The organism is Rhodovulum sp. DZ06, assembly GCF_050586345.1.
Taxonomy (GTDB): Bacteria; Pseudomonadota; Alphaproteobacteria; order Rhodobacterales; family Rhodobacteraceae; genus JBOCEF01.
Genome location: NZ_JBOCEF010000018.1, coordinates 1 through 56,773 on the forward strand (window position 1 = coordinate 1; position 56,773 = coordinate 56,773).

46 protein-coding genes (1 of these 46 cut by a window edge) are annotated in these 56,773 nt (G+C 71.1%); 14 read left to right on the forward strand and 32 right to left on the reverse strand.

The window, feature by feature from the left end; all coding sequences use genetic code 11:
• The first annotated feature begins 341 nt into the window (after positions 1-341).
• The 5 genes from ACQ5SO_RS09955 to ACQ5SO_RS09975 are packed head-to-tail and all read left to right on the forward strand — an operon-like array spanning position 342 to position 8,321.
• Complete coding sequence (locus ACQ5SO_RS09955) at positions 342-2,633, forward strand: hypothetical protein (protein ID WP_430941445.1); 2,292 nt, start codon at positions 342-344, stop codon at positions 2,631-2,633.
• Positions 2,634-2,647: 14 nt separating this feature from the next.
• Complete coding sequence (locus tag ACQ5SO_RS09960) at positions 2,648-3,535, forward strand: hypothetical protein (protein ID WP_430941446.1); 888 nt, start codon at positions 2,648-2,650, stop codon at positions 3,533-3,535.
• Between the two features lie 13 nt (positions 3,536-3,548).
• Positions 3,549-4,835: a BREX system ATP-binding domain-containing protein gene (locus ACQ5SO_RS09965; protein WP_430941447.1), complete on the forward strand. Its 1,287-nt coding sequence runs from the start codon at positions 3,549-3,551 to the stop codon at positions 4,833-4,835.
• Positions 4,832-6,295 carry a BREX system ATP-binding domain-containing protein gene (locus ACQ5SO_RS09970; RefSeq protein ID WP_430941448.1) on the forward strand — a complete coding sequence of 488 codons (1,464 nt, stop codon included), beginning with the start codon at positions 4,832-4,834 and terminating at the stop codon, positions 6,293-6,295. Before ACQ5SO_RS09965 ends, ACQ5SO_RS09970 begins: the two co-directional genes overlap by 4 nt.
• Positions 6,288-8,321, forward strand: a complete 2,034-nt coding sequence (locus ACQ5SO_RS09975) for a DEAD/DEAH box helicase (RefSeq protein ID WP_430941449.1) — start codon at positions 6,288-6,290, stop codon at positions 8,319-8,321. The genes ACQ5SO_RS09970 and ACQ5SO_RS09975 overlap by 8 nt, the downstream gene beginning before the upstream one ends.
• Before the next feature lie 140 nt (positions 8,322-8,461).
• Here ACQ5SO_RS09975 and ACQ5SO_RS09980 read toward each other — a convergent pair whose 3' ends face one another.
• Entirely contained in the window at positions 8,462-11,857 is a 3,396-nt protein-coding gene (locus tag ACQ5SO_RS09980; RefSeq protein ID WP_430941450.1) for an indolepyruvate ferredoxin oxidoreductase family protein, read from the reverse strand.
• Positions 11,858-11,966: 109 nt separating this feature from the next.
• Here ACQ5SO_RS09980 and ACQ5SO_RS09985 point away from each other — a divergent pair, with 109 nt between their 5' ends.
• The gene (locus tag ACQ5SO_RS09985; RefSeq protein ID WP_430941451.1) at positions 11,967-12,455 is read left to right on the forward strand and encodes an Lrp/AsnC family transcriptional regulator; all 489 of its coding nucleotides are present in this window, start codon (positions 11,967-11,969) and stop codon (positions 12,453-12,455) included.
• Between the two features lie 21 nt (positions 12,456-12,476).
• Here the strand turns inward: ACQ5SO_RS09985 and ACQ5SO_RS09990 are convergent, their stop codons facing one another.
• From ACQ5SO_RS09990 to ACQ5SO_RS10015, 6 genes are all read right to left on the reverse strand, one after another.
• A complete protein-coding gene (locus ACQ5SO_RS09990; RefSeq protein ID WP_430941452.1) occupies positions 12,477-12,962 on the reverse strand; it encodes a flavodoxin family protein in 486 nt (161 codons plus the stop codon).
• Between the two features lie 56 nt (positions 12,963-13,018).
• A complete protein-coding gene (locus tag ACQ5SO_RS09995; protein WP_430941453.1) occupies positions 13,019-14,203 on the reverse strand; it encodes an ABC transporter ATP-binding protein in 1,185 nt (394 codons plus the stop codon).
• The gene (locus tag ACQ5SO_RS10000; protein ID WP_430941454.1) at positions 14,200-15,192 is read right to left on the reverse strand and encodes a hypothetical protein; all 993 of its coding nucleotides are present in this window, start codon (positions 15,190-15,192) and stop codon (positions 14,200-14,202) included. Before ACQ5SO_RS10000 ends, ACQ5SO_RS09995 begins: the two co-directional genes overlap by 4 nt.
• A 59-nt stretch (positions 15,193-15,251) precedes the next feature.
• Entirely contained in the window at positions 15,252-15,656 is a 405-nt protein-coding gene (locus ACQ5SO_RS10005) for a hypothetical protein (protein ID WP_430941455.1), read from the reverse strand.
• Positions 15,657-15,718: 62 nt separating this feature from the next.
• Positions 15,719-16,942, reverse strand: a complete 1,224-nt coding sequence (locus ACQ5SO_RS10010; RefSeq protein WP_430941456.1) for a dynamin family protein — start codon at positions 16,940-16,942, stop codon at positions 15,719-15,721.
• 15 nt (positions 16,943-16,957) lie between these two features.
• Complete coding sequence (locus tag ACQ5SO_RS10015) at positions 16,958-19,108, reverse strand: dynamin family protein (protein ID WP_430941457.1); 2,151 nt, start codon at positions 19,106-19,108, stop codon at positions 16,958-16,960.
• A 221-nt stretch (positions 19,109-19,329) separates the two neighbouring features.
• Between ACQ5SO_RS10015 and ACQ5SO_RS10020 the strand changes: the two genes are divergently transcribed.
• Positions 19,330-20,877 carry an FAD-binding oxidoreductase gene (locus tag ACQ5SO_RS10020; RefSeq protein ID WP_430941458.1) on the forward strand — a complete coding sequence of 516 codons (1,548 nt, stop codon included), beginning with the start codon at positions 19,330-19,332 and terminating at the stop codon, positions 20,875-20,877.
• Positions 20,853-21,431: a protein-tyrosine phosphatase family protein gene (locus tag ACQ5SO_RS10025; RefSeq protein ID WP_430941459.1), complete on the forward strand. Its 579-nt coding sequence runs from the start codon at positions 20,853-20,855 to the stop codon at positions 21,429-21,431. Before ACQ5SO_RS10020 ends, ACQ5SO_RS10025 begins: the two co-directional genes overlap by 25 nt.
• On the opposite strand, the gene ACQ5SO_RS10030 is transcribed toward ACQ5SO_RS10025, so the two are convergent.
• Positions 21,428-24,700, reverse strand: a complete 3,273-nt coding sequence (locus tag ACQ5SO_RS10030) for an efflux RND transporter permease subunit (protein ID WP_430941460.1) — start codon at positions 24,698-24,700, stop codon at positions 21,428-21,430. The genes ACQ5SO_RS10025 and ACQ5SO_RS10030 overlap by 4 nt on opposite strands.
• A gap of 4 nt (positions 24,701-24,704) precedes the next feature.
• Entirely contained in the window at positions 24,705-25,694 is a 990-nt protein-coding gene (locus ACQ5SO_RS10035; protein WP_430941461.1) for an efflux RND transporter periplasmic adaptor subunit, read from the reverse strand.
• Positions 25,695-25,778: 84 nt separating this feature from the next.
• On the opposite strand from ACQ5SO_RS10035, the gene ACQ5SO_RS10040 reads away from it, so the two are divergent.
• Together ACQ5SO_RS10040 and ACQ5SO_RS10045 are read left to right on the forward strand one after the other, a co-directional pair.
• On the forward strand, positions 25,779-25,982 hold the full coding sequence (locus ACQ5SO_RS10040; RefSeq protein WP_430941462.1) for a YgaP family membrane protein: 204 nt from the start codon (positions 25,779-25,781) through the stop codon (positions 25,980-25,982).
• Positions 25,975-26,409 carry an ArsR/SmtB family transcription factor gene (locus ACQ5SO_RS10045; protein WP_430941463.1) on the forward strand — a complete coding sequence of 145 codons (435 nt, stop codon included), beginning with the start codon at positions 25,975-25,977 and terminating at the stop codon, positions 26,407-26,409. The genes ACQ5SO_RS10040 and ACQ5SO_RS10045 overlap by 8 nt, the downstream gene beginning before the upstream one ends.
• Before the next feature lie 34 nt (positions 26,410-26,443).
• On the opposite strand, the gene ACQ5SO_RS10050 is transcribed toward ACQ5SO_RS10045, so the two are convergent.
• Positions 26,444-27,049, reverse strand: a complete 606-nt coding sequence (locus ACQ5SO_RS10050; RefSeq protein WP_430941464.1) for a TetR/AcrR family transcriptional regulator — start codon at positions 27,047-27,049, stop codon at positions 26,444-26,446.
• Between the two features lie 157 nt (positions 27,050-27,206).
• Here ACQ5SO_RS10050 and ACQ5SO_RS10055 point away from each other — a divergent pair, with 157 nt between their 5' ends.
• The 3 genes from ACQ5SO_RS10055 to arsB all read left to right on the forward strand — a co-directional run bounded on the left by ACQ5SO_RS10055 (position 27,207) and on the right by arsB (position 29,885).
• Positions 27,207-27,773: a carboxymuconolactone decarboxylase family protein gene (locus ACQ5SO_RS10055; protein WP_430941465.1), complete on the forward strand. Its 567-nt coding sequence runs from the start codon at positions 27,207-27,209 to the stop codon at positions 27,771-27,773.
• Positions 27,774-27,926: 153 nt separating this feature from the next.
• Positions 27,927-28,829 (forward strand): helix-turn-helix domain-containing protein, encoded by a 903-nt coding sequence (locus ACQ5SO_RS10060; RefSeq protein ID WP_430941466.1) that lies wholly within the window; start codon positions 27,927-27,929, stop codon positions 28,827-28,829.
• 48 nt (positions 28,830-28,877) lie between these two features.
• Positions 28,878-29,885, forward strand: a complete 1,008-nt coding sequence (gene arsB / locus ACQ5SO_RS10065) for an ACR3 family arsenite efflux transporter (RefSeq protein WP_430941467.1) — start codon at positions 28,878-28,880, stop codon at positions 29,883-29,885.
• A 48-nt stretch (positions 29,886-29,933) separates the two neighbouring features.
• On the opposite strand, the gene ACQ5SO_RS10070 is transcribed toward arsB, so the two are convergent.
• The 9 genes from ACQ5SO_RS10070 to ACQ5SO_RS10110 form a co-directional block, all read right to left on the reverse strand.
• Positions 29,934-31,094 (reverse strand): acyl-CoA dehydrogenase family protein, encoded by a 1,161-nt coding sequence (locus ACQ5SO_RS10070; protein ID WP_430941468.1) that lies wholly within the window; start codon positions 31,092-31,094, stop codon positions 29,934-29,936.
• A complete protein-coding gene (locus ACQ5SO_RS10075; RefSeq protein ID WP_430941469.1) occupies positions 31,094-32,647 on the reverse strand; it encodes an AMP-binding protein in 1,554 nt (517 codons plus the stop codon). The genes ACQ5SO_RS10070 and ACQ5SO_RS10075 overlap by 1 nt, the downstream gene beginning before the upstream one ends.
• Positions 32,647-33,804 carry an acyl-CoA dehydrogenase family protein gene (locus tag ACQ5SO_RS10080; RefSeq protein WP_430941470.1) on the reverse strand — a complete coding sequence of 386 codons (1,158 nt, stop codon included), beginning with the start codon at positions 33,802-33,804 and terminating at the stop codon, positions 32,647-32,649. The genes ACQ5SO_RS10075 and ACQ5SO_RS10080 overlap by 1 nt, the downstream gene beginning before the upstream one ends.
• 172 nt (positions 33,805-33,976) lie before the next feature.
• The gene (locus ACQ5SO_RS10085; protein ID WP_430941471.1) at positions 33,977-35,152 is read right to left on the reverse strand and encodes an ABC transporter substrate-binding protein; all 1,176 of its coding nucleotides are present in this window, start codon (positions 35,150-35,152) and stop codon (positions 33,977-33,979) included.
• Positions 35,153-35,202: 50 nt separating this feature from the next.
• Positions 35,203-37,053, reverse strand: a complete 1,851-nt coding sequence (locus tag ACQ5SO_RS10090; RefSeq protein WP_430941472.1) for an AMP-dependent synthetase/ligase — start codon at positions 37,051-37,053, stop codon at positions 35,203-35,205.
• The gene (locus ACQ5SO_RS10095) at positions 37,044-37,805 is read right to left on the reverse strand and encodes an ABC transporter ATP-binding protein (protein WP_430941473.1); all 762 of its coding nucleotides are present in this window, start codon (positions 37,803-37,805) and stop codon (positions 37,044-37,046) included. Before ACQ5SO_RS10095 ends, ACQ5SO_RS10090 begins: the two co-directional genes overlap by 10 nt.
• The gene (locus tag ACQ5SO_RS10100) at positions 37,805-38,578 is read right to left on the reverse strand and encodes an ABC transporter ATP-binding protein (RefSeq protein WP_430941474.1); all 774 of its coding nucleotides are present in this window, start codon (positions 38,576-38,578) and stop codon (positions 37,805-37,807) included. The genes ACQ5SO_RS10095 and ACQ5SO_RS10100 overlap by 1 nt, the downstream gene beginning before the upstream one ends.
• Positions 38,575-39,672 carry a branched-chain amino acid ABC transporter permease gene (locus ACQ5SO_RS10105; RefSeq protein ID WP_430941475.1) on the reverse strand — a complete coding sequence of 366 codons (1,098 nt, stop codon included), beginning with the start codon at positions 39,670-39,672 and terminating at the stop codon, positions 38,575-38,577. The genes ACQ5SO_RS10100 and ACQ5SO_RS10105 overlap by 4 nt, the downstream gene beginning before the upstream one ends.
• 4 nt (positions 39,673-39,676) lie before the next feature.
• Complete coding sequence (locus ACQ5SO_RS10110; RefSeq protein ID WP_430941476.1) at positions 39,677-40,555, reverse strand: branched-chain amino acid ABC transporter permease; 879 nt, start codon at positions 40,553-40,555, stop codon at positions 39,677-39,679.
• 166 nt (positions 40,556-40,721) lie between these two features.
• Between ACQ5SO_RS10110 and ACQ5SO_RS10115 the strand changes: the two genes are divergently transcribed.
• The gene (locus tag ACQ5SO_RS10115; RefSeq protein WP_430941477.1) at positions 40,722-41,342 is read left to right on the forward strand and encodes a TetR/AcrR family transcriptional regulator; all 621 of its coding nucleotides are present in this window, start codon (positions 40,722-40,724) and stop codon (positions 41,340-41,342) included.
• 20 nt (positions 41,343-41,362) lie between these two features.
• Here the strand turns inward: ACQ5SO_RS10115 and ACQ5SO_RS10120 are convergent, their stop codons facing one another.
• The 13 genes from ACQ5SO_RS10120 to ACQ5SO_RS10180 all read right to left on the reverse strand — a co-directional run.
• Positions 41,363-42,310, reverse strand: coding sequence for an aminotransferase class IV (locus ACQ5SO_RS10120; protein ID WP_430941478.1), 948 nt, complete (start codon positions 42,308-42,310; stop codon positions 41,363-41,365).
• A complete protein-coding gene (locus ACQ5SO_RS10125; RefSeq protein WP_430941479.1) occupies positions 42,307-43,035 on the reverse strand; it encodes an HAD family hydrolase in 729 nt (242 codons plus the stop codon). Before ACQ5SO_RS10125 ends, ACQ5SO_RS10120 begins: the two co-directional genes overlap by 4 nt.
• Positions 43,036-43,220: 185 nt before the next feature.
• Positions 43,221-43,724, reverse strand: a complete 504-nt coding sequence (locus tag ACQ5SO_RS10130) for a hypothetical protein (RefSeq protein ID WP_430941480.1) — start codon at positions 43,722-43,724, stop codon at positions 43,221-43,223.
• A 38-nt stretch (positions 43,725-43,762) separates the two neighbouring features.
• A complete protein-coding gene (locus ACQ5SO_RS10135) occupies positions 43,763-46,123 on the reverse strand; it encodes a DUF6519 domain-containing protein (protein ID WP_430941481.1) in 2,361 nt (786 codons plus the stop codon).
• Positions 46,120-48,573 (reverse strand): hypothetical protein, encoded by a 2,454-nt coding sequence (locus ACQ5SO_RS10140; RefSeq protein ID WP_430941482.1) that lies wholly within the window; start codon positions 48,571-48,573, stop codon positions 46,120-46,122. The genes ACQ5SO_RS10135 and ACQ5SO_RS10140 overlap by 4 nt, the downstream gene beginning before the upstream one ends.
• Positions 48,570-51,188: a baseplate J/gp47 family protein gene (locus ACQ5SO_RS10145; protein WP_430941483.1), complete on the reverse strand. Its 2,619-nt coding sequence runs from the start codon at positions 51,186-51,188 to the stop codon at positions 48,570-48,572. Before ACQ5SO_RS10145 ends, ACQ5SO_RS10140 begins: the two co-directional genes overlap by 4 nt.
• Positions 51,185-53,695, reverse strand: coding sequence for a putative baseplate assembly protein (locus tag ACQ5SO_RS10150; RefSeq protein WP_430941484.1), 2,511 nt, complete (start codon positions 53,693-53,695; stop codon positions 51,185-51,187). Before ACQ5SO_RS10150 ends, ACQ5SO_RS10145 begins: the two co-directional genes overlap by 4 nt.
• On the reverse strand, positions 53,692-54,063 hold the full coding sequence (locus tag ACQ5SO_RS10155; protein ID WP_430941485.1) for a GPW/gp25 family protein: 372 nt from the start codon (positions 54,061-54,063) through the stop codon (positions 53,692-53,694). The genes ACQ5SO_RS10150 and ACQ5SO_RS10155 overlap by 4 nt, the downstream gene beginning before the upstream one ends.
• Positions 54,060-54,395, reverse strand: a complete 336-nt coding sequence (locus ACQ5SO_RS10160; protein WP_430941486.1) for a hypothetical protein — start codon at positions 54,393-54,395, stop codon at positions 54,060-54,062. Before ACQ5SO_RS10160 ends, ACQ5SO_RS10155 begins: the two co-directional genes overlap by 4 nt.
• Before the next feature lie 16 nt (positions 54,396-54,411).
• Positions 54,412-54,927: a phage baseplate assembly protein V gene (locus tag ACQ5SO_RS10165; RefSeq protein ID WP_430941487.1), complete on the reverse strand. Its 516-nt coding sequence runs from the start codon at positions 54,925-54,927 to the stop codon at positions 54,412-54,414.
• On the reverse strand, positions 54,924-56,066 hold the full coding sequence (locus ACQ5SO_RS10170; RefSeq protein ID WP_430941488.1) for a hypothetical protein: 1,143 nt from the start codon (positions 56,064-56,066) through the stop codon (positions 54,924-54,926). Before ACQ5SO_RS10170 ends, ACQ5SO_RS10165 begins: the two co-directional genes overlap by 4 nt.
• Positions 56,053-56,358, reverse strand: a complete 306-nt coding sequence (locus ACQ5SO_RS10175; RefSeq protein WP_430941489.1) for a hypothetical protein — start codon at positions 56,356-56,358, stop codon at positions 56,053-56,055. Before ACQ5SO_RS10175 ends, ACQ5SO_RS10170 begins: the two co-directional genes overlap by 14 nt.
• A 16-nt stretch (positions 56,359-56,374) precedes the next feature.
• Positions 56,375-56,773: the 3' portion of a hypothetical protein gene (locus tag ACQ5SO_RS10180; RefSeq protein ID WP_430941490.1), read on the reverse strand. Its footprint extends 258 nt past the window's final position; 399 of the gene's 657 nt are visible here — the last part of the coding sequence; its start codon lies off the right edge, out of view — the gene reads right to left on this strand; its stop codon occupies positions 56,375-56,377.

The window sequence follows — 56,773 nt, forward strand, 5'->3', positions numbered from 1 at the left end:
CCGGACAACTATCTCGCAGCCCTGAAGCTCGCATCCATCCGCATTTGGATTGCCGGGATATGAGTCCGCGTCCTAGGGGCGTGTCCGCCGGTCGTCGAGTACAGCGGCGAGCTCCAGGCGCGCGCGGCAGAGGAGCTGGCCCTGCTGCCCGAGGGTTCGGTCATCGCTGAGATGCTGAGCGACTACGCGGTGATGCGGGAGCAGGCTCGTGTCTGCATTGGCGGCTTCAGGTGAACATCGGCCTCGCGCGCGCGCGCTAGAAGGTGGAAGAACCATCATCAGGCTTGCTTGTCAAGAGATATGCAAAACGCATACTCTGATCGGGATTGATGAGGGTGGCCATGAACGCACCGATTGAGCACGATGACTTGAACAAGCGAATTTCGCGCGACCAGGCGAACGCGCTAGCGGCAGTTCGATGCGCGCAGCATGAGTTCGCCCGGTTTCGAGCGCCCGTGCTCTCTGGAAGTGGTCTGCATGGCCCCACCGAACATGATCTGGGCCGTAGGGACTATGCAGATAAGCGTCTCGCTGCCCTCGAAGCGATCATGTCGGACCCATTCCAAGCCATGGTTGAAGTCTACACCGAGGTTGTGGGCGAGCGTGGAGAGATCATCGAAAAAGAGCAACTCTGGTATGCGAACGTTGAGTCTTCAGTGAATGAAGTATTTCGGGATGGGGCTTCCAACATTGCCGTTCTGTCCTGGACGCATCCAGGCATCCAGTTGGCCCTATCCACGGACATCGGCGACTTCCGAGACGTGAAGGCAAGTGGCTTCAAGCTTCTTAGCGTTGAACCTCTAGCAAAAGCGCGCTTCGACGCTGCGCTGCCACAGATATCGGCAGTCTACCAGCCTGGTGGTGCAGTGCGTCCTAAGCGCGCTGTGCAGCCCACGACCGGGTTGAAGGCCGTCAAGCTGGAGATGACGAAGGATCAGGTGCAGGCCTTTGTATCGCGGATGAGCGGCCTCATGATCGTGACTGGCGCACCGGGATCAGGAAAGACGACCGTCGCGTTTCAGCGCATCCGCTTTCTCTTCGATCAGCAGGACCAGCGCGACGACGGAGGTCGGCTGGTGAAGTACGCGCCAGACCTCACACGCGTTTTTCTAGCAAATGAAAATCTGGCTGGTCAGGCCAAGAATCTTCTGAGCAAGCAGCTGGCGATCCCTGCATCTGTCGTTGAAGGCGTTAGCGACTTTTTCAGCAACTATGTCGATCAGGTCTGGCTGTATAAATACAATGCGCGCCCGCGGCAAAAGAGGCTTTCCCAACTGGAGATAGCGGCGAGAAGCGCCATCTTGGGGCTTTCTGATCAGCACGACCTCGTTCGGCTTTGGGAGTTCTACGAGCATCAAGTCGCAGACCGTCTGCCGCATGGAGCGGATGCCAAATGGGCAAGCCTGGCACCAGGTGCAGCGACCCAGCTCGCGACGCTGGCGTCGGCACTCCGGCGATCGGCAGAGACCGCCAATATGGGGCGTGATCCGGCCTCGTCGGCTCTTTCCATGGCAGCGGTGTTCTCAAAGGTGTCGCAGCCATACGCTGATGCGCGCGATCGCATGAACTCGGCCCAGCGTCGTCAGTTTGATGAAGCATTCCAGCAATGGCTGTACTGGGTTTACGACCCGCTGAGCGCCGTCGCGGGCTACTTCGGAGCAAGAGAATCGGAGGCGGCCCACCGGATGCGGCGCGGCACCGGAGGGCGTGTGAACGAAGCTGAAGTCCTCGCCAACGCTCAACGTGAATGGAATGATCGAATCTACGGCCCCGAGGATGTTGCGTGGATCGCCTGGCTTCTTCGCTTTGCTCTGCCGACAGAGTTGGAGCCGCAAGGTCGGTTCAGGGAGCTGCCTTCGGCGCTGGGCCCGGCCACAGTTGACGGTGATCGGTGGACGCACGTCGCCATTGACGAGGCTCAGGACCTTACGGTGGCAGAGGCGTCGCTCCTCGGCTCGCTCGTCGACCCCGACGGCGCACTGACCGTTTCCGCAGATTTCCGGCAAATCGTGAGTCCCGTTCAGGGCATGCGTAACGCCGAAGCGCTTCACATCGGGCGCTCCCTGCGAGGCAAAGGTGCTGAGCAGATCTATCCATTCGCTCGGAACATGCGGCAGAGCAAACAGATAGGTCGCTTCCTGCAGGGCTTCTACGAGGTAGCCTTTCGAGAAAGGCCGACTTTTGACGTGAACAGCTCGCTGGAGGACAAGAAACCCCAGATCATTGTCGCACCGTACCAGGACCATGCTCGCCGTATAAAGCAGCTAGTCGCGGTTCTGCGCCGATCTGATGTGGTATCGAGTATTGCTCTTCTACAGATCAACGAGGATCAGCAGGCGCTGAACGTTCTTCGCGACGAACTGGCAGCCATCGACGTTCCTCTTGCCCCGATTTGGGCCGCATCCGGCGACGGTCTGCTGACGTCCTCGGTCGAGCGCATCAAGGGCCTCGAGTTTGATGCATGCATCGTGCTGGGCTTGGAAGGCGTCGAGAGCGCAGCGCTAAATTTCACTTTGAACCGGGCGTATGTCGCGCTTTCCCGGCCTGCGCGCCGTTTGGCCCTGATCTGCAGTGAATATCCGCCGCTGCTACGCAAAATGGACAAGTCACTCTTTGACGTGACTCAGTCCTGAAAGAAAGAAGAACAATGTCAGACACAGCCGACGCCCAACTCTTCCCAGAACTTGAAAGATACGTTGAGAAGAATGGGCTTCTTGCAAACGCAAAGGGAATTCTTGCAGCGCGCTTGCCGCGTATCCTTGGGCAAGGAAAGACCCGTGCAGAGGGGCTTGATCTCCCTCCAGCTGCAATTGAACGACAGCAAGAGTTGCTTGCCCTGTCGCTACCGGAAGATGCAACGAAGGATCCTGGGGTTCGACGTGAAATGGAGGCAGCTCAAAGGGCTGTCGACGAGCATGCAGACCATATGCGGCATCCGGAGAACCGAAGGCGCTTCGCCCTGCAGGTACTCCGCCAACTCGAAGGGGTGACCACAGGTAACAAAGACAATCACTTCTTTGCTGGCCGTTTTGTCTTGGTGCCAGACAAGAGTGGCTTAAGTTGGTCGTGGTCGATGACGCCACACTACGCCATGATCTCGAAGATTCCGGCGGATGTCGACTACGTAGTAAGAGCCTACGAAGCTTCTGAACGCATCGTCGAGAAGTGGACGATGCCTGTCGATCGTTTTCTGGATCGGCTTTCGCTCGCATGGGGAATGGCGAGACACTTCAACGAAGACGAAAACGTACTGATCGCTGATGTGGCGCGTCTATTCAAGGTTGCCGTGCAGGATGACCGCTTCTGGAACAGCCCGGCGCGAAGAAACTTTGAGGACGTTCCCGAGGCTGTTTTTATTATCAACCTGATAAACTGGCGTCGAAATCGCGATAGCGCATCTGGCCCAAACTTTGAACTTGTGCCTGCAACTCTCAACCAAGCACACGGATCAAAGTCACGGGCCTTTTTCGTTCCCGGAAATACCGAAGGCACCATCGTGCGACCGATGATCTATATCCGGCGCGTGGGAAAATAATAGGGGTGACACGATGACCATTGCCATATCGAAGATCGATGCTCGGCGCTTGATCCAGAAGCTTCTGAATGCCCCGATCGCACCCGGGCGCGACTCCTATTTCATCAATGCTGGCACTGAACCAATTATTGACGCACTCGATCAGAACTATTTCCGCGGTGATCTCGCTGAAGGCATTGGCTGCTTCAAGTACCTCGAGGGCGATTACGGAAGCGGAAAAACGCAGTTCATTAACAGTCTCGCTCAGCGAGCCTCCGAGAACGACGTCGTAACTGCCCTCGTAACCGTCGGCGCCGAGTGCCCGTTTAATTCCCCGGCTGCCATCTTCCGCGCCATCATGGAGTCGTTCCAGCCGCCGGCTGACGCCGATACCGGAGACGCAAAGGGTATCGAGATCCTGATCGACAGTTGGGTCAGTACACGAATTCGGCAACTTGGCGCTGAGCCAGGTGACGATGTCCCTGATCTGGTCCAGCGGCAGATTGAGGAGCAACTCGGCGGTCTGTGGAAGGGAGCGCCGGATACGCAGATGGCCTCGGCGTTGACGGCGCTGAGCAAGCGTCTCCTGAAAACCAACTGCGGTGCCACAGAAGCGGTGGCAGATAGCGAACTGATCTCATGGATCAGGGGCGACAACGTCCGCTCGACGGGGCTGAAGGCGCTAGGCCTCTTCGAACCGGTACGAGATGATAACGCCTTCCGGCGCCTGAAGACGGTCATCGCGTTCCTTCGTACGCGGATGGCCTATCGCGGATTTCTGATCGCGTTCGATGAAGGAACCCGCACGTCTTCCTTTAGACGCGGGTCTGCCAAGCAGAAGCAAGCCATCGAGAACCTCCTCACAATGATCAACCAGAATGCCGAAGGCGAGTTTGGCGGCGTGATGTTTTTGTACGCTGCGACACCCGACTTTCGATCAGAGGTGATCAGTACATATCGAGCGCTCCAGGATCGCATCGGGACGGTCGCATTTTCGCGTGGGAGTCCGCTGGTACCCCTGATCAACATCGAAGAAGCCAACTCTGAGAATGTCATCTTTCAGATTGGCGACCGACTTCTCGCGGTTTTTGCCAAAGCATACGATATCGAATGGGATGAGGGTCTGCAGAAGTCGAACATGAAGGCTGTTGTCGAGGCGCAGAAGGATCGCCTCTTCGAGACGCCCAAGCCGCGCTTCTTCGTCTACCAGTACTGTCGCTTCTTGAACAACCAACGCGAGGCCCAACGCGCAATCAGCAACGAGCAGGCTAGCGACTTTGTGAACGACAACGAACCTCCTCTGGAGGGGGAGGACGCGTGATCAAGCCTGGCGATCAAGTTGAGCACGAGGAATTCGGCATCGGCCAAGTTCTCGCTCTGCTCGGCGAGACGGCTACCGTTGAGTTCTTCGGAGAAACGTTCGATGTCGAGGTTGGAGAACTGCTGCATCGTCCGAACGGCAGTAGTCCGGTCATAAACTCGGCGCCAGTACGAGAAGGCACCGACTTGGCCTTCAGGCAATCGTTCGAGGCGGTCAATCTGGGCGTGGTGCCATCGAACCCCGACCAACTGATCAAGCTGACGATAGGTGGGGACCAAATCTCGTCCAATGTGCGCAGCATCCTTCATGATGCTCCTCGCAGCGGCGCGTCTCGTATCTTCATGGGTTACTATGGCTCAGGAAAATCCCACCACCTGAGGCTTGTGAGAGCTATCGCGCTGCGTGAGGGGTGGGTGACGGCATCGATCGAGCTTGACCCAAAAGCTGCCGATCCGGCCAAGCCGTTCTCGGTCTACCAAGAACTTATCACAGGCCTAGAGTTCCCGATGCGCAGCGATGGCAGCCGGAACGAGGACTTCTTCGATCTCATCAAGGAGATTCGAGATAAGTGGATGGACGTGCGGTCGCTGAAGTATCTGAAGGCATCGCAGTGGTTTGGGAACGGCATCGAAGCGCTGCAGTTTCTTGCGCATCGCCGCGACGACCCTGAGTATGTCTCGGCGGTCAACTGGCTGGCCGGACAGGTCAAGCTCATCAGTGCAATACGGAAGGTCACGTGGCGGGAGGGCTACCGGGGGAAGATCCCGACGATGCCACAGACCAAAGACACCGGACTCATCTATGCGTTTCACCTGGTCGTTCTGCACGAAGTGCTGAAGGAGTTAGGATATCGGGGCTTGGCCTTGATCATCGATGAAGCGGAGCACGTCAGGACTTATTCAATCAATCGGTACCTTCGGGCGAACAATTTCTTCGATGTGCTAGCGCGATGTGCGCATCCCCCTCGAAAGGACCTTCAGGATCCAAATTGTGATTACGACATGACGGGAGTTCCGCCGTTCTGGCGAGAAGGCCCGCACTTCGGTTTGTTCGTCGGCTTGACGGAGGGTGAAGACACGCAGGACCTGAAACGAAAGGCCGGCGAGATGAGCGTGCTCATTCACTCGCCGGATGAGGTCGTCCACCTCGCTCCACCGAGTGCTGCTGACTACGAGGCATGGGCAATCCGGTTCTTGACCGAGGCATCAAGCCACCTTGGGCCAAAAGTCGACTTGCTTTCGGATCCGGACTTGTGCGCGCAGATTGCTGCTGTCCTGAGGGAGCGGTTCGAGCAGATACCAGACACCGAGAAGTCGCTTCGGAACTGGACGAAGATGGCCGGTCTTCCGGCCGCGGTGCTGCTGAGCCAGTCAGTGGCCGTAGGGCACAATGAGCTACTCGCGATCATTGATGACGCGGCCAAGCAAATTTCAGGGGAGGTGATGCCCTGGGATGAGTAACAGCCGAGCCGACCTGGCGCGTATGATGCCGGACGCCTTTCCGATCTTCTTCGCCGGACGGCAGCCATATCCGGGCCAAGCGTCCGTTATGCCGGAGATCGTTCGTGGTCAAAACGTGCTGTTCGCCGCGCCGACAGCTTCTGGCAAGACGGAAGCGGCCGTCGCGCCGCTCTATCAGCGGCATGTAAGTTTCCGACGCGGGGCTTTGTCCACGATCTACGTGGCGCCGACCAAGGCGCTCGTGAATGACCTCTACGAGCGCCTGGTCACCTACTTGGGCATCAAGCACCCCGGGACGATCGCTCGCTACACTGGCGACCGCCATGAGTACTCACGCGCAGAAGGGGCCTTCTGCGTCGTGGTGACCCCGGAGGCGCTCGACTCCCTGCAGCTTAGGCACCCGGAACTTCTGCATTCGGTGCGATCGGTGGTAGTGGACGAAATTCATCTGCTCCATGGCCAGGCGCGCGGCCAGCAACTGCGGCACGTGATCTCTCGTATCCGGAGTGCGGCCAAGCGGCCACGGTCTCCTCGGGACAACTTTCAGATCGTTGGAATGACCGCGACGCTGGACGACATGCCGGCAGTTGCGACGCTCTGGCTCGGCGAAGACGCGAAGGTATTGTCTCATGGCTCGCCGCGCGAAATCGATCTGGAGCTCGTCGATGTCGTCGTAGAGGAGCCCGGACAAGCAGATCGGGCTAAGGCCCGGCAGCTCGCCCGGTGGCTCGAGAGGGCGGGCGCTGAGAAAGTGCTTGTCTTCACTAATTCCCGCAATGGTGCGCACGCCATGGCGGCGCATCTTCACGAGGAGCTCTCCGGCACCCGGTGGCCGGTTCATCTCCATTTTGGGGCCTTGCCTGCCGGTCAGCGGGAGCGCGTAGAGGAACAGATGCGAAGCGATCGATTTGGCGTCTGTGTGACCACGTCGACGTTGGAGATCGGGATCGACATCGGAGACGTTGATACCGTCGTACTCGCCGACATGCCGCGAAGCGTTAACGGCTTCCTACAGCGGATAGGTCGCGGAAACCGTCGAACTGGGACCTGCAGAGTGGTCGGATTCCGGAGCTCAGACGACGACGAACAGCTAATGCAGGCGTTGCTGGACTGTGGTCGCCGTGGAGACCTTGACGACGTGTATGAGTACGACCGCCCGTCAGTTCGGTTTCAGCAGGTACTTAGCCTTGCCTGGCGCGCAACTCGTGAGGACCGCTCCCTAACGGAGAAGCACTTGGCTGCCGAAGCCGGAACAGCCGAGCACACTCGGGTCGTGCATGACATGCTGGCAACGGGCTGTCTCGTGAATTTGCGCGGGGCCCTTGTGCCGTCTGATCGGCTGATCGATGAGGGAGATGCGGGGCGGATCCATACCGTCATCGCCGGCGCGGTCAGTAGCTCCGTCGTCGATATCCGCACTGGCGACACAGCATTCCGTGACGCGGACGCAGCGACCACAGGTGGCGCCCTGTTCCACGCCGGTGCAATGCGACGGCTACTGGCGGGAGGCGATGGGGCGGCTTACCTCGGAGATAATGCCAAAAAGTCTCACCCGCTCGCCAAGATCAAGGCTACTGGGCCTGGTCTACCAACGAGCCGTAGCATCATATGGGCGCTGGCACGTCTCAATGGGTATGATCCGGCTCGTTGGCAATTGAACGGGGGAACGCTTTTGACTTGGGGTGGGCAGACACTGAATGCTCTGCTTGCTGCAGTTTTTCGAAGGTCAGCTCCTGACCGAAACTTCTCTCCGAGCCCAACCGCAGTTTCCGGAGACATCTTCGCGATCGATCTGTCGATTGAATCTATCCGGGACTTGGCCAAGGGTATCGAGACGGCAAACGATCTCCCCCTTTCCGTCGCTTCGAAGTTCGTCGGCCCAAGCCGCTTCATCGGGGAGCTTTCAGATGCGCTTGTGGCAGAGGAGAAGCGACGTGCAGTCCCGTGGGCGCTCTTGCATCGCTGGCTTGACCGGGTCGAAGGCATCGACCTCGAAGGATCATTGCCCATGGAAAAGCGGAAATGAGTGCAGGTACTCTGACGCTGCGTACCAGGAATTTTCAATTGTTATATAAAACAAAGGCTTAGACTGGAGAAGGTTGGATATCAGGCCCATCCCCTCCGCCACCCGCGCGTCGCAGGCGACGCCCCCCCCGACCGCGCCCCTCAGCGCGCCGCCCGGACCTCCTCCAGCGCCCGTTTCGCCGCCTCCATCTTCACCGGGCCGAAGCCGCGCACCTCCAGCGGCAGGGCCAGGAGCCGCGCCGCCTCCCCCGCATCATCCGCCGTCATCGCGTCCGAGAGCCGCCCCAACAGCGCCCGGTAGTCCGCGATCAGCGCCCGCTCCAGCCGCCGCTCTTCCGTCCGCCCGAACGGGTCCAGCGCCGTGCCGCGCAGCCGCTTCATCCGCGCCAGAACCCGGAACACGGGCTGCACCCAGGGCCCGAAGCCGCGCTTCTTCGGCCGCCCGCGCGCGTCCCGGCCCGGCAGCATCGGCGGGGCGAGGTGGTGGACCACCTTGAACTCGCCCTCGAACCGATCCTTCAACCCCTCGACGAAGCCGGTCTGGGTGTGCAGCCGCGCGACCTCGTATTCATCCTTGCAGGACATCAGCTTGAACAGCCCCGCCACCGCCGCCTCGGTCACCGCCCCGGGGGCGCCGCAGGCGCGGGTCTCGGCCGCCTGCACGCGGGCGATCCCGGCGCGATACGCCTCGGCCCAGGCGGCGTCCTGGTACTCCGCCAGGAAGGCCGCGCGCCGGGCGATCTTCTCCTCCAGCGTCTGCACCGGGGCCGCGGTCACGCCCGCCGCCGCCTCGACCCCCGCGCGGTCGATCACCGCCAGCCGCCCCCAGGCGAAGGCGCGCCGGTTGGCCTCGGGCTTCACCCCGTTCAGCTCGATGGCCCGCATCAGCGCCTCTTCCGAGACCGGCGCCAGCCCCGCCTGCCAGGCCGCGCCCAGCATCATCACGTTGGCGAAGACCGTGTCGCCCAGCAGCGCCTCGGACAGCGCGTTGGCGTCGAGCGTATTCAGCGCCCCCGCGACGCCCTCAAGCGCCGCCAGCCGGTCCTGGACAGCCAGGTCCGCGTCGCGGCGCTGCACCAGGTCGCCGGTGGGCATGGCGGCGGTGTTCACCACCCCGCGCGTGCCCTTGTGCAGCGTCTGCGACGCCTTGGGCGAGGCGCTGACCACCACGTCGCAGCCGATCAGCGCGTCGGCCGAGGCGGGCTCGACCCGCACCTGGTTCACCGCGCCCTCGTCCCGCGCCATGCGGATGTAAGAGATCACCGGCCCGAATTTCTGCGCGAAGCCCATGAAGTCGAGCACCGAGACGCCCTTGCCCTCGAGGTTCGCGGCCATGGCGATCAGCTGGCCCACCGTCACCACGCCGGTGCCGCCGACGCCGGTCACCACGATGTCCCAGGGCTCGGCCAGGTCCGGCAGGACGGGCGCGGTCAGCCTGGCCGAGAGGCGCGTGAAGGCCGCTTCCCCAGCCCCTTCGCGCTTCTTCAGGGCCCCGCCCTCGACCGTCACGAAGCTGGGGCAGAAGCCGTTGAGGCAGGTGAAATCCTTGTTGCAGGTCGAGAGGTTGATGCGCCGCTTGCGGCCGAATTCCGTCTCCAGCGGCTCGACGCTGAGGCAGTTGGACTGGACCGAGCAATCGCCGCAGCCCTCGCAGACCAGGGGGTTGATGACCGCGAAACGCTTCGGGTCCTCCATCTTGCCCCGCTTGCGCAGGCGGCGTTTCTCGGTGGCGCAGGTCTGCTGGTAGATCAGGACCGTGGTCCCCGGGATCTCGCGCAGCTCGCGCTGCACGCGGTCGAGCGCCTCGCGCCCATGGGCCTCCACCCCCGCGACGCGCGGCAGGTCCTCGGGCCGGTCGCTGACCATCACCACCCGCTTCGCGCCCTCGGCCAGCGCCGATTTCGCGATCGCCTCGACGCTGATCGGCCCGTCCACGTGCTGGCCGCCGGTCATCGCCACCGCGTCGTTGAACAGGATCTTGAAGGTGATGTTGGTCCCCGCCGCGATGGCCTGGCGGATGGCGAGGGAGCCCGAGTGGTAATAGGTCCCCTCGCCGAGGTTCTGGAACACGTGCCGATCGCCGTTGAACCGCGCGCGGGAGACCCAGTTGACCCCCTCGCCCCCCATCTGGATCAGCGAGGTGGTGTTGCGGTTCATCCAGGACGCCATGAAGTGGCAGCCGATCCCGGCGAAGGCCTGGCTCCCCTCGGGCACCTTGGTGGAGGTGTTATGCGGGCAGCCCGAGCAGAAATAGGGGGTGCGCGCGGCGCCGGAGACCTCGATGGGATGCGGCGCCGGGGCGGCCTGCGCCGCCGCCTCCTCAAGCTCCGCGATCCCGTTGCGCGCCAGCCGGGCTGCGATGATGCGGGCCAGCATCAGCGGCCCCAGCTCCTGCGTCCAGGGGATCAGCCGCGCGCCGGTCTCATCCCGCTTGCCGACCATCCGGCGCGGTTTGCCGCCGGGGAAGTCGTAGAAATACTCCTTCAGCTGGCTCTCGATGATGCCGCGCTTCTCCTCGACCACCAGCAGCTCGTCCTTGCCCTGGGCGAAGGCCAGCGCCCCCTCGTGCTCCAGCGGCCAGACCATGCCCACCTTGTAGAGGTCGATCCCGAGCGCCGCCGCCCGATCCCGGTCGATCCCCAGCAGCCGCAGCGCCTCCAGCACGTCGAGATGCGCCTTGCCGGTGGTGACGATGCCGAAGCGCGCGGCGTGGCCCCACTCGGCCCGGTCGATGGGATTGGCCCGGGCGAAGGCCATGACGGCGTTCTTCTTGTGCTCCAGCCGCGCCTCGATCTGCGGGCCCGGCAGGTCGGGCCAGCGGTAATGCAGCCCGTCCGCGGGGGGCGTGTAATCGGGCGAAGCGAAGGCGCGGTCGGGCTGGATGTCGAAGGACATGCCCGATTCCACCGTCTCGGAGATCGCCTTGAACCCGACCCACATCCCCGAGAACCGCGACAGCGCGTAGCCCCATTCGGCGAAGGGCAGGAACTCGGCCACGTCAGCCGGGTTCACCACCGGCATGAAGAAGTTCATGAAGGCCACGTCGGACTGGTGGGACATGGAGGAGGACACGCAGCCATGGTCGTCCCCCGCCACCACCAGAACGCCGCCGTTGGGCGAGGCGCCGTAGGCGTTGCCGTGCTTCAGGGCGTCCCCCGCCCGGTCCACCCCCGGCCCCTTGCCGTACCAGAGGCCGAACACCGCCCGGCAGGTCTTGTGCGGGTCCGTCTCCACCTGCTGCGTCCCGATCATCTGGGTGGCGCCGAACTCCTCGTTCACCGCGGGCAGGAAATCGACCCCCGCCGCCTCCAGCACCTTCGCATTCCGCCCGGCCTCGAGGTCGATCCCCCCGACCGGCGAGCCGCGATAGCCCGAGATGTAGCCGCGCGTGTCCAGCCCCCGCGCCCTGTCCCGCCGCGCCTGGTCGAGCGCGATGCGCAGGATCGCCTGCGTGCCGGTCATGAACACCCGCCCCGAGGTCTTCGTGTAGCGGTCGGACAGGGCGTAGTCGCGCAGGATCGGGGTCTGGTCGGTCATGGGGGGTCCTCCTTGTCCCCATTCTGCGCCCGCGCGGCTGAAAAGGGCTTTCAACCTGCGCCGCGTCGCGGCAAATTTTGATCAAATGCAATCAATAGGGGCTGGGGACATGAGCGGATCGGATCACCTGACGCAGATCGAGGCGACGCTGCTGTCGATCCTGCAGCGCGACGCCTCGGCGGGCGCGGCGGAGATGGCCGAGGCCGCCGGCGCCTCGCCCGCCACCGTCTGGCGGCGCATCCGCGCGCTCGAGGAGAGGGGCGTGATCGGCCCGCCGGTGCGCCTCGTGGACCCGGCCAGGGTGGGACGCGGCACGGACGTGTTCTGCCAGGTGCGGATGAAATCCCAGGACGCCGCCGCGCGGGCGGCGTTCCAGCGGGCGGTGGACGCGGAACCGGCGATCCTCGAGGCCTATTCCATGACCGGCGACTGGGATTACCTGTTGCACATGGTCGTCCGCGACATCGCAGATTTCGAAGGCATCCTGATGCGCGGATTGCTGGAGCTGGACTGCGTTGCGGGCACCTCGACCCTCTTCGCCCTGCGCCGGATCAAGCACAGCAGCGTGGTGCCCCCGGGCGTTCCCGCTTCGGACTGAGCGCGTGGGGCCGGGGCCCCCTCAGAACGCCCCCATGGCGAGGCCGGCGCCCAGCGCGGCCCCCAGCTCGCGGCACCGCGACAGGTCCGCTTCCGGGATCACCTTCTCGGCCAGGATCGCCTCCGGCGTCTGCGCATGGGTGCAGACGATCAGCGCCGGCTGCACCTCGCGCAGCCGCCAGCCGGCGGCGATGCGGGCGGCCTGCCGCGCCGCGTTCTCCCCGTCCGACCCGGCGCAGACCATCTGGGCGTAGGGCCGCCCCTCGATCCGCCCCAGCACGGGGTAATAGCTGCGGTCGAAGAAATCCTTCATCACCCCGGCGATGGCGGCGAGGTTCTCGGGCGCGCAGAACAGGTACCCGTCCGCGGCCAGCAGATCCTCCGGCCCCGCCTCGGCGGCGGTCTTCAGGACCGTCTCCACCTCCGCGCCCGCGGCCTCGGCGGCGGCCTCGGCCATCTGGCGGCTGCCGCCGGTCTTCGAATGGTAGACGACGAGAAGCCGGGCCATGCATGTCCTCCCTGCGGCGCGTTCCGCCCAAGGAGGCCGCCCCGGGGCGGGCGATGTCAACCGCCGCCGCCGTCCATCGACAGCTCGAGGTCGATGTCCCAGAACAGCTGCTCCAGCCGCATGCCGAAGAACAGGCCCGGCATCTTCCGGCGGGCGATGCGCGCCGCCTCGTCCGGGCCGAAGCCGCAGAGCACCAGGAAGCCGCCGAGGATCGCCGCGGCCCCCTCGGGCGCGCCGCCGGGGACCAGCGCGATGCGCCCGCCCGCGGCCAGGATCGCCTCGATCCGGCGGCACAGCGCCAGCACCGGCGCCGCGCCGCCATCCGCCGGGCGGGCCGCCTCGGGCCAGGGCATGGGCGCCGACGCGCCCGCCGGGTCCGCCAGCGCCGCGCCGTCGGGGCCGAGCGACAGAAGGTGCATCCCCGCCGTGGCCCCGCGCCCGCCCGCGCCCTCGCCCGTCCCCGCGGCCAGCGCGAAGCGGTCCGGCAGGATCCAGGCCAGCGCCGCGCCGGGGCGGGCGGGCGAGGTGTCGAACCCCTCGGGCGACGGGCGCAGCTCGGGCGCAAGGTGGCCCGTGGGGGTCCCGGGCCCGGCCAGCGGCAGCCCGCCGGTGCGCAGGAAATGGGTCACCTCGGGCCCCGCGCCGGGGCCGAAGAACGCCGCCGCGGGCAGCTGCGCCAGGATCCGCCCCCCGGCGCAGAGCGCGGCATGGGTGCAATGCGCCGCCACCTCGGCCGCGTTGTGCGACACCACGATCACCGCGCCCACGGCGCTGCGGGCGCGCAGGGCCTGCATCACCAGCGCCCCGTCGGCGGCCGCAAGCCCCGCCGTCGGCTCGTCGATGCACAGCACCGCGTCCGAGCCGCCGGCGACGCGGGCGATCTCCTCGATCCGCGCCAGCGCCTGCGCGTGCGAGGCCGCCGGGTCCGTCGCCGCCTCGCGCACCTTCTGCGCGATGAAGAGCGGCCGGCCCCGGCGGTCGTTCTGCGGGGCGACGTAGCGCAGCCGCTCCCAGGACAGCTCCAGCCCCGGCGGGATGGTCTGCGCAAGGCACTTGATCAGGGTGGACTTGCCGCAGCCCATCGGCCCCATCAGCCCCAGCAGCGCGCCGCGCGGCAGGTCGAGGTCGAGCCCCTCGAGGATCCGCTTGTCGCCCGCGCGCACGTTGAAGCCGCGGACCGAGAGGACGGCCTCGGCGGCGCCCGAAGCGGGGGCCGCGCCGGTGAAGACCTCGTCCCTCATGCGTCCGGATCCGCGGCCCTGTCCCAGGCCTTGACGACGAGGCCGAGACGCGCGCCCGGAAGCTCCGCCACCTCGGCGCCGGTCTCGTCCAGCGCGGCGAAGAGGGCGGCGTCCGAGACCCCGCCGGGCGAGAGCACGACGAGCATTTCCCGCCCCAGCGCGTCGGCGAGGGCGGCGCGGAAGGCGAGCAGCCCCGGCAGCGCGTCGGGCGGCAGCATCCCGGCCCCGAATTCGGGCGGGTGGCGCAGCACGCGGGTCCCGTCGGCGGACAGGCGGCGCGCGAACCGCCCCGGGCGGCCCGGCGCGGGCGGCGCGGCGGGTTCGGGCGGCGCGGCGGGTTCGGCGCCAGGCGCGGGCGCGGAGGCCGCGGCGGGTTCGGGCCGCGGCGCCGGGTCGGGCGCAGGCGCGGCCTCGGGCATCGGGTCGGGCGCCGCCTCTGCCATCCGGTCGGGCGCCGCCCCGGGCGCAGGGTCCGGCAGGACGACCGGCTCCGGCGCGGACATGGCGCCGGGCTCGGGCTCCGGCTCCAGCTCCGGCTCCGGCTCCGGCTCCGACGAGGGCGCCTCCACCAGCTCCAGCGGCGCGGGCGCAAGCCCGTCGGCCAGGATGTCGGCCAGCATCCCGGGCGCGGCGCCCGGCCCCTCGGGCGCGGCCTCCAGCGCCTGGTACCGGACCTCCATCGGCGCCCCGGCCAGCAGGGCGGCGAGGGCGTCGCGGAATGCATCGGGTGCGGGAACCGGCCCCGCGGTGCAATCGACCTCCACCGGGTCCGCGCCCGGCAGCCGGACCTGGGCGCCGTACAGCATCCCGCCGGCCGCGATCAGTTCCATGTCGCCGTCCGGGCCCGACAGCAGGATCCGCCGGGCGGCGTACGAGCCGCGCAGCTCGGCCGCGATCCGCTCCAGCCGCGCGGGCGCATCGCCCGGGATCGACCAGTCCGAGCCCCCGCGCTTGCGGGGGCGAAGCATCTGGCGCAACGTCGTGAACACGTGGCCGCCTCCCTTGAAAGCATCCCGGCCGCGCGGGGGACGCGCGGCCGGGACGCGGGTCAGACCGCGTCGGTCACCTTGTCGAGCGCCATGCGGGACTTGGCCAGGACCATGCCCACGTTCGCGCTCTTGCGGCAGACGAAGCAGACCACGTGGTCCTGGTACTTCTTGGTGCGCATGAAAACGTGCAGAAGGTTGTCGGAGAACACGAGGAACTCCTGGAAATAATGCGCGTCGTTGGCGTTGTTGCCGCGGGACCGCTTGAAGGCGTCTTCGATATGCGTGACCGTCGCGCCCTGGAACATGTCGGCGGTCGCCGCGGCGACCATGTCGAGAATTTCCTGCGGATGCGAATCGAGGGTCTTCACCGACAGAATCATGCCGGTGGTCATATCGACATAGGCCCCGGCGACGCATTCCGGGATGTTCTTCATGGCGTCGCTGATGGTGTCGTCAAGTGACATGGGTACGCTTCCCTTGTAAAAGCTTGCACTATGAGGGGGGTCAAGACGGCGTCGACGTGCGATCAACGCGCCTGTCTCGCGGCGGATGTCAGGTCTTCTTCCATCTGCAGCGAAATTTCGGCCAGCGCCGCGGCGGCGCCGGGCGCCTGCGCGGCCAGCGCGGCCCGGTAGGGGGAAACGAGGCCGCGCACCGCCGCGGGCAGGTCCCAGCGCGCGTCCAGCTCCTCGAGAAAGCCCGAGAGGCAGGCCGCGAGCGCCTCGGCCTGCGCCGGGGCGGCGTCCGCGCCGGCCAGGCCGCCGCGCTCCATCTCCACCACCAGCCGGTCGAGCATCTGGCGCAGGCGCAGCGCGGGGGGGCGCGGCGCCGGGGCGCGGGTCAGCGGCGGGTGGGCGCGCCCGGCGGCGGTGGCAGACCCGGCGCCCGACGCCGATCCCGACGGGGGCGCGGCAGGCGCCCGGCGGGTCAGCGCCGGTTCCGACGCGCGCGAGGCTGCCGGGGCCTTCGCGGCGGCCTTCGCGGGGGCCGCGGGTTCCGCCGCCCCCTGCCCCGCGGCGCGCGGCGCGGGCGGATTGCGCACCGCGTCGATGGCCCGGCGCAGGTCGTCCCCGCCCGAGGCCGCCCGCGCCGCGGACCCGGCGGCCAGCGTCTCGCGGCTGCTGTCGACCATCACGAAATAGGCGAAATTGTCGGCGGCCACCGTCTCCAGCCGCTCCAGCACCCGTTCCATCGCCGCCTGGTCGGGCAGCAGGTCCTGGCGCGTGACGGCGAGGATCGCCGTGCGCCCGTCGCCCGGGGGCAGCCCCTCCATCACCGTGCTCTCGGTCAGCGTCCAGGCCCGCTGGGCCATGGTGCACCAGACCAGCGCGTCGGCATCGGCGATCAGCGCCAGCCGCGCGTCGAAATCGGGCTGATCGAGGGTGATCGACACCTCGCGCAGCACCACCCCGGGCTCGAGATCCGACACCAGGTCGACCTCGATCGCGTCGGCCCCCGGCGGCGGTGCGGCGAAGATCTCGGCCGCGTCGCCCTCGGCCAGCACCACGCCCCCGGCCAGCGCCCGCGCGCCCTCGGTCTCGGCCCGGCGCAGGGTGACGGGCGGAAGATGCGTGTCCTCGGCGCTGCGCGGCAGCACGGGCCGGTCCAGCAGCAGGTCGATGACCGAGGATTTCCCGGCGTTGAACTCCCCCGCCACCACGATGGTGAAGGGCCGCGCGGGGCCCCCGGGCGCGCGCGACAGCACCGGCTCGGCGCGGTGCAGCGGAGAGGCGGACGGCTTGAGCATCATGGCGGCCCTCTGGGATCAGACGCCGTGGCCCGCGCGCTCGGGCGCGGGTTCCGGCAGGGCGGGTTCGGGCAGCGTGCGCGCCAGCCCGATGCAGGCGCTCTCGATCAGGGAAATCCGCTCGCGCAGCCGCTCGGCCCGGCGCGCGCGCTCCTCCACCAACCGGGCCATCGCGGCGTCGTCGAGCCCGCCGGACACGAAGCTGCCGTCGCGCTCCAGCTCGTCGATCTCGGCCTCGATCAACCACTTGGCATGGTCGAGCAGCGCATAAAGCCGGTCGGTCGCGGCGGCGTTGCGCGCCGCCAGCGCCTCTTCCACGCCGCCTTCCAGCGCCCCCAGGGCGGGCTGCATCTCGGCCCGGATCACCTCGGCGATGCGCGCCACCGCCTCGTCCTCGGGGATCCGGCGGCTTTTCCAGAACTTCCAGCCGCGCGCGGCGCCCAGCTCCACCTCCACCAGGTTGGACCGCGGCGCGAAGCCGGGCAGGACGTCCCCGTTCGGCAGCCCCTGCAGGATCCGGTTCACCGGCAGCCCCCCGACCGAGGCCGAGAGCGTGTCGTCGAGGTCGCGCGCATAGCTCTCCAGCAGCCGGTCCAGCTCGTGCCGCCCGGCGCGGTAGCTCTCCAGCACGTGGGTGCGGGCCTTTTCCTGCAGGGCGAGCGTGTCGAATTTCCACGCCGACCCGGCGCCGTCGGCGGCCAGCGCGGCGCGGAAGCCCGCGGTCTGCTCCTCGATGAACCCGTCGAGCGCGATGCCGATGGCGCGCATCACCCCGTCCGAGGTCTGGGCGCAGGCCTCGCGCAGGCGCACCCGGCATTCCTTCGCGGCCCCGGCGAGGCTGCGCGTCAGCGCCGCCAGCTCCGACAGCCGCGCCGCGATGCGCGCCGTCTCCGCCTCGGCCAGCCCCGCCGCGTCGCCCGCCTGCAGCGCGGCCTCGTCGGCGGCCAGCTTCTCCTGCATCGCCTGGCGCAGGAACTCGAGCCCCCCGAGCCCGTCCGACACCGCCTCGGCCACCACGTCCGCGGTCTTGCCGTCATGGCCGAGCCGCGTCAGCTCGCGCGCCAGCGCGGCGAGGCCCGAAACCTCGAGCAGCATCTCCCGCGCATCGCCCATGTCCGCGACGCCCATCATCCGCGCATAGGCGGCGCAGACCGGGTCGGCGACCGCCGCGGCCACCTCGGCGTCCGTGCCCGCCACCGCGACATGCGCCCAGTGGGCGCTGCCCGCCAGCAGGATGTCGCCATGCTGGCCGATCTCCTGCGTCAGCCGCCCCGACAGCGACGCCAGCAGCCGCGGCGCATCCGCCGCCGGGTCGTCCAGCTCGTCGATCCGGTTGACGAACACGATCACCGTCTGCCGCTGGTGGTGCGAGAGCATCTTCAGGAGCGCGATGTCGGCCGGGTTCAGCACCTGGTGGGCCGAAAGGGTCACCACGAAGATGTCCGCCAGCCGGAAGCTCGAGGTCGTGATCTCGTCGCGCACCAGGAACGGGTCGTTGATGCCGGGCGTGTCCGAGATCGTCGTCGGCACCTGGAACGGCCCGGGATCGAGATGGATCTCCGCGCTCTTGCAGATGCCCGAGAACCGCCCCGCCCCGGCGCCGTCCACCGCGTCGCGCCGCACGTGCCCGGCGGAGACGTAGCGTTCCAGCACCTCCGGGGTGACGGTGTTGAACCTGTGGGTCTTGCCCAGCAGCAGGCGGTACATCTCGCCCAGCCGGGCGCGGGCCTTGTCCTGCATCTCGACGATCTGGCGGGCCAGCACCTCGGACTGGAACCCCGGCAGGTACCGCTCCGCCAGCTTGCGGCTTTCCGAGCCGCCCTCCAGCATCCGCGCCCATTCCTGTTCCGAGAAGAACTCGAACTCGCCCGACAGGTGCGTGCGCCCCGGCTTGCCGAAATGCAGGTTGGTGATGACGGCCGTCCAGGGATTGACCTCGGTCGGCAGGAAGTCTTCGAGCCCGGTCATCGCGTTGATGAGCGAGCTCTTGCCCGCCTTCACCTGCCCGACGACCGAGATCCGCAGCGACGCCTGCCCGGCCTGTTCCAGGATCCGGTGGAAGACCGGCTGCGCCTCGGGCAGGTCGAGCGCCTCGAACTCCGAGACGGTGGCGCGCAGATGCTCCAGGGCGGCGGCCGAAGCGGCTCCGATGGCGGGCGGACGGGTCATGTACGCAGGTCCCCGAATATACGAAAAGGCGAATGAGACGTGCCAACTTGTCTTACAGGTAGCGCAGCACGTCCAAAAAGCTGAGCCATGGCCCAACTGATTCAACTTCTGTACGATACCTAAATCGGAATCCAAGAAGAAGACTTGATCTAGATCATGTCGCCCGCCCTCCCGCACTGGCAGTCCGTGTGGGATGAGTTTCGCGTAGAAAGAGTGCGTAGATGAACGACATGCCGCAGGCGCTCGCGCGCCCCGCCGTCAGCTTCGAGGGCCGCGCGTATGAGCTCGCCCCCGGGGAGACCGCCCTCTCCGCCCTGCTGCGCGGCGGGGCCGACGCGCCCCATTCATGCCGCCGCGGCGCCTGCCGGTGCTGCATGCTCGAGGCCGAGTCGGGCGACCCGGGCCCGGGCGCCCGCCGCGGGCTGACCGAGCAGATGATCGACCGCGGCGCCTTCCTGCCCTGCCTGTGCACCGAGCCCGTCGCGCTGACCGCCCGCCGCCCGGACATGACCCGCTACCTCACCCGCGCGATGCTGGCCGAACGCATCGCCCTGCCCGGCGACGCGTACCTCCTGCGGCTCGAGACCGAGACGGTGATCGACTGGCGCGCGGGCCAGGCCATCGCCATCCGCGGGCCGGGCGGGGACCTCCGCTCCTACTCCCTCCTCTCCCGCCCCGAGGATTACTTCGTCGAGCTGATCGTGCGCCGCTATCCCGGCGGCGCGGTCAGCCCCTGGCTGTGCGAAGCGCTCCCCGAGGGCGACACGCTCGAGTTCACCGGCCCCCACGGCGCCTTCTTCCATGGCGAGGTCGCGCCCGGCGCGCCGCTGCTGATCGTCGGCGCGGGGACCGGCGCCGGGGCGGCCTTCGGCATCGCCCGCGACGCGCTCGGGCGCGGCCATGCCGGGCCGGTGACGCTCGCCCTCGGCGCCCGCACCGAAGCGGCGCAACTGCTCACCGATGAAACCGACGCGCTGGCCGCCGACCACCCCAACCTCTCCGTCCTGCGCGCCGCCTCGCGCGAGGGGGACCGGCGGCGCATCACCGCGGCGGCCTTCGACGGCGCCGACCTTGCGGGCGCCGAGGTCTATCTCTGCGGTCCCCCCGACATGGTCGAGGCCGGGCGCATCGCCGCCCTCCGGCAGGGCGCCGCCCTCGCCGCCATCCACGCCGACCCGTTCCTGGCGCCCGAGCCCTACACCCCGCGCGACGCGGAGAAGATCGCCTCCGTCCCCGCGGACCCCGAGCTCTGGGCCGCGCTGGACGAGGGCCCCGGCCTCGCCGCCATCCTCGACGCCTTCTACACGCGCGCGCTGGCCGATCCGCGCCTCGCGCCCTTCTTCCACAAGATCACCAAGCAGCGGCTGGTCGAAAAGCAGCACGCCTTCCTGCGCGACCTGATGACCGGGCGCTCGGACTTTTTCGGCGAACGCCCGTTCAACGCCCATCACTGGATGATCATCTCGGACGAGAACTTCGACCACCGCGAGGCGCTGTTCTTCGAGGTCGTGCGCGCCCACGGCCTTCCCGCCCCCCTGGTCGCCCGCTGGCAGGCCCTGCACGAGCTGTTCCGGCGCGAGATCGTCAAGGACGCGCCCCGGGGCCAGTGGCTCGACGGGCGGGAGGTCGACCGCGGCGGCCACGCGGAAGAGGTGGCGCCCATCGACATGGTCTGCGACGGTTGCGGCGAGGAAGTGCTGACCGGGGAGAAGGTGCGCACCCACCTGCGCACCGGAGAGCTGTGGTGCGCGCACTGCGCGGGGCTGTGAAGATGGACGACATGACGTTGCCGGCGGTGAACGCCGTTTCGGCCTATCGCGGGCCGCGGGGCTTTCACTGGTTCGCGCCGGGCCTGCTGGGCGGCGCCGGGCGCCCCGGGCTGCTCGGCCCGGTGGAGCGGGACCTCGAGGCGCTGCAGCGCGTCGGGACCGGCCTTCTCGTCAGCCTGACCGAGGAATGGGCCCCCGACCCCGCGCTGATGGCCGAGTACGGGATCGAGAGCCTGCACCTGCCGATCACCGACCGCCACGCCCCCGATCCGGGCGCCGCGCGGGACTGCTGCGACCAGGCGGCCGAATGGATCGCCGCCGCCCGGCCCGTGGTCTATCACTGCCGCGCGGGCAAGGGGCGCACCGGCACCCTGATCGCCGCGCAGCTGATCCATGCAGGGCTGCCCCCCGAGGAGGCCGTGGCCCGCACCCGCGCCGCCAATTCCACCTGGATCGAGAACGACGTGCAGCTGCAGATGGTGCTCGGCGCCGCCGAAGCGCTGACCGCCCCGGCGGCGCAGACCGCCCTCGTCCGCCGCCTGCTGGAGCTCTAGGCCCCCTGCGCCTCCCTGCCCCCGCGCATCATCCAGTAGATCGCCGGGATCACCAGCAGCGTCAGCGCGGTGGAGCTCGCCAGCCCGAAGAGCAGCGAGATCGCCAGCCCCTGGAAGATCGGGTCGAGCAGGATGAACGCCGCACCGACCATCGCCGTGATCGCGGTCAGGAAGATCGGCAGGAACCGCACCGCCCCCGCCTCCAGCAGCGCCTCTTTCAGGGGGCGCCCCGCGTCCCGCTCGTGCCGGATGAAATCCACCAGCAGGATCGAGTTGCGCACGATGATCCCCGCAAGGCTGATGAACCCGATCATCGAGGTCGCGGTGAAGGGCGCGTCCAGCGCAAGGTGCCCCAGCGTGATCCCGATCAGGGTCAGCGGGATCGGCGTCATGATCACCAGCGGCAGCGTGAAGCTGCGGAACTGCGCGACGATCAGCAGATAGATCCCCACCAGCGCCGCGCCGAAGGCCGCGCCCATGTCGCGGAAGGTCACGAAGGTCACCTCCCACTCGCCATCCCACAGAAGGGTCGGCGCGGCCTCGTCCTTCGGCTGGCCGTAATAGCCGATGACCGGCGCCGGAAGATCGCCCCAGTCATGGGCCGCCACCGCCTCCTCGACCGCCAGCATGCCGTAGATCGGGGCCTCGAACCGGCCCGCAAGCTCGGCCGTCACCATCTCCAGCGGGATGCCGTTCTTGCGGAACACCGGCCAGGAGGCGCGCTCGGTGGTCACCTCCAGCACGTCGCCCAGCTCGGCGTTGCCGGCGCCGATCCCCGCCGGGCCGCGGGCGGCGACGGGGGTGGACAGCAGCGCCTCGGTCACCACGTGGCGGCTCTCGTCCAGCCGCAGCGCGATGGGGATCGGGTCGGTCCCGCCGCCGCGCTGGGAATAGCCGACGACCTGGCCGCGGAACAGCAGCTCCAGCGTGTCATAGACCGCCTGCTGCTCGACCCCGTGGAAATCGAGCCGCGCCTGGTCGATCGACAGCCGCAGCCGCTCGGGCGGACGGCCGTAGCTGTCATCCACGTCGACCACGAAATCGACCGAGCGGAACAGCGCCTGCACCTCGTCCGCCACCGCGCGGCGGGTCTCGGCGTCCGGCCCGTAGATCTCGGCCAGCAGGGTGGCGAGCACCGGCGGCCCCGGCGGCACCTCCACCACCTTCACCGCCGTCCCTTCCGGCAGGTCCGCCGCCGCCAGCCGCGCGCGGACCTCGAGCGCGACGGCGTGGCTCTGGCGCGCGCGGTGTTCGGCGGGCACGAGGTTGAGCTGCAGGTCCCCCTGCTCGCGCCCCTCGCGGACGTAGTAATGGCGCACCAGCCCGTTGAAGGTGAAGGGGGCCGAGGCGCCGGCATAGGCCTGGACGCTGCGCAGCTCGGGCAGGTCCGAGACGGCGGCGGTCATGGCGAAGAGGGCGCGCTCGGTGTCCTCCAGCGTCGCGCCCTCGGGCAGGTCGACCACCACCTGCAGCTCCGACTTGTCGTCGAAGGGCAGCAGCTTGACCGTCACGTCGCGGGTGTAGAACAGCGTGCAGGCGGCGATTGTGGCGGCGGCGACGACCAGCAGGAACGCCCCCGACCGCGCGCGCGAGGCCAGGATGGGACGCGCCGCGGCCTTGTAGATCCGCGCCATGCGCCCGTCCTGCCCGTGGCCGTCCCCGCTTCCGTCCGGCGCGACCGCCCCGGCTTTCGCCGGCCGCGCCCGTTCCAGCCGCAGCAGGATCCAGGGCGCGAAGATCACCGCCACGAAGAAGCTCAGGATCATCGCCGAGGACGCGTTGGCGGGAATGGGGCTCATGTACGGGCCCATCAGCCCCGACACGAACAGCATCGGCAGCAGCGCCGTGACGATGGTCAGCGTGGCGATGATGGTGGGGTTGCCCACCTCGGCCACCCCGCGCAGGGCCACGTCCACGCGGTCCCCCTCCGGGTCCAGCCGCCAGTGGCGGGCGATGTTCTCCACCACCACGATGGCGTCGTCCACCAGGATGCCGATCGAGAAGATCAGCGCGAACAGCGACACCCGGTTGATGGTGAAGCCCATGGCGTAGGAGGCGGCGAAGGTCAGCAGGATCGTCGCCGGGATGATGACCAGCGTCACCACCCCCTCCTTCCAGCCGATGAACAGCACGATGATCGCCACGATGGTCGCCGTGGCCCCGACGAGGTGCGAGAGCAGCTCGTCCGACTTGCGCTGCGCCGTCTCGCCGTAATTGCGCGCGATCTCGACCGACAGGTCCTCGGGCAGCAGGGCGCCGCGCAGGCTTTCCAGCCGCGCCAGCGCCTCCTCCGCCACGTCGACGGCGTTCGACCCCTCGCGCTTGGCCAGCGCGATGGAGACGGCGGGCCGCGGCGCCGCCTCGCCCGCCGCGAAGGTCCAGGCCCGCGCGGCGCTGTCCGCCGGGGCGACGCGGATCCGCGCCACGTCCTTGACGTAGACCGGCCGCCCGTCGCGGGTGGTCACCACCAGCAGCCCGAGATCCGGCTGCCCCACAAGCGTCTGCCCCGACAGAAGATCGCGCGAGGCGCCCCCGTCCCGCACCTGCCCCAGCAGCTCGGAGCGGTTGGCGTTGCGCACCTTCTCGGCCAGCTGTTCCAGCGTCACGCCATAGAGCGACAGCGCCGCCGGGTCCGGCTCCACCCTGATCTCGTGATCCGCGGCGCCGACGACATAGGACCGGCCCACGTCCGGCGTTTTCGCCAGCTCGTCCAGCAGCGCGCCCGCGACGTCGCCGAGATTGGCGCGGTTCCAGCGCGCCGCGGCCTCCGGCGCCAGCCCCTCGCGCGGGGCCAGCGTCAGCACCAGGATCGCCACGTCGTTGATCCCCCGCCCGACGATCAGCGGCTCGGGGATGCCCACCGGAAGCTGGTCCATGTTGGCCCGCGTCTCGGTATGCACCCGCAGCACCGCGTCGTCCTCGGGGGTGCCGACGAAGAACCGCGCCGTCGCCATCACCCGGTCGTCGAGCGTCTGGGTATAGACGTGTTCGACATCCGGCAGGCGGCGCAGCAGCCGCTCCAGCGGCTTGGTCACCAGCTCCACCGCGTCATCCGCGGCCAGCCCGTCGGCGGCGACGAAGACGTCGACCATGGGGGCGGAGATCTGCGGCTCTTCCTCTCGCGGCAGCAGCGACAGCGCGGCGGCCCCGAGCGCGAAGGCGGCGAGCAGCAGCAGCGGCGCGATGGGCGAGTTGATGAAGGCGCGGGCGATGCCCCCGGCGATGCCGAGGGGAATGTCGCGGCGGGGGCCTCCCGTGGGATCGGACATCGGATCAGCTCCCGCACTGCAGGGCGTCGCCCGGCTTCAGACCGGCGAGGATCTCGACCCCGCCATCCACCGGAACCCCGGGCTGCACCACCACCTCGGCGCCGCTGCCGAGCCGCGCGAAGGTGACGCCGTGGCGGCGTTCCAGGCACTCGGCGCGCGCGACGATGGCCGGGCGCCGCCCGGTGGCGACGTCGAGGCGCACCCGCTCGCCCACGAAGTAATCCCCCAGCCCCTCGGCCGCGATGTCCACCACCACGCGCCCGGCCTCGAGCGCGGGATAGACCTTGGCGATGCGGCCCTCGCGGCTCTCGCCCCCGGTCAGCATCCCGCGGGCGGTGATCCGCACCCCGTCCCCGACGGCGAGGAACGCGGCATGGCGTTCGGGCAGGCGGGCGCGCAGCACGAAATCCTCGGCCGCGATCTCGGCCACGACCTCGCCGGGCTGCACCGCCATGCCCTGCACCATGGGCGCCGCGATCACCCGCCCCGCCTCGGGGGCCAGCACCGCGCCCTCGTCCGCGCGGGCGGCGAGGGCGGCGCGCTCGGCCTTCCGCGCGGCGATGGTTTGCGTGACGAACTCCAGCTGCGTGCGCGCCTGGTCGAGGGCTGCGGTCGGGACCGCCCCCCGCTCGCGCAGCTGCTCGGCGCGGTCCAGGTCGATCCGCGCCTGCGCCAGCTGCGCCTCGAGCGCGCGCACCGCGGCGTCGAGGGCGGCGAGCTCCAGCGCGATCTTCGGGTCCTCGACCAGCGCGATCCGCTGGCCGGTCGCCACCGCGTCGCCCTCGGAGACCGTGAGCATGGTCAGCGTTCCGGCGATGCGGGTGCGGGCGGCGGCGCGCTTCACGCTCTCCACCTGGCCGAAGACGGGGCGCCAGTCGGCGACCTCGGTCAGGCGCACCGTCTCGGCCGCGGCGGGGGCGGCGTCGGGGGCGGCGATGGCCAGCCCGAGCGCCAGCGCTGCGGCGCGGGCGGGGCCCTCGAGAAAACGTGACATGGCGGACTCCCATTTACGTATGGCATTTCTTATATATGAGCATATGCTAAATTAGCAATCGCTCATGGAACAGGAGATTCTCCCATGAACATCGACCGGATCGTGCTGGCCTTCGCGGGCGTCGTGGTGCTGGCGGGCCTTGCGCTGGGCACGCTGGCGACCCCCTGGGGCTACGCGCTGTCGGCCTTCGTCGGGCTGAACCTGCTGCAGTCCGCCTTCACCGGGTTCTGCCCGCTGGCGATCATCCTCAAGAAACTGCAGGTGCGCCCGGGGCCGGCGTTTGACTGACAGGCCGGACGCCGACGCCGCGCCCGACACGACCCCCGCCCCCGACACGCCCCCCGCCCCCGACACGACCCCCGCTCCCGACACGACCCCCGCCCCCGTCTCCGCCGACATCTCTCCCGGCGCGATGGAGGCGGCGGCGGGCCGGGCGGCGCGGCTGATGCGGCTGATGGGGCATGACGGGCGGCTGATGATCCTCTGCCACCTGGCGGGGGGCGAGAAGACCGTGTCGGCGCTGACCGCCCGCCTGGCGCTCAGCCAGTCGGCGCTGTCCCAGCACCTGGCGCGGCTGCGGGCCGACGGGCTGGTCACCGCCCGACGCGACGGGCCGCGGGTGCATTACGGCCTCGCCTCGCCCGAGGCGGCGGCGGTGCTCGAAGCCCTGCAGGCGCTCTATTGCGGCGGCGAGGCGCCGGGCCGCCCGGCCTGACGCGCCCCCGTCCTCCCGGCCCCGCCCCCCGCGCTTACGCGGGCGCCCGGCCCAGGCCCTCGACCTCGGCCGCCATCGCCTCGGCCATCGCGGCGCGCGCGTCGGGCGCCGCCCCGCGATGGGCCTCGAGCCTGAGCGCCGTGATCTCGCCCTGGTAGCGGCGGGCCAGCAGCTCCGGGTCCGCATCCCCCGGCAATTCCCCCGCCGCCTGCGCCTCGCGGAACCGTTCGGCGAAGGCGGCGCGCATGGCGTCGTAATAGTCCCGCGCCCGCTCGGCCACCGCGCCGTCGCCGGCTTGCGTCTCCAGCATCGTCTTGACGATCATGCACATCGGCGGCTCCGCGGCCCCCTCCCCACCGGCCGCGCCGAAGCCGCGCAGGTGGTCCGCGAGCCCCCCCAGCACCGTGTCCGCCCCCGCCATCCGCGCCGCCAGCCGCGCCCGGCTGCGGTCGCGATACCGGTCCAGCGCGGCCAGGAACAGCGCCTCCTTGCTCTTGAACGCCGCGTAGATGCTGCCCGGCTTCATCGCCAGCGCCGCCTCCAGGTCCTTGAGCGAGGTCGCGTGCCAGCCCTTGCGCCAGAACAGCGCCAGCGCGGCGTCCAGCGCCGCCTCGCGGTCATAGGGTTTCGCTCTCGTCATCCGTCGCAATCTATCCCCCGCGCCCGGGTTTGTCCCGCGGCGCCGAACACGTTTGAGCGATCACTCAAGTCCAGCATTGAGCAATCGCTCAAACGCGCCTAGCTCTCGGGGGGCGCGGCGGACCCCTCCGCCGATCCGAAACCGAAGGAGGCCCCCGATGGTCCAGTTCACCGCCCATACCGAAGACACCGCCCCCGAGGGCTCCAAGCCGCTGATCGCGAAGTCGAAGGCCGCGTTCGGGCGGCTGCCGGGCCTGCACGCGGTGCTGGCCGAATCCCCCGAGGCCTACGAGGGCTACCAGGCGCTGCACGCGCTGTTCCTCGCGACCTCGTTCACGGACGAGGAGAAGACGGTCGTCTGGCAGACCATCAATGTCGAGAACCGCTGCCATTACTGCGTCCCGGCCCATACCGGGATCGCGAAGGCGATGAAGGTGGATGACGCGGTGACCGAGGCGCTGCGCAACGAAACCCCGCTGCCGACCGCGAAGCTCGAGGCGCTGCGGGACTTCACGCTGAAGGTCATGCGCCAGGACGGCTTCGTGTCCGGGGCGGATACCGAGGCGTTCCTGGCGGCGGGCTTCACCACCCGCAACGTGCTCGAGGTGATCCTCGGCCTCGCGCAGAAGGTGATGTCGAACTACACCAACCACTTCGCGCAGACGCCGGTGGATCCGGTGATGCAGAAATTCGCCTGGACCCCGGCGCAGACCGCCGCCGAGTGAGGCCGGGCGCCCGCCGCGGCGGGCCCGGCAGGACCGAGAGGAAGGGGGGGCGCGCGGGCGCTCCCCCTTCTTTCGCGGAGGGGGGGCGAAGAATGACGGGAAGATGACGGCATTTCCCATGGCTGACCGCGCTTCTTCGTATATTCTGGAAATATGGAATCCGGCATCCCCGACCGCCTCGCCGCCCTCGGCCACCCGCAGCGGCTCGACATCTTCCGGCTGCTGATGCGCCGTTATCCCGACCGCGTGCCCGCGGGCGAGATCGCCGCCGCGCTCGGCCTGCCGGGCAGCACGCTGTCGGCCTATCTCTCGACCCTCGTGCAGGCGGGGCTGCTGGAGCGGGAACGGCAGGGCGCGTCGCTGCGCTACGCGGTGGCGATGGCGGCGGTGCAGGCGACCTTCGACCACCTGCTGGGCGATTGCTGCCGCGGGCGGCCCGAGCTCTGCGCGCCCGCCTTCGCCCCGGGCGCGGGGACGGAGGCGGCCAAGGTCCCCGCCACGGACGCGGCCCCCGACGCCTGCCCGCCCGGCCCGGCCGCCGCGGCGGCGCAGGGGCGCAGGCTCTCGGTGCTGTTCATCGGCTCGGGCGCCGCGGACCGGGCGCTGATCGCGCAGGCGCTGCTGCGCGACGCCGCCGGCGACCGGTTCGAGGCCCACGCCGCCGGCCTGCGCCCCGCCGCCGCGCCCCACCCCGCGGCGCTCTCGACCCTGCGGGCGCGCGGGCATGACCCCGCCGGGCTGCGCCCGCGCCCGCTCGCCGCCTTCCGCGGCCCCGGCGCCCCGGCGCTCGACTTCGTCTTCACCATCTGCGACCGCGCCGCCAACGCCGATTGCCCGGCCTGGGACGGGCGCCCCATCGCCGGGCACTGGGGCGTTCCCGACCCGGCCCTGGCCGCGGCGGACGCGGCCGCGCGCGCCGACGCCTTCGAGCGCGCCTATGCCGCGCTGGCCGAGCGCATCCGCGCCTTCGCCGCCCTGCCCCTCGGGGCGCTGGACCGCATCGCCGCCCAGGCCGCCGTCGACCGCATCGCGCGCGGCGCATCCCTTCCGGCCTGACGCCCCCGGGGGGGGAACGCGCCGCGCCGCTGAACAAGGAGAGCCGCCATGGGCGTGTTCGAGAAATACCTGTCGATCTGGGTCGCGCTGGCCATGGCCCTCGGGATCGCCATCGGCGCCGCCGCGCCGGGACTGGTCGAGCTGGTCGCCGCCGCCGAGATCGCCCGCGTCAACCTGGTGGTGGCCGCGCTGATCTGGGCCATGGTCTACCCGATGATGGTGGGGGTGGAGCCCGCGGCCCTGACCGGCGCGCTGAAGGCCCCCAGGGGACTGGCGGTGACGCTGGTCGTCAACTGGCTGATCAAGCCCTTCACCATGGCCGCCCTCGCCGTGCTGTTCTTCGAAGGCCTGTTCGCCGATTTCATCGCCCCCGGGGACGCGCAGCAATACATCGCCGGGCTGATCCTTCTGGGCGCCGCGCCCTGCACCGCGATGGTCTTCGTGTGGTCGCAGCTGACCCGGGGCGACGAGGCCTACACCCTGCTGCAGGTCTCGGTGAACGACGTGGTGATGGTGTTCGCCTTCGCGCCGATCGTCGCCTTCCTGCTCGGCGTCACCGACATCGCCGTGCCGTGGGAGACGCTGCTGCTCTCGGTCCTGCTCTTCGTCGCCGCGCCGCTGGCCGCCGGGGTCTGGACCCGCCGCCGCCTGCGCGACCCGGCCCGGATCGACGCGTTCCGCGCCCGGATCAAGCCCGCCTCGGTCGGCGGGCTGATCGCCACCGTCGCCATCCTCTTCGCCCTGCAGGGCGAGGTGATCCTGGAGCGGCCGGGGGTGATCGGCCTGATCGCGGTCCCGATCCTGGTGCAGAGCTATGGCATCTTCGCGCTGGCCTATGCCGCGGCCTGGGCGCTGAAGGTCCCGCACCGGGTGGCCGCGCCCTGCGCGCTGATCGGCACCTCGAACTTCTTCGAGCTGGCCGTGGCCGTCGCCATCTCGCTGTTCGGGCTGCAATCGGGCGCGGCGCTGGCCACCGTGGTCGGCGTGCTGGTCGAGGTGCCGGTGATGCTCTCGCTCGTCGCCTTCGCCAACGCCACCCGCGCCCGCTTCGGCTGAGGGGGGCGGGCGCCCCGGGCCTCCGCCTCCGGCCCCGCCCGCCCCCCTTCAGCGCAGGTCCTTCTCGCCCAGCCCGAGGGCGCGGCCGATGATCTCCTTCATGATCTCCGAGGTCCCGGCATAGATCCGCGCGATCCGGGCGTCGCGGAACATGCGGGCGATGGGCATCTCGTCCATGTAGCCCGCCCCGCCATGCAGCTGCAGGCCCTGGTCGGCGACCTCGCCCTGAAGCTCCGAGCAGACCAGCTTCAGCGCCGCCGCGTCCTCGGCCGTCAGCCGGTCGTCATTGGCCAGCACCACGCACTGGTCCAGCCAGGCCTGCGCCATGTCGAGCTTCGCGCGCAGCTCGGCCATCACGAAGCGGGTGTTCTGGAACGCGCCGATCGGGCGGCCGAAGGCGCGCCGCTCCTTCACCCAGTCCAGCGTCACGTCGAAGGCCGCCTGCGCATGGGCGAGCGAGCTGATCGCGCTCATCGTCCGCTCCACCGCCAGGCACTCGGTCATGTAGGCGAAGCCCGCGCCGGGATCGCCCAGCAGGTTCTCCTTCGGGACCTTCACGTTGTCGAAGCGGATCTCGGCGGTGTCCTGCGCAGGCAGGCCGAGCTTTTTCAGGTGCCGCCCGCGGCTGAACCCCGCCATGTCCGCCGTCACCACGAAAAGCCCGATCTGGCCGCGCCCCGCCCCGGTCTTCGCCGCGACCACGAAGAGGTCGCCGATGATCCCGTTGGAGATATAGGTCTTGGCCCCGTTCAGCAGCCAGTGATCGCCCATGTCCTCGGCCCGCGTGCGGATGGCGGCGAGGTCGGAGCCGGTGTCCGGCTCGGTCATCGCGATGGCCATGACCGTCTCGCCCGACACCGCGCCGGGCAGGAAGCGCGCCTTCTGCTCCGGCGTCGCGAAACGGTCCAGGTACGGCCCCACCAGCATCGAGTGGGCGTTGTGGAAAAAGCCGATATCGGTCCAGCGGATCGTCTCTTCCTGCAGGACCTGATCGTAGCGGATGTCGCGGATGCCGGGGCCGCCATATTCCTCTTCGGCCCAGAGGCAGAGCCAGCCCTGCGCGCCGAAGGCGGCGAAATCCGCGCGGTCCACGTGGCCCTGGTCGCGCCAGCGGTCGACCTTGTCGGCCATCTCGGCCTGGAGATAGCGGCGGACCGAGGTGCGGAACAGCTCGTGCTCGGGCTCCAGGTGCATGCGCGGGAAAGGCATCACGTCTCCTCCGTCAACTCGGCCCGCAGCCGGTGCTTGAGCACCTTGCCCGCGGGGGAAAGGGGCAGCGCCTCGGCCAGCGACACCGAGCGGGGCGCCTTGTAGCCGGCGATCAGCGGGCGGCAATGGGCGCGCACGGCCTCCAGGTCGGGCGCATGGCCCGGGGCGGGGACGATCACGGCGTGGACCCGCTCGCCCCAGTCGGGATCGGGCAGCGCGATCACCGCGCAGGCGGCGACGCCCGGCAGGGTCGAGAGGGCGTTCTCCACCTCGGCCGAGTAGACGTTCTCGCCCCCCGTCACGATCATGTCCTTCACCCGGTCGACCACGTGGAGGAAGCCGGCCGCATCCATGAACCCCGCGTCGCCGGTGTAAAGCCACCCGCCCGAGAGGGCCTTCGCCGTCTCCTCGGGGCGGTTCCAGTAGCCGAGCATGACCTGCGCGCCCTGCACGGCGATCTCTCCGACCGCGCCCACGGGCAGCGGGCGGCGGTCTGCGTCCACGATCCGCACCCGGGCGGTGGGCAAGGGCCGCCCGGCCGAGGTCAGGCGCGCCCTGGCCCCGTCCCCGAGGTGGTCGGCGGGGGCGAGGCAGGTGACGACGGGCGAGAACTCGGTCTGCCCGTAGACCTGCATGAACCCGGCGGTCGGGATCGCGGCCATGGCGCGGGCCAGCAGCGCGGTGTCGATCGGCGCGGCCCCGTAGCGGATCGAGATCAGCGAGGCCAGGTCGCGCGTCGCCGCGTCCGGGTGGTCGAGCAGCCGGCGCAGCATGGTCGGCACCACGAAGACGTCCCCGACCCGCTCCGCCTCGATCAGCCGCAGCGCCTCGGCCGCGTCGAAGGCGGGCAGGATCACCTGCGGCGCGCGGCGGAAGGCGAACTGGAAGATCACGCCGACGCCGCCGATGTGGAAGAAGGGCGCGACATGCAGCCCCGGCGCGTCGCCGCCATTGGGCGCGGCGGCGGTCAGCGACAGGGTGCAGGCGGCGATCCCGGCATGGGACAGCATCACCCCCTTGGGCCGCCCCGTCGTCCCCCCGGTATAGAGCAGCGCGGCCATGTCGTCGCCGCAGGCCCCCGCATCCGGCGCCGGGTCATGCGCGGCGATCAGCGCCTCGAACCCCTCGGCGCCCCCGGGCGGGGGGCCGTCCCCGGCATGGATCACGTGGGCGATGCAGGGGGCGAGGGCGCGCAATTCGGGGACCATCGGCGCGAAGGCGTCGTCGACGACCAGCACCCGCGTGCCGCTGTCTTCCAGGGAAAAGGCCATCTCCGCCGCCGACCAGCGCGCGTTGACCGGGTTGATCGCCGCCCCGGCCCAGAGGGTCGCGAAGACGTATTCCACGAAGCGGTCCGAGTTATGGGCCAGCATCGCCACCCGGTCCCCGCGCCCCACCCCGCGGGCGGCGAGCGCGGCGGCGAGGCGCGCGACCCGGTCCGCCGCTTCCGCGTTGCTGCGCCGCCGGCCGCCGAACACGGTGAAGACGCCGCCCGGGCGCTCCTCGGCCGCCTTCAGCAGCGGCAGCGTCAGCGACAGGCCCGCGCCCGCCATCAGTTCTTCTTCCGCTCGTCGAGGCCGAGCCCCCGGCCGATGATCTCGCGCATGATCTCGGAGGTCCCGGCATAGATCCGGCTGATCCGCGCGTCGCGATAGAGGCGGGAGATCTCGTACTCGTCCATGTAGCCCGCCCCGCCATGAAGCTGCAGGCACTCGTCCACCGCGCGCCCCTCGACCTCGGAGGTGAAGAGCTTGGCCTCGGCGGCCATCTCGGGGGTCAGGGTCCCCTCCATGTGCTCGCGCACGCAGTGGTCGGTCAGCGCCCAGGCCGCGTCCAGTTCCGTGCGGATCGAGGCCATCTTGAAGCGCGAGTTCTGGAACGTGCCCACGGGGCGGCCGAAGGCGCGGCGCTCCATGATGTATTCCATGGTGGCGTCGAAGGCGTGCTCGGCCCGGGCGCAGAAGCCGACGGCGCCCATCAGGCGTTCCTCGGCCAGGTTGGTCATCATGATCTTGAAGCCCATGCGCGGGTCGCCCAGCACGTTGGCCTTGGGCACCTTCACGTCCTCGAAGAACAGCTCGGCCGTGTCCTGGCTCTCGAGCCCGACCTTCTTGAGGTTCCGCCCGCGGCTGAACCCCTCCATCCCCGCCTCGACCCAGAACAGGCCGATCTCGTGCGGCTTGTCCGGGTTGGTGCGGGCGGCGACCAGCACCAGGTCGGCGAGATGGCCGTTGGAGATATAGGTCTTGGCCCCGTTCAGGACCCAGTGATCCTCCATCTCCACCGCGCGGGTGCGCATCCCGGCCAGGTCCGAGCCGGTGTCCGGCTCGGTCATCGCGATGGCGAGGATAAGCTCGCCCGACACCGCGCCGGGCATGAAGCGGGCGCGCTGCGCGTCGCTGGCGAAGTTCTGCAGGTAGGGGCCGACGATGCGGTTGTGCAGCCCGAGGAACAGGCCGGATTCGCGGCTCGAGAGCTCCTCGTTCAGGATCATGTCGTAGCGAAAATCGGTGAGGCCCAGGCCGCCGTATTTCTCGTCCGCATACATGCACAGGAAGCCGTTCTCCCCCGCGCTGCGCCAGACCTCGCGGCTCACGCTCCCGGCCTCGCGCCAGGCCTCGCGGTGGGGGAAGACCTCGGCCTCGGCCCAGCCGCGGACCGTGCGGCGGAACATCTCGTGCTCTTCGTCATAGATGGTGCGTTTGAGCATGGCGCATCCTTTCGGCGGCCCGCGCGGTGGGGGGCGCGGCCGGGGGTCGGTATCATCGGGACAGGGCTTGGGGTCCGGCCGGCGGGCGGCGGCGGCGGCGGCGGGCGCGACGGGCCGGCAGGTCCGGGGGGCGGGCGCGCCCGCCCCCCCGGGGATCGTCAGCGACCCGAGGTCACTTGATCGTTTCGATCGTCTTCCACGAGCCGTTGTCGATCTCGGAGATGAAGATGGTGTTCGCGCCGACATGGTTGTCGGCCGAGTAGCTCACGTCCACCGCCGAGATGTCGTCGTGGTAGCTGAGCGATTCCATCGCCTTCAGGAAGCTCTCGCGGGTCAGCGGCTCCTCCGCCGCCTCCAGCGCGCGCACGAACTGCTCGGCGCCCGAGCGGCCCAGGATCGCGCCCGTGCCCGGCAGGTTCTCACCCGTCGCCTCCTTGTACTCGGCGATCCACTCGGCCACCGCCGGGTCGCCCGCGCGGGCCTCGAGATCCTGCCAGCCGGAGCCGGCGAAGACGCCCGAGGTCACGCCCTGGGCGGCGAGGCCCTTGGCGACGACGGTGTGGAAACCGGCCGAGGACAGCAGGAACCGGGTGTCCTCCATGCCCAGCTTGCGGGCGGTGGCGATGGCGTTGATCATCTGGCCGATGCCCAGCGCCATGCCGACCGTGTCGCAGCCGCTTTCCTTGATGCGGCCGAGGGCGCCGGTGAAGTCGCTCTCGTCGGGCTTGTGCGACAGCTCCACCCCCATCTCGAGCCCGGCTTCCTTGACGCCGTCGAGCACGCCCGCCTCGATCTCCTTGCCGAAATCGGTGGGCAGGAACATCAGGCAGAACTTCTTGGCGCCCTGCTTCTCGGCCATGTACTTCACCGAGGTCTTCACGCCCTCGTAATAGCTCGCCGCGCTGGCGAACTTCCACGGCGCGGGCGGGTCCACCATCTGCCGCGCGGCCGAGAGCGGGTAGACGTTCGGGATCCCCTGCGGGCCCATCATCTGGAACATCGCCAGGTTATGGGGCGTCCCGAGGTTCAGCAGCATGGCGAAGACGCGGTCGCGGTTGATCAGCTTGTTCGCCGCCTGCATCGCCTTGGGAACCTGGTAGCCGTGGTCCTCGGTGATGTAGGTGATCTTGCGCCCGTTCACGCCGCCCGCGGCGTTGATCTTCTCGAAATAGAGGTTCGCCGCGGTGACCGCCGGGACCGAGAAGGGCGCGAAGATGCCCGACAGGTCATGCGCGGCGCCGATGATGATCTCATCATCGCTGACGCCCGGCGCGTCCGCGGCGGCGGTCGTCGCGGCGGCGGCCGCGGCGATGGCCGCGGCGGCGGCGAGGGTGAAGAGTTTCTTCATGGTATCCTCCCAGTTGTGTCCGACCGTCTCCCGCCGGTCGGTACAGGTCGTCAGTACATCTCGTCGATGAGCCCCTTGTGGCGCTCGTTCACGAAATTCCGCTTCAGCTTCATCGTCGGCGTCAGCTCCTCGTCCTCCGCCGTCAGCAGGATGTCGATCAGGCGGAAATCCTTCAGCTGCTCGACCTGCGCGAATTGCCTGTTGGTCTCGGCCACCACCTCGCCGATCAGCGCCCGCACCTCCGCCGCGCGGGTGAGCGAGGCGAAGTCCGAGAACGGGACCTGCCGGTCCTGCGCGAACTTCTCCACATTCTCCTGGTCGATCATCACGAGGCAGGTGAGGTACTTGCGCCGGTCGCCGATCACCACCGCGTCGGCGATGTAGGGGCTGAACTTCAGGCGGCTCTCGATCTCCGCCGGGGTGATGTTCTTGCCCCCCGCGGTGATGATGATGTCCTTGGCCCGCCCGGTGATGGTCAGGCGGCCCTGGTTGTCGATGCGCCCCAGGTCCCCGGTGCGCAGCCAGCCGTCCTCGGTGAAGGTCTCGGCCGTCTTCTCGGGCTTGTTCCAGTAGCCGCCGAACACGCCCGCGCCGCGGACCTCCAGCTCGCCCTCGGGCGACAGGCGCAGGTCCACCCCCGGCAGGGGCTTGCCCACGGTGCCCACCGCGTTGTCCTCGACCGTGTTGATCGTGGCGACGCCGGTGGTCTCGGTCATCCCGTAGCCCTCGATCAGCGGGACCCCGATGCCGTCGAACCAGTCGATCAGCTCGGGCGAGATCGGCGCCGCGCCGGAGGTCACCCGCCGCGCGTTGTCGAGGCCGAGCATCCGGCGCAGGTTGCCCAGCACCAGCCAGTCGGCGATGGCGAACTGGATCTTCAGCCCCGCCGGGACCGGCTTGCCCTCGGCCCGCGCCTTCGCCCGCGCCGTGCCGACGCGGATCGCCCAGTCGAAGGCCGCCCCGCCGATCCGCCCGGCCTCCGAGCGCATGATCATCACCCGGGAGTGGATCTTCTCCCAGATCCGCGGCACCCCGGCGAAGGTGTCGGGCGACACCTCGCGCAGGTTCTCGAACACCGTCTCCGGGCTCTCGGCGAAGTTGACCACGCAGGCGTTGGCCAGCGCCGCCTCGACCGAGACCAGCCGCTCCAGCACGTGGCACAGCGGCAGGAAGCACAGCAGCTCGTCCCCCGCCTTGAAGTCGAGCATCCGGCGCCCGGCCGAGAGCTGGAAGATCATGTTGCGATGGGTGCAGATCGCCCCCTTGGGCGGCCCGGTGGTCCCCGAGGTGTAGATCAGCATCCGCGGATCGTTCGGCTTCACCTCGTACAGCGCCTTTTCGAACCGGTCCGGGTGTTCGGCCCCCTGCCCGCGGGCGACGAGCTCGTCATAGAACTCCACCTGCGGGTCCGAGAAATCGACCAGCCCCTCGCGCTCGTAGATCACCACGCGCTCGATCCCCGGCATGTCGCCGCGGGCGGTCAGCCACTTGTCGAGCTGCTCCTCGTTCTCGACGAACAGCACCCGGGCGCCGCTGTCCTGCGCGAGGTACGCCAGCTGGTTCGGGCTGTCGGTGGTGTAGACCCCGGTCGGGATCGCGCCGATGGCGGCGGCGGCGAGGTCGCAGCACAGCCATTCGCGCCGGTCCTCGGCCAGGATCAGCACCGGCTCGCCCTTCCGCACGCCAAGGTCCATGAGCGCGAGGCCCACGGCCCGGGATTCCTCGTACCAGTCGGTCCAGGACCAGGCCTGCCAGATGCCCAGCTTCTTCTCGCGGTGGCAGGTGGCGGCGCCCAGCTCCTTGCAGCGCGCGGCCCAGAGGGCGACGATGGTCTCGTGCCCGTCGAACTCCACCGTCTCGCCCGACGCGGCGGCGGCCGGAACGCCCGTCATCATCTCCATGTCTTGCGCCTCTTCCAACGTTTCTCGCCGCGGGCCGCGTCGTCGGACCGGCCAAGGTAGAATTCCTGGATGTCCTCGGACGCCTTGAGCCGCTCGGTCGGCCCGGCCATCACGATGCGCCCGGTCTCGAGCACGTAGCCCGAATGCGCCGTCTCCAGCGCCACGTGGGCGTTCTGCTCGACCAGCAGCATGGTCACCTTCCGCTCGGCGTTCAGCCGCGCGACGATGCCGAAGATCTCCTGCGTCAGCAGGGGCGAGAGGCCGAGCGACGGCTCGTCCAGCATCATCAGCGTGGGCTGCGCCATCAGCCCGCGGCCGATGGCCAGCATCTGCTGCTGCCCGCCCGACAGAAGGCCCGCTTGCTGCTTGCGCCGCTCCTTCAGGATCGGGAAGTAGTCATAGCACATCTCGATATCGCCCGAGACGTCCCCGGGCCGGGTGTAGGCCCCGAGCCTGAGGTTCTCCTCCACCGACAGGTAGGGGAACACCTCGCGCCCCTCGGGGACCAGCGACAGCCCCTTGCGCACCAGCCTGTCGGTGTCGGCGCCGTCGATGCGCGTCCCCTGGAAGGTGATGTCGCCCTTGGTCGGGGTCATCAGCCCGGCGATGGCCTTCATCAGCGTGGACTTGCCCGCGCCGTTGGCCCCCAGGATGGCGACGATCTCGCCCTCGGCCACGTCGATCGAGACCCCGCGCAGCGCGGTGACCGCGCCGTAGGAGACCTCGAGGTTGCTCACGGAAAGAACGGTCATCACGCGGCCCCCACGCTGGCGCCCAGGTACGCGGCCTGGACCTGCGGGTCCGCCTGCACCTCGGCGGGCGTGCCGAGGGCCAGCGGCTTGCCGTTGGCCACCGCCAGCACCCGGTCGCAGGTGCGGCTGACCAGCGACATGTCATGCTCCACCATCACCACGGTCAGGCCCATCACCCGGCGCATGTCCTCGATCCAGAAGGACACGTCCCGCGTCTCCTCGACCGACAGGCCCGAGGCGGGCTCGTCCAGCAGGATCAGCTTCGGGCCCAGCGCCATGGCGCGGCCGATCTCCACCACCTTCCGGACGCCGTAAGGCAGCCCCGCGATCATCGAGCGCCGATAGGCCTCGAGCTCCAGGAACTCGATCACCTTCTCGACCTCGAGCCGGTGCGCCCGTTCCGCCCGGCGCACCGAGGGCAGGTGCAGGATGTCGGAGACGAAGTTGGTCCCCTTGTGCGCGTGCCGCCCCATCAGCAGGTTGTCGAGCACGGTCGAATGGTCGAACAGCTCGATGTTCTGGAACGTGCGCGCGATCCCGAGCGGCGCGATCTGGTGCGCCTTCAGGGCGGTGATGTCCCGCCCCTCGAACCGGATCTTCCCGCGGGTGGGCTCATAGATGCGGCTGATCAGGTTGAAGATGGTCGACTTGCCGGCGCCGTTCGGGCCGATGATGGCGAAGACCTCGCCCTCCTCGACCGCGAAGGACACCCCGTCCACCGCCTTCACGCCGCCGAAATGGACGGCGAGGTCCTCGACTTCCAGCAGGCTCATTTCATCCGCTCCGTCTTCAGGTAGGTCTTCTGGCGACGGAACATGTCGCGGCGCGCCAGCGGGAACAGCTCGGCCCAGGCCCGCAGCTTGCGCCAGCTGCCGTAGAGCCCCGCGGGCTCGTAGATGATGAAGCCCATCAGGATCGCCGCGAACAGCGCGGTGTCGAGGCCGGGGATGGAGCTGAGATCCACCCCGAAGCCCGCCTTCACGTTGTCGCGCAGGATCGCGATCACCTGCGGCATCCCGGTGATCAGGATCGCGCCGAGATAGGCCCCCTGGATCGACCCCAGCCCGCCGATGGTGACCACCAGCAGCAGGTTGATCGAGATGAAGATCGAGAAGAGCTCGTAGTTGAAGAAGCCGATGAAATGCCCCATCAGCGCCCCCGCCAGCCCCGTCACCCCCGCCGACAGCCCGAAGGCCAGCGCGCGGGTCTTCGGCACGTCGACGCCCAGCGCCCGGGCCGAGACCTCGGAATCGCGCACCGCGAGGAAGGACCGGCCCGTCGGCGCCCGCATCAGGTTGGCATAGCCCCAGGTCACCAGCGCGACGACGGCGAGGCAGAGCCAGTAGAAATTGTCGAGATGCGCGTAGCGGTCGAAGGAAATCCCGAGGATCTCCACCGACGGGGCCATGATCCCGCCCACGCCGCCGGTGATCGGCTCGAGCGCGATCACCATCTCCTCGACCAGCGCGAAGACGGCGAGGGTGGCGATGGCCAGGTAGATGCCCGACAGCTTCGCCGCCGGGATCGCCACCAGCGCGCCGAACACCCCCGCCACGATCCCCGCGACGGGGAAGGCGATGATGAAGGGAACCCCCGCGGTCATCAGCGCCGCGTCGGTATAGGCCCCGACCGCCAGGAAGGCGGCATGCCCGAGGCTCACCAGCCCCGTGTGCCCCACCGCCACCATCAGGCCCATGCCCGCCAGCGCCCAGATCAGCGTGTTCGCCGCCTCGGCCAGGTAGTAATCGCCCACCGCGAAGGGCAGCAGCGCCATCGCCAGCAGCAGCGCGCCCATCCAGGCCCGGTCCCGCCAGCTTTCATGCAGGTCGATGTCGCGGTCGTAAGAGGTCTTGAGGATCACCCGCATCGCATCAGACCTTCTTCGCCATCATCTGGCTGAACAGCCCGCCGGGCCGCGCCACCAGGACCGCCAGCATCAGGATGTACGGCGTCATCTTCGCGATCTCCGAGGGCGCGTAGCGGCCCGCCAGCGGCTCGGCCACCCCGATCAGCAGCCCGCCCAGCAGCGCGCCGGGAAGCGACCCGAGCCCGCCGATCACCGCCGCCGCGAAGGCCTTGATGCCCAGAAGGCCGATATTCGGGTCGATCGCGCCGCGGGTCGCGAACAGCACCCCCGCCACCGTCGCCACCGCCCCCGACAGGCCCCAGATCAGCGCGTTCACCCGCATCACCGGTACGCCCACGATGCAGGCCGCCATCTGGTTCTGCGACGCCGCCTGCGCGGCCATGCCGACCCGGGTGAAGGCGAAGAACGCCCACAGGCCCACGGTCAGTCCCACGGTGGTGACGATGGTGACGATGTCGGCGACGGACACGGTCAGCGTGCCCATGTGCACCGCGCTCCCGGAGAACGGCGTCTCCAGCACCAGCGGCGTGTAGCCCCAGATCGACCCGGCCACGAAGCGCAGCAGGAACCCGAAGGCGATGGTCAGGATCACCAGCGCGAATTGCGGCTGGCCGAACAGGCGCCGCACCACGAACCGCTCCGTCGCCCAGCCCACGCCGAACATCATCGACACCGCGATGGGCACGGCCAGCCAGAACGACAGCCCCAGGTGGTCGGCATTGCCGAAGCCCAGCGCCATGAAGGCCCCGAGCATCATCATGTCGCCCTGCGCGAAATTCACGCCCTCGCTGGACTTGTAGATGAGCACGAAGCCGAGGGCCACGAGCCCGTAGATGCAGCCGTTGGCCACGCCCCCGATCAGGAGCTGCACAAGCTCCGTCATCGGGCGGCGCGCCCGAGGGCGCCTCCCTTGCAGTCGGTCATTCCGCCTTCCTACCTGTCGGCGGTGAACGTTATTGACTCGATTTAAACAGGGGTGTTCAATTTGCGTCAACAGTTTTTCTAAAGCGCTGTTTTACGCAGTGCAGCAAAGGTTTCGCGGGGGCGAAATGCAACCGAGCGCCCTGCGCATCCACAAGGCCGCCCTGCGGATCTTCGCCGATCACGGCGGCTCCAGCGTGGCGATCAGCGAGCTGGCGCGCGAGGCGGGCGTGTCCCGCGGCACCGTCTACAACAATCTCGACGACCCGGCGGACCTGTTCCCCGCCCTCTGCGCCCTGCTGGCGGATGAATTCCTCGATTCCGTCAACGGCGTCTGCGCGGGGATGGAGGACCCGGCCGAGAAAATCTCGGCCGCGATCCGCCTCGGGGTGCGACGGGTGCATGACGAGCCGCACTGGGGCCGGTTCATCGCCCGCTACGCGATGCTGGAGCCGCGCCTCGGCACCTTCTGGGGCGCGATGCCGGCGGCCGAGCTGCGGCGCGGCATCGCCTCGGGGCGGTTCTCGCTGCGCCCCGAGCAGGTCCCCTCGGCCACCGCCACCGCCGGCGGGGCCACCTTCGGGGCGATCTCCATCGTGCTCGACGGCCGCCGGGCGTGGCGCGAGGCGGGGACCGACGCGGCGGAGATCGTGCTGCGCGGCATCGGGGTCCCGGCGCGCGAGGCGCGGGTGATCTCGCACCAGCCGCTGCCCGCCCTGCCCCTCGTGTTCGATTACGAGGGCGTCTGAGCCCCCCTCAGCCCCCGCCTTCAGCCCCCCTGCGCCGCCACGTCCGCCGCCACCAGCGCCTTGTAGAGCCCGCGGATGCGCGTGGTCATCGGCCCCGCCCCCGGCCCGTCGCCGATGGGTTTCCCGTCGACCGAGGCCACCGGCGTCTGCCCCCCGAAGCTGCCGGTCAGGAACGCCTCGTCCGCGCCGTAGACCTCGTAGAGCGAGAAGTTCTTCTCCCGCACCGGGATGGCGTTTTCCCGGCAGATGTCGATCACCTTGCGGCGCGTCACCCCGTTCATGCAGTAGTCGCCGGTCGAGGTCCAAACCTCGCCCCCGCGCACGATGAAGAAGTTGCAGGCGTTTGTGGTGTTCACGAAGCCATGGGGGTCGAGCATCAGCCCCTCGTCCGCCCCCGCCGCCTCGGCCTGAAGGCAGGCGATGACGCAGTTGAGCTTGGAGTGGCTGTTGAACTTCGGGTCCTGGCTGTGCGGCAGCCCGCGCACCTGCGGCACCGTCGCCAGCCGCACGCCCCTGGCCTGCACCGCCTCGGAGGGCCGGGAGTGTTCGACGATCGCCACCACGGTGGGCCCCGAGCGGGACAGGGACGGGTGCTGGAACGGCTTGGCCTTGCGCCCGCGGGTGATCATCAGGCGGCAATGGGCGTCCGACACCATCCCGTTCGCCTCAGCCGTCGCATCCAGCAGCGCCCGCACCCCCGCGCGGTCCAGCCCCGGGTCCAGCGACACCGCCTTCAGCGAGGCGAAGAGCCGGTCCATGTGGTCGTCGAAGAACACCCACTTCCCGCCCTGAAGCCGCATCCCCTCCCACATCCCGTCGCCGAGCATGAAGCCGGAGTCGTAGACCGACACCGCCGCCTCGTCCTTGTGGACCAGCTCGCCGTTCACCCAGATCAGCAGGTCGTCATTGCGCGGGTCATGCTCGGCGTCATGGGTGGTGGTGGCGGCCTCGCCGCCAAGGGGGCTCATGCCGCCTCCGGGCGCAGCGCGTGGGCGCGCAGGCGCGAGTAATGCGGCATCGTCTCGTCGCAGAGCGGGCGGAGCGATCCGGGCAGGTCCGGCAGCGCCCCCTCGGCCCCCGCGAAGCCGGTGGACCGGTGCACCGCGTCGTACCAGTGCGGGGCCCAGACCCCGTCCTCGGGCCGCCCGCCCGCGGGCCAGGACAGCATCGCCGGGGTGAAGACCACGCCGATGGCGGCGCAGAGCGCGCGCAGCGCGGCCTCCGGCGCCTCGCGGATCACGTGGCTGTCGATCACGGCATGGGGCAGCCCGCGGGCGCGCACCTCGTCGAAGATCTCGGCCTGCAGGCGAAAACCGATATCCTCCGCGCCCGGCGCCTCGCGCTTGGCGGCGTAGCTCGCCAGCACCCGCGCCGGGTGGCGCAGCAGGAACACGTGGGTGCAGGCGTCGAACCAGGACCGGTCCACCCCCTCCAGCATGTGCTGGCACATGTGCTTCTGGTACCAGAGCGGCCTGCCCCCCGGGATCGGCCCGGCCATGGCGGCGGCGACCTTGCCCGGGTCGCGGTCCTGCGCGGCCATGATCTCCTCCGCCATCGGGTGGGCCAGTCCGGTGCGGTCGAGATAGGCGGCGTAAAACGGCTCGTCCGTCACGGCGCAGTCGCCGCGGGCGGCGAAGGCGTACATCATCGCGGTCGAAAGGTTCCGGGGCCCGGACCAGCAGGCGATTCTCATGGGGGCGGCTCCGTGCGGGAATTGCGGACGGGGGTGCAGACGGGCCCGAGCGTGGGGCGCCCGCGCGCCGCCTGCAATGGGAGAACCGCGGGGGGAGAACCGCGGGGCGGGGCCGCCCCCGTCCCGCGCCCCCGCTCCCCGCGCCCGCCGCGCGGCCCCGCCGGGCGGGCGCCGTCCCCCGTCCCTCAGCCCCAGTCGTAGTCCACGGCGCCGATGGTCAGGTTCTGCCCCCCCGCCACCAGGTGGCCGAACACGAATTGCGGGCGGATCAGCCCCTCGAGCGTCAGCGTGCCGGTGCGCAGCCCGTCCGGCCCCTCGACCTTCACCCGCGCCCCGCCCAGCTGCACGCCGTCCAGGTCGCCCACCGACTTCTCGTTCCGCGCGACGCCGTTGGCGGCGAGGTTCACGTTGCCGCCGCCATAGACATACGCGAAGGACACCCGCTTCAGCGGCGCCGCAAGCGGCGCGGTGAAGACGGCGTTGACGTCCTTGCACTGCAGCGCGCGGCCGCCGGGGCCGGGCACGACCTCGATGGCGCCGTTCCCGACCACGTCCCCGCCGCCGCGCTGGAAATCCGCCCCGAACACGGCCGAGAGCGCCGAGGCGAACATCTCCGGCCGCTCGGGGCGCAGGGTCATGGACCGCACCCTGTCGCCGAAGGCCAGGGTCTCGAAGGTCTCGATGGGCATGGCCGCCTCCTTTCGCGCCGCAAGGCTCTCCCGGCGGGTCAGTCGGTGATGAAGAACCAGCCGCGGAAATCGCGGCTGGTCAGCGCGTCGCCGGGCGCCAGCAGCCCGTCATCGCCGCGCGCGAACCCGTGGTGCATCGGCGCGCCGCCGAATTCGAGCTCGGTCGACCCGTTGAGGCGCAGCGGCCGCCCGTCCGGGCCCGGCGCCTCGGCCCGCCACACCGCCGAGGACAGCGCCACCTCGGCCCGCAGCGCCCGCACCCCGGCGACGGGATCGCCGGCGAAGCGGTCGATCGCGGCGGCGAGGCAGCTTGCGTCCCAGCCCGGTTCGAACCGCACCCGGCGCAGCGGCGCCGCGCCCTCGGGGTGCAGGGTTCCGGGCAGCCGCGCCTGGCGCCCCACCGGGCAGGCGTCGCCCACCGCCCCGAGATCCCACAGCGTCAGCGTCACCTGGCACGAGTCGCCCGCCTGCAGCGCGTTCGGGTCCATCGGGTCCGAGAAATCGAAGACCAGTCCGTCCTTGACCAGCTGGTGACGCGACACGAAGGCGTCGTTGTCCCAGTTCACCCCGACCACCCGCGGCAGCGGGCGCGCCGCGACCCCGCCGCGGGCGCAGAGCGCATCAAGCGCGTCCTGCACGGTGAACACGCCCTCGAGGTCCTTGCACGCCCCGGGCGCGTATCCCGTGCCCCGGGCGGTGTCGAACCGCGCCGTGAACAGCACCGACCGCGCCCCGGGGCGGGGCGCGCCCAGCGTCGCCAGCACCTGGTGCGTCGCCTCCGGCTGCCCGGCCGAGAGGGTCCACTCCACCTCGACCATCCCCAGCCCCTCGCCCGTCGCCCCGGTCTCTGCGCGCACGAACCCCCCGGGCTGCAGCAGCGCGCCGTCGATCCGGCAGGCGGGCGCGCCGTCCGGCAGGGTCCAGAACACCCGCGCGTTCGGAACCGGCGTCTCGCCGCGCATGACCGCAAGGCGCAGCTTGCCCGGCAGCGTCGCGGCGCCGCCATCCGCGGGCGGGATCACGCCCTGCCCGTCGCCGCCGCGATAGTGCAGCGCCATGTCCGAGAGGGCGGCGAAGGGGATGCGGCAATCCTCGGGGTCCGGGCCCGGCGCGGGGCTGCCGAGGCTCGCCAGCGGGGCGTAAAGGACGGTCGGGCCGTGCGGGCGCTCCTGCACCGGGGCGCCGCCGGGCCCCGTCGGCCAGTCCACCGTGCCGTCCGCCCGCGCCGCGAAGGTCCAGCAATCGCCGCGCCGGAAGCTCGCCGTCCCGGCCCCGCCGACCACCACCGACAGCCCGTCGCCGAGCGGCAGCGGCGCCGACAGCCCGTCCGCCCCGAGCTTGCCGACCTCGATCCAGCCCGCCCCGTCCGGCAGCCGGTCCCACAGCCGCAGCCGCCAGCCGCCATCCGTGCGCAGCCCGGTCGCGTCCAGTTCCGCCTCGGTCGCGTCCAGCGCCACCCGGTCGTCCGAGGCGCTGGCGACCGGGAACAGCCGCTCGGGCGCCCCCGCGGGACGGGGCGCCAGGTCGTCATGGTCCGAGACCACCTCCGCATACATCCCCGGCGCGAACCAGTTGCGCGCGTCGCGGGCGGGCGGGGACAGCGTCAGCTCCACCCCCTGCCGCCCGACGATCCCGGTCATCAGGCTGGCGTTGCGGCGCGAGACCTTGAGGCGCAGCCCCAGCGCGCCGAAGCGCGGCCCGTCGACGTCCGGCAGGCCCGGGAACGGGTCCCCGTCATGCACCTCGACCCGGTAATGCAGGTTCTCCAGCCCCGTGTAGCCGCCCGAGGGCAGCAAGGAGCACGGGTCCGAGGCCGGGGGCGCCGAGGCGACGGCGATCCCGACCGTGCCGGTCGAGGCCGAGGCGACGCCGCGCCATTCGCGGGTGTCGCGCGCGCTTTCGCAGCGCACCGCCTGCTTGAGCGGCAGCAGGAACACCCGCCAGTCCTGCAGGCCCCGGCCCGCGGCCTCGGCGTCGCCCAGCGCCTTGTCGGCATAGGCGGGCTCCTCCACCGGGTCCACGTGCCGCTCCTGCGTGCGCAGCACCACGAGGGCGGGCGAGAGCGCCTCGTCCTTCACCGGGTGCGGCTGGGCGTCCAGCGCGCACTCCGCCGGGTTCTCCACCAGCGCGCCGTCGACATAGCCATGCCCGGCCCCGATCCGCAGCCCCGCGCCGTCGCGGGCGACCCGGAAGCCGTCCCCCCCCGCCGGGACCAGCAGCCGCCCCGCGGGCCCCAGCGCGTCCGCCGCCCCCGTCTCGATCCGCCCGAGCGCTAGGCGCGCATCCTCGGCGATGTCGGCGTCGAGCAGCAGCTGCCCCTGCCGCGGGGCCACCCGGCGGGGGCGGCGGGGATCGGCGGCGCGGATCAGCGCGCGCGAGCTGTCGTTGCGCATGGTCATGGGCGGTTCCTCCGCATCGCGGCGGGCGTCGAGCGGCCATCGTCAAGGATGGCCGCCTCGGCGCCGAACGGCAGGTAGTCGTCGAACAGGGCGGTCAGGTTGGCGCGCCGGACGGCCGCGCCATGGGCGGCGAAGGCCCCCATCTCGGTCCCCCCCTCGCCCCCCGTCCGCAGGCCGGGATCGGCCAGCGGGTGCAGCAGGGCCGCGGTCGGCTCGGACAGGGCGCGGTCGAGGAACACGGGGCGCATCCGGCGCAGGATCGCGGCGCGCGCGGGGGCCCCGAGGGGGGCGCCCGCCTCCGCCTCCGCCGCCGCCAGCGCCAGGTCCGGCTGGCAGCGGTAGCGGCGCGGATGCGCGCCCCCCGGCGCGGCGTAGCTGTAGCGCAGGCAGCCGTCCTGCCGCCGCGCGACGCCCAGGGCCCCGTCGAAGATCACGTTCGTGGCCCGGAGCATGCGCAGAGCCGCATCCCCCAGCACCGTGGCGTCGCAGATCTCGGCGGTCCAGCTTTCGGCCGCGATCGCCTGCCCCCCCGCCCCGTCGGCCGAGATCACCGAGCGCAGCACGCGCAGCCCCGCATCCCGCGCGCCCCCCGCCCCGCCGTCGAGCGAGAGCGGTCCGCACAGGCAATCCTCGAGCGCGACCTCCACGCCCCCCAGCGGCGCGAGCGCCAGCAGCGCCGGGCCGCCGGGGTTGCGCAGGGTGCAGTGGCGCAGGCGCAGCCCCGACAGGGCTTCGGGCGACAGCGCAAGGCCCTGCGTCAGCTCCAGCCCGTCCAGCACCGCCGCGCCGGGGCGCTGCTCCGCCCCCGGCGCGGCGGCGGCCTCGATCCGCACCGGCGCGTCGAGGGTGAAACGCCGTGCCCGGCGCACGAGGTAGCCGCGCCGGCCGGGGTTCCCCTCCACCCCCGGCACGTCGCGGCGCGGGCGCCACTCGGCGGCGACGAGGTGCAGCTCGGCGCCCGGATGGGTCGGGATCACCACCTCCGCCCCCGGCGCGGCGCGGTCCGAGCGGGTCAGCACGATCACCCCGAACATCCCCGCGCCATGCGCCCCCCAGTCGTCCAGCGCCTCCTGCAGCGTCGGCACGCGGCGCAGCGCCCCCGAGGCGCCGGGATCAGCGGGCGAGAGCGGGTCGACCACGCGGATGAAATGGCGCCGCTCGGCGCTGTCCGTCAGCTCGAAGGGCACGTCCGGGGCGTTGCGTTCATGGGCCCCGGCGCCGATGGGACGGCCGATGCCGTAGGCGTGGGACAGGCGGATCTCCTCGACCTCCGCCGCGCCGCCGGTGGGGGCGGCGGTGACGATGCGCGCCGTCTCGGGGTCGATGGCGGCGGCGATGGGGCGGGCGGCCCGCGCGGGGTCGGTCCCCGGCGGCAGGCGGTCCGGGATCCGCTCGGGCAAGGGGCGGCCCGGGGGCGGGTCGGCGAGGTTGGCGATCAAGAGCTCCTCGGGCGGGACCTTGCGGAAGGTCTCCTCCCCCACGCGGCGCAGGAACAGGGTGAAGGGGGCCCCGGCGCCGTCGAACCAGGGCGGGGAGGCCAGGTCCGCTTGCGCGCCCGTGGCGACGGCGCGGCGCAGGGCGTCGAGCTCCTTGCAGAGCGGCAGGCGGCGCAGGCGGTCGGGGAGGGTCTGCGGCGGCGTCTGCTGCGCCCCCTGGGGCGACGCCTGGAACCCGGGCGCCCCGCCCCTCGCCGGGTTGAACAGCCGCACGGCCTCGCCCGGCTGGGCGGCGAGCTGGAACGCCCCCGCCCCGCCCGCGGCCCAGTCCCGGCATTGCGGCAGGGCGGCGAGGAGCGCGGCGGGAACCGCCCCCGGGTCCTCCCCGGCCAGGTCCGGCGCGGGATGGACCGGGACCAGCGGGCGCAGCAGGTGCACCCCCACCATCGGGACATGCGCCCGCCCCCCGGCCCGGGCGATGGAGCGCAGGTCGGCCAGCCGCGCGGTCCGGTCATGCGCGGTCCCGACCAGCTGCGCCGCCTCGCCGTCCCGCAGGTCCGCGAGGCCGGGCCGCTCGGGGCGGACATCCGACAGGTGCTGGAGCCGCACGAGGCGCTGGAAATATTCGACAGCCGCCGCGCCCTCGCCGGTCACGTCCGCGGCCAGCGCCTGCAGCGCCCGCGCCGTCCCCTTGCCGCGGCGATGGCGGATGGTGTTGGCGATGAAGGCCCGGGGGCTCCAGCCCGCCCCCTCGGGCAGCGGCGCCATCGGCTCGGCCGCCACCAGCGCGGCCAGCGCCTCGAGCGCGTCGCCCTGCGCCGTCTCCACGAACAGCGCGTCATGGAAGGCGTCGAGCGCGGCGTCGAGCTCCGCCGACCCCGCGCCCAGCGCCTGGAACAGCGCCTCGAGCGCCCGGCCCGCGGCGGCGTCATCGGCCCTTATCTGCGCCGGCAGCAGGGCGAAGAGCCGCGCGGCGGCGGCGGCGGCCCGTGCGTCAGACGTCGCGTCGCTCATGGCGTCATCTCCTCGAACGTGAGGCCCGCGTCGGAAAGGTGCAGGAGGCCCCCTTCCACGAAGACCCCGCCCTCCATCCGCGGCGCGGGGCACAGCAGGCGCCCATGGTCCTCCGCCGCCCCGCCGGGCAGCGCAAAGCCCGCCAGCCGCGCCGCGACCACCCCCGGAACCCCCTGCGCGGCGGCGAGGATTTCCGACCGGTGCAGCGCCCGCCCGAAGGGCCGCGCGGCGGGCGAGAAGGCGGAGAGCAGCGCCGCGCGCAGCGCCGCCTCCACCGCCGCCCGCTCCAGCGCCGGATCATGGGCGAAGCCGAGGCGGATCTCGGCGGCCAGCGGCGCGAAGCCCGCGATCCGCAGCGCCCGCCCGGGGGGCGAGACGGCGCGGATCGCCTCCTCCAGCCCCGTCGCCAGCGTCCCGCCGGGGACCGGGGGGGCCATGTCGGTGTCCGCCACCGTCAGGCACATCACCTCGCGCATCCCCGCCCGCAGGACCGAGGCCATGGCCTTGCCCACCCCCCGGTACCCGGCGGCGAAGGTCTCGTAATCGCGGGCCGAGACCACCCGGTCCAGCACCCGCACCGCGGCGGGGGCGGCGGCGCGGATCTCCTCGGGGCCCTCCGGCTCCTGGCCCCCCGTCGCCGGGATCGGGTTGGTCGCCGCGCGCAGCCCCAGGACGGGCGAGAGGATGGTCGAGAGCGCCCCCGCCCCGGCGTTCCCCGCCGCCCCGCCGCCCTTGCGCCAGAGCGCGGTGACCGGCTGCGCCCCGCCCGGCAGAGGCCCGGGAAAGGCGATGGCGGCGGCCGCGTCGTCGCCGGGCGGCGGCGGCGCGGCGCGGAAGGCGCGGTCGGCGGAGGTCAGCCCGCGCAGCCGCTCGGCATGGGTGTAGAGGCGCCCGCCCACCCGCAGCTCCACCGCCGGGACGTAGCCGCGCGGGCCGGGCCCGGGCACATGCGCCAGCCGCCCGTCCGGCAGGCGCATGACCGGCAGCGGGTCGGCGGCGTCGGTCACGCCGATCTGTTCCGCGCCCAGCAGCCCCGTCTCGCCTTCCGTGGCCGCGACGCAATTGCCGAGCGCCGCCAGCCCCTCGGTCCGCCAGCCGCGCGACAGGGGGGCGGCGAAGACGAGGGTGGTGACCCCGTCGCCCGGCTCGGCCCGCAGCAGCGTGGCGACCTCGGCGGCCACCGGCCCCTCGGCGCCCGGCGCGCCCGCCCATTCCTGCCCCGTCAGCACGAAGAGGCGCCCTTGCAGGAGCCCTTCATGGACGCCCTGCACGGTGATCCGGTCGCCGGTGATCTCCGGGTCGGTCAGCGGGGCGAAGACCTGTTCCGTCGCGGTTTCGAGCAGGATCGAGGTCTCGCGCAGCTTGTCCCCGAAGCCCGCGGCCGACAGGTCCACCCCCGTCGCCTCGATCCGCGTCACCCGCGCCGCCATGGCGAAATCCGAGCGGGCGCGGGCCGAGACGCCGTCGATCAGCCCCATCGCGTCCACGTCCCCGGCGCTGAACAGCACGGCGCGGCTCTTGGCGGCGGCCTCGTATTCGGCGTCGAGATCGACCGCGCCGCCATCCGTCGTCCCGCCGTCCGAGAGCACGAAACCCGCCCACTCCCAGACCGTCTTCAGCGCGACCTCTCCCTCGGCCGGACCCGCCCCATCGCCGCCCAGGATCGGCGTCGGCTGGGCGATGGGGCCCTTCTCGGGGCCGCCGAGGATGAGGGTCTTCTCCTCGCCCTTCGCGTCGCGCACCTCGTCGGTCATCAGCATGATGTCGGGGGCCGTGGCGCCGAAGCCGGTGGCGCGCCGCCCGAAGACCCGCACCGCGCCCGCCTGGTCCGCACCGGGCCCCGCCCCTTCCACCAGCCGCCCGGGCGCGAGGGTCAGCACCGTGGTCGCGGGCGCCGTCTCTCCCGGCGCGCCGCCTTGCAGGGGGGCGGGCGCGGGGCGCTCGACCCCGAGCACGGCGGCCAGCAGCCACTTGCCCTCGCCCGCCGCCCAGGCGGCGATGCTGTCCCCCTCGCGCAACCCGGGGGCGAGGCCCGCGAGGGTCAGCGTCCCGGTCCCGGCGGTCACCGCGGGCGCCTCGGCCTGCCGCACCGGGCGCAGGGCGTTGAGCGTGCGCCGCGCCTCCAGCGGGGCCGAGGTCTCGAACACCGCGGGCATCCCGCCCTGCTCCGGCACGGTCGAGAGCTTCATCCCGAGGGGCGCCGTCGCCGCCTCCGGCGCGCCCGGCGTTTCATCCACCGTGAAGGCCACCACCGTCTCGGCGGAAATGGCGGGCCGCGGCGCGTGGCCCAGCAGGGCGGCGAGGGCGGCGAGCGCGTCGCGGTCCTCGCCCTGCCCGATGGTCCCGTCGCGCCACAGCCGGTCCGCGTTCCAGCCGATGACATGCAGGCCCAGCGCATAGGCGTCCAGCAGCGCCATGGCCGGGTCCGAGGGGTCGCGCGTGGTCAGCCCGCGCAGCGGCGCCGCCCCGCCGACCCGCGCGGCGCCGATGCCCTCGACCAGCCGCCCGAGGATCGCGCCATGGGCGAAGCGGGCCGGGTCCGCCACCGCCTGCATGGGCGCCCCGGCGCCGCAGCCGCAGGCCCCGCCCGCGCCGCCTTCGCATCCGCAGCTCATCGCCCGCCCCCCATGGTCAGCCGCAGCCGTCCCCGCTCGGGGAAGGACGGGTCGTCGGCAAGCTGCAGGATCTCGGCCTCGGCGGGGCGGATCACGCCTGCCTGGAGTTCCCCGTCCGCCAGCCGCCCGAAGCGCTGGAACCGCAGGGGGGTGACGCTCTCGACCCCCGGCACGGCCATGGCGGCGGCGATGAGAGCAGAAAGGTGCACCGGCGCCCCGAAGCTGAGCCGGTCGGGGTGGAAGAAGCCAAGCGTCCCATCCGCCGCCGCGACGGGCCCGAGCGCGGCGCGGACCGCCGCCGCCACGCGGGCGCGCAGCGCATCCGGAGCGGCGCAGACCGAGAGGTGGATGTCCAGCGGCGCCGGGATCGGCCCGCGCACCGCGACGTCGAAGCCGATGGTCCGGAAATGCTCGAGATGCGCGGCGATGCGCGCCCGGAACGCGGCGTCGGCAGGCGCGCCCCCGAGGCGGTCGACATGCACGAAGATCGTCTGCCACGCCCCGGTCCAGCGCGGGATGGCGAGGGCGCCGACGACCTCGGGGTGGCGCAGCGCGGCCTCGGCATAGTCGCCCGGCGTGACGGCGCGGTCCTGCTCCCGGAACGCCTCGGGGGCGTTGAGGCGGATCGAGGCGGCGCTCTCCGGCGCCGCGCCGCCGCGGCCCGGCAGGGGGTTGGTGACGGTCAGTTTCGCGCCCGCCAGGCCGGGGCCGAGCGCCACGTGGGCCAGCGCTCCGGGGCCGATATTGCCCGCCGGGCCGACCCCGCTGCGCGCCGCGGCGGCGATGGCGGCGCCGGGGGGCGGGGCCTGCCCGCCGATCCCGTCGCCGAAGCGCAGGGCGGCGGCGCCGTCGATGGTGGTCTCGACCACGAAATCCCGCGCGAAGGGCCCGGAGGACAAGAGGTCCGCCCGCGCCGTCCAGGTGGAGAAATCGTCGATCAGCCGCAGCGCGGGCAGGCAGTCCGCGGGCGCCGCCCGTGCCAGCTCGGACGCCGGGGCGAAGCCCTCCCGCTCCGGCGGCCCGCGGAAATCCGCCGGGGCGATGCGCGAGAGGTCCGCCAGCGGCAGCACCGGCCGCCAGGGCAGGCCCGGCAGCGGCATGGGCGGGGACAGGGCGGGCGAAAGCTCGGCCGCCTCGGAGGCCGTGGCCCCGATGTGATCCGCGGGCGGCAAGGAGGCGCCGTGATCGGCCAGCGCGACGTTGCCGAGGACGGCGGCGCAGGGCTCGGGCGTCGCGGCGCCGGACTGGCGCGCGGTGCGGGCCGACAGCACCAGGTCGAAGCGGGGCGCATCGGCGGCGTCCCAGTGGACCTCGACCAGCGCCAGGCCGGGGGCGAGCGGGTCCGCCGTCGCCTCCGCCGCGATCACCCGCACCAGCGCCCGGCGGGCCGGGTCCGCATCGGCCTCGAGCCCGGTGAGCGGGGAGCGCGTCTCGGCCAGCACCAGCAGGTCCCCGGGCGCGATGGGCCCCTGCCCGCCGCCGGTATCGACAAGGGTGGCCGAGGTCGCCCCGGCCTTCAGCACGCAGGCGGCGTCGGACCAGGTGTGAAAGGCGATCCTGCTCCGCCAGGGCCAGATTCGCGCCTCGTGCATCGTCTCGAACACCAGCGCGCCGCCCGCGCGCAGCAGGTCCACATGCGCGGCGCCGTCGAGGACGGGGGACAGGTCCGGGCGCCGCCCGATCACCGGGGTGGCGGCGGGCAGGACGAGGGGGGCGGGGTGCAGCGGGTCTTCGGCGTACTCGAAACTCACTGGAACCCGCGCGCTCGCCCCCTCGCCCGGGCGGTAATCCACCAGCCGCGCATGGCGGGTGAGCGACCGCCGCTCCCGCGCCGTGTGCAGGAACGCCTCGGTGCCGATCCAGTCGAGCCGGTAGCTCTGCTGGTCCAGCCGCGCCGCCAGCGCCTCGACCAGGGTGACGGTGAGGTCGGCGGGGTCGTCCTCGGCGAAGCCCGGGACCAGCTCGCGCATCCGGTCGAGCATCAGGCCCCGCAGCGCCGGCCAGTCGCGGGCGGTGTAGTCGGGCACGGCGCCGGACGGGGCGGGGGCCGGGGCCGTCGCCGCCCCCGGCGCGCAGTCATAGTCGCCGGGGCAATCCACCTTGAACGAGAACTCCACCGCCGCCAGCCGCGGGTCGATGAAGCCCGGCGGCCCGTCGCCATCGACAAGCGAGAGGGTGTAGGTCGAGAAATCCGTCGGCTGCCCGCCCGGCAGGGTCAGCACGTAGCGCGCGACCGTGCCGCCCCCCGGCTCCGCCGCCACCGGCCCCGAGACGACCGGCGCGGGAAAGCGCACGCCGCCGGTGATGCGAAAGTTGACTGCTGTCAACTTCGCGTCCGGCAGGGGCAAGGGCTTGACCAGCTCGACCCGGATCTGGGTCGGATCCGACAGGGCCGCGCCCTGCCGCACCTCGATGAAATCGATGCCCGACAGGCCCGCCGGGGCGCCGGGGGCGGTCAGCGCCGCCCGCCGCCCGGGCTCGGCGCAATCGTAGCGCGCGCCGGTCATCCGCCCGTCACCTCCACCGCCACCCGCTCCACCCGGCCGGTGTCCCGCAGCCGGTACGCCAGCTCCGCTGTCAGCGCCCCGGCGCCGTCGGCCCGCACCTCCAGCGCCTCGACCTCCAGCACGTGGCCCAGCCATTGCGCCACGCCGCTCTCCAGCGCCGCGGCCAGCGCCTCGGCCGCGATCCCGTCCCCCGCGGCGAACAGCATCTGCCGGGCGGGGGAGCCGAAGCCCGGCCGCATCGCCCGCTCGCCCGGCTGGGTGAGGATCAGGAGCCGCAGCATCTGCGCGACATGCGCAGGGGAGCCGTAGGGATGCGCGGCGCTGCGCCCGTCGGCGCCGGGGGCGAAGGGATGGGCGAGGCGGGTCATGTCGCCACCACGCGGGCCTGGGACGCGGTGAAGATCGGCGGGCCCTGCGGGGCCTGTTCGGGCGACAGGCACAGCGCGCTCATCGGGTTGATGAGGACCGGCTGGCCCATCGAGGTCACGCGCGTCGCGGCGGCGATGAAGCGCGTGGTGACGCAGGGCGAGGGCTTGCCCCCCGGCAGGGTGAAGGCGCAGCCCGCGACAAGCCCCTGGTCGGTCAGCACGGCGACGGGCTGGCCCGACACCGTCACCCGCGGCGATGCGGGCACGAGGGTGAGCGTCCCGCCATGGGGACAGGCGGCGGAGGCGCCGACGTGAAGGATGGGTCCGGGCATGGTCTGGTCTCCGCGCTCAGGTCACCACGAGGGCGCCGTTGTTGATGATGACGGAGGGGCCGGACATCACGATGGTCGCCCCCTGCCCGTTGCTGATCGACACCCCGGCCGCCCCGATCGAGATCATCGCCCCCGTGGCGGTCTTCACGAACACCTGCTGGGCGGGGTTGTCCGACAGGGTCACCGAGGTGCCGGTGGTGGTCTGCATGTGGATGTTCGGGGTCACCGGGGTCGCGCCCGCCAGCGCCAGCGCCGGGAAGCCCGCGGGGTCGGGGAAGAAGCCGCCGGACCAGATCGGGTGGTCGGGATCGCCGGCCTCGAACTCCACCCACACTCCCGCGCCGATCTGCGGCAGCGCCACCATCCCCGCCATCCCCTTGGCGGCGAAGGGAAAGGACGGCATCGCCCAGGTCGACGGGAACAGCCCGTACTTGTCCCCGAGCTGGACCATGATCCGCCCCTGGTTCTGCGGATCCACGTTGTTGATCACGGTGGCGCGGTACTTGCCGTAGAAAACGGGGCCGTTGGTCATGTCGGAACGCCTGTCGCTGGAAGGGGGGGAGGGGTGAAGGCCCGCGGCAGCAGCCCGTCGCGCGCGAGGGAAAACGCCTGGGTCCAGCTGCCGGGCTTCAGCCGGTGGGTGACCGAGGAGACGTACCAGGTCCCGTCATGGGCGATCCCGGCGCCGCGGACCGTCGCCAGCTTTCGCGCCTCGAGCGGCGCGCCGTAGCGCGCGACGTCGAGCGTGCCGGAGGCGGTCAGCGGATCGCCCCGCGCCGCCCCCCCCAGCGCCAGCCCGATCGCCTCGACCGCCCCGAGGCGCTCGGTCTCCATCAGCCGCAGGCGGGACGGGACGATGGGACGGCCCGCGAGCGGGGGCTTGAGGAGGCCGACATTCGGGACCGGCACGGGGACCGAGAAATTGGCCGCCTTCACGAAGGCGAATTTCTGTTCCGCCGCGTCGCCGTCGGCGGTGAAGGACAGGCTGTCGACATTGCGCGCCTGGTCCATGTCGAGCGTCAGCGCGGGCTGCTCGGTCCCGAGACGCATCTCGGGGCCCCAGTAGACGGTGTTCATGCCCGGCTTCGGCCCCGGCTCGGCATACAGCACGTAGCCTGCATCCTGCGCGAGGCGGGTCATGTATTCGAGGTCCGAGCCCTGCTGCGCGGGGATCCTGTCGGTGGGCGAATGGATCACGTCGCCGGGGGCCGGCAGCACCTTCGGGATCACCCCGAACATCGGGTACTTTGCCAGCATCATCAGCACCCGGACCGAGGCCGGGACCGCCGGGTAGGGCATCCCGGTGAAGTCGATGGCGTCCATGTAGCCCAGCACGTCCTCGCCCGTCAGGGTCAGCCGGTTCCTGCCGGGGACGGCGGAGGCGTCGACATCGGCGCGCTTGACCGGCCCGTCGGCCAGCACCCGCGTCACGCCCCCCAGCGTCGCGGTCAGGATCACCCGGTTCAGCGGGTCGAAATACCCCCCCGGCAGGCGCTGCGTCGCGATGGGCGAGGTCTTCGAATAGAGGAAGGACAGCTGGAAGCCCGAGCGTCCGCCCGAGGCCTGGGTGACCTCCGCGCCCTCGAACGCGGCGGCCACGTCCGGCGGGACCGGCTGCGTCGCCACCGGCCCGATGCGGATCCCGAGCGTGACGCCCTCAAGCCCGGCCATCCGACACCTCCAAAGGCAGCGGCAGCGCGAGGCGCTTGCGCGGGCGGGCCGTCGCCTCGGCCGGGTCCGCGGCGCCGTCCGCGTCGACGATCCGCCAGTACAGGAGCGGGTCGCCCATCGCCTCGGCGGCCAGCGCGTCGATCCGCTCGCCCCCCGCGAGGTCGACATGGGCGAAGGCGGTGAAGCGCGCCGGGTCGGGCAGGATGCGCCGGGCGCGGAAGGGGATGCGCGCCTCCTCCGGGCCCGTCTCGCGCACCGGCAGGCCGTGATAGCGGCTGTTGGGGTCGGTCATCGCGCGCGCCTTTCCATCAGATGCTCGTCAGTCCCACGGCCGACAGGCCGCGGGCGCGGGTCCCGGCCCGCTTCTCGCGCCGCGCGAGGGCGGCGAGGTAGAGCCCGGCGGGGCCGGAGCCCCAGGGCAGGTCCTCGGTGGTCAGCACCTCGACCGAGAGCGCCGCCGTGGCGCGGATCGGGCTGAGGGCGATGTCGAACGCCTCCTCGGTCACGGTCATCGCGGTGATCCGCACGGGCATCACCCGCCCGGGCCCGAGCACGAGGATCGCGAGGGGCGAGGGGGCGGGCAGGATCTCGAGCGCGCCGAGCCGGGCCTGTTCGATCCCGGCCTCGATGTCGGCGACGGCGGGGGAGAGCAGGGTTTCGAGCGCGGCGAGGTCCGCCGCCACGCCTTCCTGCCCCGGGGCCAGCAC

Coding starts and splice junctions, on each gene's coding strand:
- ACQ5SO_RS09955 (WP_430941445.1), top strand. CDS start 342: ATGAACGCACCGATTGAGCACGATGACTTGAACAAGCGAATTTCGCGC.
- ACQ5SO_RS10125 (WP_430941479.1), bottom strand. CDS start 43,035: ATGAGAATCGCCTGCTGGTCCGGGCCCCGGAACCTTTCGACCGCGATG.
- ACQ5SO_RS10075 (WP_430941469.1), bottom strand. CDS start 32,647: ATGGCGGGCGCGGGCCTGTCGCTGACGCTGCCGCTGCTGAAGGCGGCC.
- arsB (WP_430941467.1), top strand. CDS start 28,878: ATGGGCGTGTTCGAGAAATACCTGTCGATCTGGGTCGCGCTGGCCATG.
- ACQ5SO_RS10135 (WP_430941481.1), bottom strand. CDS start 46,123: ATGACCATGCGCAACGACAGCTCGCGCGCGCTGATCCGCGCCGCCGAT.
- ACQ5SO_RS10070 (WP_430941468.1), bottom strand. CDS start 31,094: ATGCCTTTCCCGCGCATGCACCTGGAGCCCGAGCACGAGCTGTTCCGC.
- ACQ5SO_RS09975 (WP_430941449.1), top strand. CDS start 6,288: ATGAGTAACAGCCGAGCCGACCTGGCGCGTATGATGCCGGACGCCTTT.
- ACQ5SO_RS09965 (WP_430941447.1), top strand. CDS start 3,549: ATGACCATTGCCATATCGAAGATCGATGCTCGGCGCTTGATCCAGAAG.
- ACQ5SO_RS10080 (WP_430941470.1), bottom strand. CDS start 33,804: ATGCTCAAACGCACCATCTATGACGAAGAGCACGAGATGTTCCGCCGC.
- ACQ5SO_RS09990 (WP_430941452.1), bottom strand. CDS start 12,962: ATGGCCCGGCTTCTCGTCGTCTACCATTCGAAGACCGGCGGCAGCCGC.
- ACQ5SO_RS10130 (WP_430941480.1), bottom strand. CDS start 43,724: ATGCCCATCGAGACCTTCGAGACCCTGGCCTTCGGCGACAGGGTGCGG.
- ACQ5SO_RS09995 (WP_430941453.1), bottom strand. CDS start 14,203: ATGAGGGACGAGGTCTTCACCGGCGCGGCCCCCGCTTCGGGCGCCGCC.
- ACQ5SO_RS10035 (WP_430941461.1), bottom strand. CDS start 25,694: ATGTCACGTTTTCTCGAGGGCCCCGCCCGCGCCGCAGCGCTGGCGCTC.
- ACQ5SO_RS10050 (WP_430941464.1), bottom strand. CDS start 27,049: ATGACGAGAGCGAAACCCTATGACCGCGAGGCGGCGCTGGACGCCGCG.
- ACQ5SO_RS10115 (WP_430941477.1), top strand. CDS start 40,722: ATGCAACCGAGCGCCCTGCGCATCCACAAGGCCGCCCTGCGGATCTTC.
- ACQ5SO_RS10120 (WP_430941478.1), bottom strand. CDS start 42,310: ATGAGCCCCCTTGGCGGCGAGGCCGCCACCACCACCCATGACGCCGAG.
- ACQ5SO_RS10005 (WP_430941455.1), bottom strand. CDS start 15,656: ATGTCACTTGACGACACCATCAGCGACGCCATGAAGAACATCCCGGAA.
- ACQ5SO_RS10105 (WP_430941475.1), bottom strand. CDS start 39,672: ATGCGGGTGATCCTCAAGACCTCTTACGACCGCGACATCGACCTGCAT.
- ACQ5SO_RS10030 (WP_430941460.1), bottom strand. CDS start 24,700: ATGTCCGATCCCACGGGAGGCCCCCGCCGCGACATTCCCCTCGGCATC.
- ACQ5SO_RS10110 (WP_430941476.1), bottom strand. CDS start 40,555: ATGACGGAGCTTGTGCAGCTCCTGATCGGGGGCGTGGCCAACGGCTGC.
- ACQ5SO_RS10170 (WP_430941488.1), bottom strand. CDS start 56,066: ATGGCCGGGCTTGAGGGCGTCACGCTCGGGATCCGCATCGGGCCGGTG.
- ACQ5SO_RS10155 (WP_430941485.1), bottom strand. CDS start 54,063: ATGACCCGCCTCGCCCATCCCTTCGCCCCCGGCGCCGACGGGCGCAGC.
- ACQ5SO_RS10090 (WP_430941472.1), bottom strand. CDS start 37,053: ATGGAGATGATGACGGGCGTTCCGGCCGCCGCCGCGTCGGGCGAGACG.
- ACQ5SO_RS10160 (WP_430941486.1), bottom strand. CDS start 54,395: ATGCCCGGACCCATCCTTCACGTCGGCGCCTCCGCCGCCTGTCCCCAT.
- ACQ5SO_RS09980 (WP_430941450.1), bottom strand. CDS start 11,857: ATGACCGACCAGACCCCGATCCTGCGCGACTACGCCCTGTCCGACCGC.
- ACQ5SO_RS10010 (WP_430941456.1), bottom strand. CDS start 16,942: ATGATGCTCAAGCCGTCCGCCTCTCCGCTGCACCGCGCCGAGCCGGTG.
- ACQ5SO_RS10085 (WP_430941471.1), bottom strand. CDS start 35,152: ATGAAGAAACTCTTCACCCTCGCCGCCGCCGCGGCCATCGCCGCGGCC.
- ACQ5SO_RS10060 (WP_430941466.1), top strand. CDS start 27,927: ATGGAATCCGGCATCCCCGACCGCCTCGCCGCCCTCGGCCACCCGCAG.
- ACQ5SO_RS10020 (WP_430941458.1), top strand. CDS start 19,330: ATGAACGACATGCCGCAGGCGCTCGCGCGCCCCGCCGTCAGCTTCGAG.
- ACQ5SO_RS10095 (WP_430941473.1), bottom strand. CDS start 37,805: ATGACCGTTCTTTCCGTGAGCAACCTCGAGGTCTCCTACGGCGCGGTC.
- ACQ5SO_RS09985 (WP_430941451.1), top strand. CDS start 11,967: ATGAGCGGATCGGATCACCTGACGCAGATCGAGGCGACGCTGCTGTCG.
- ACQ5SO_RS10175 (WP_430941489.1), bottom strand. CDS start 56,358: ATGACCGACCCCAACAGCCGCTATCACGGCCTGCCGGTGCGCGAGACG.
- ACQ5SO_RS09960 (WP_430941446.1), top strand. CDS start 2,648: ATGTCAGACACAGCCGACGCCCAACTCTTCCCAGAACTTGAAAGATAC.
- ACQ5SO_RS10145 (WP_430941483.1), bottom strand. CDS start 51,188: ATGAGCTGCGGATGCGAAGGCGGCGCGGGCGGGGCCTGCGGCTGCGGC.
- ACQ5SO_RS10040 (WP_430941462.1), top strand. CDS start 25,779: ATGAACATCGACCGGATCGTGCTGGCCTTCGCGGGCGTCGTGGTGCTG.
- ACQ5SO_RS10140 (WP_430941482.1), bottom strand. CDS start 48,573: ATGAGCGACGCGACGTCTGACGCACGGGCCGCCGCCGCCGCCGCGCGG.
- ACQ5SO_RS10055 (WP_430941465.1), top strand. CDS start 27,207: ATGGTCCAGTTCACCGCCCATACCGAAGACACCGCCCCCGAGGGCTCC.
- ACQ5SO_RS10165 (WP_430941487.1), bottom strand. CDS start 54,927: ATGACCAACGGCCCCGTTTTCTACGGCAAGTACCGCGCCACCGTGATC.
- ACQ5SO_RS10150 (WP_430941484.1), bottom strand. CDS start 53,695: ATGACCGGCGCGCGCTACGATTGCGCCGAGCCCGGGCGGCGGGCGGCG.
- ACQ5SO_RS10015 (WP_430941457.1), bottom strand. CDS start 19,108: ATGACCCGTCCGCCCGCCATCGGAGCCGCTTCGGCCGCCGCCCTGGAG.
- ACQ5SO_RS10100 (WP_430941474.1), bottom strand. CDS start 38,578: ATGAGCCTGCTGGAAGTCGAGGACCTCGCCGTCCATTTCGGCGGCGTG.